52 protein-coding genes, 1 tRNA gene and 1 other RNA gene (1 of these 54 only partly in view) are annotated in these 57,671 nt (G+C 31.0%); 12 read left to right on the top strand and 42 right to left on the bottom strand.

Annotated features, from left to right (window positions below):
- On the top strand, positions 1 to 70 hold the final stretch of the coding sequence (locus HYG84_RS15550; protein ID WP_212378814.1) for a selenium metabolism-associated LysR family transcriptional regulator. It extends 836 nt beyond the left edge of the window; 70 of the gene's 906 nt are visible here — the last part of the coding sequence; its start codon lies off the left edge, out of view; the stop codon is at positions 68 to 70.
- A 40-nt stretch (positions 71 to 110) separates the two neighbouring features.
- Here HYG84_RS15550 and HYG84_RS15555 read toward each other — a convergent pair whose 3' ends face one another.
- The 7 genes from HYG84_RS15555 to HYG84_RS15585 all read right to left on the bottom strand — a co-directional run bounded on the left by HYG84_RS15555 (position 111) and on the right by HYG84_RS15585 (position 5,444).
- Positions 111 to 935: a DegV family protein gene (locus HYG84_RS15555; RefSeq protein WP_212378817.1), complete on the bottom strand. Its 825-nt coding sequence runs from the start codon at positions 933 to 935 to the stop codon at positions 111 to 113.
- Between the two features lie 182 nt (positions 936 to 1,117).
- Positions 1,118 to 1,771, bottom strand: a complete 654-nt coding sequence (locus HYG84_RS15560; protein WP_212378819.1) for a response regulator — start codon at positions 1,769 to 1,771, stop codon at positions 1,118 to 1,120.
- Positions 1,772 to 1,782: 11 nt separating this feature from the next.
- Complete coding sequence (locus tag HYG84_RS15565; RefSeq protein WP_249168648.1) at positions 1,783 to 2,934, bottom strand: sensor histidine kinase; 1,152 nt, start codon at positions 2,932 to 2,934, stop codon at positions 1,783 to 1,785.
- A 160-nt stretch (positions 2,935 to 3,094) separates the two neighbouring features.
- A complete protein-coding gene (locus HYG84_RS15570) occupies positions 3,095 to 3,571 on the bottom strand; it encodes a hypothetical protein (protein WP_212378821.1) in 477 nt (158 codons plus the stop codon).
- A 163-nt stretch (positions 3,572 to 3,734) separates the two neighbouring features.
- On the bottom strand, positions 3,735 to 4,184 hold the full coding sequence (locus tag HYG84_RS15575; protein WP_212378823.1) for a chemotaxis protein CheW: 450 nt from the start codon (positions 4,182 to 4,184) through the stop codon (positions 3,735 to 3,737).
- Positions 4,185 to 4,360: 176 nt separating this feature from the next.
- Positions 4,361 to 4,531 (bottom strand): DUF896 domain-containing protein, encoded by a 171-nt coding sequence (locus HYG84_RS15580; RefSeq protein WP_212378825.1) that lies wholly within the window; start codon positions 4,529 to 4,531, stop codon positions 4,361 to 4,363.
- A 103-nt stretch (positions 4,532 to 4,634) separates the two neighbouring features.
- Positions 4,635 to 5,444 carry a hypothetical protein gene (locus HYG84_RS15585; protein ID WP_212378827.1) on the bottom strand — a complete coding sequence of 270 codons (810 nt, stop codon included), beginning with the start codon at positions 5,442 to 5,444 and terminating at the stop codon, positions 4,635 to 4,637.
- 196 nt (positions 5,445 to 5,640) lie between these two features.
- Between HYG84_RS15585 and HYG84_RS15590 the strand changes: the two genes are divergently transcribed.
- Complete coding sequence (locus HYG84_RS15590) at positions 5,641 to 5,928, top strand: hypothetical protein (protein ID WP_212378829.1); 288 nt, start codon at positions 5,641 to 5,643, stop codon at positions 5,926 to 5,928.
- 74 nt (positions 5,929 to 6,002) lie between these two features.
- Here the strand turns inward: HYG84_RS15590 and hutI are convergent, their stop codons facing one another.
- The 7 genes from hutI to HYG84_RS15625 all read right to left on the bottom strand — a co-directional run bounded on the left by hutI (position 6,003) and on the right by HYG84_RS15625 (position 17,888).
- Positions 6,003 to 7,271: an imidazolonepropionase gene (hutI, locus tag HYG84_RS15595; RefSeq protein ID WP_212378831.1), complete on the bottom strand. Its 1,269-nt coding sequence runs from the start codon at positions 7,269 to 7,271 to the stop codon at positions 6,003 to 6,005.
- Between the two features lie 18 nt (positions 7,272 to 7,289).
- On the bottom strand, positions 7,290 to 8,813 hold the full coding sequence (hutH, locus tag HYG84_RS15600) for a histidine ammonia-lyase (protein WP_212378833.1): 1,524 nt from the start codon (positions 8,811 to 8,813) through the stop codon (positions 7,290 to 7,292).
- A gap of 195 nt (positions 8,814 to 9,008) precedes the next feature.
- On the bottom strand, positions 9,009 to 14,357 hold the full coding sequence (locus tag HYG84_RS15605) for a diguanylate cyclase (RefSeq protein ID WP_212378835.1): 5,349 nt from the start codon (positions 14,355 to 14,357) through the stop codon (positions 9,009 to 9,011).
- Between the two features lie 128 nt (positions 14,358 to 14,485).
- The gene (locus HYG84_RS15610) at positions 14,486 to 14,941 is read right to left on the bottom strand and encodes a MarR family winged helix-turn-helix transcriptional regulator (protein WP_212378837.1); all 456 of its coding nucleotides are present in this window, start codon (positions 14,939 to 14,941) and stop codon (positions 14,486 to 14,488) included.
- A 91-nt stretch (positions 14,942 to 15,032) separates the two neighbouring features.
- Entirely contained in the window at positions 15,033 to 15,920 is an 888-nt protein-coding gene (locus HYG84_RS15615; protein WP_212378839.1) for a YegS/Rv2252/BmrU family lipid kinase, read from the bottom strand.
- 127 nt (positions 15,921 to 16,047) lie between these two features.
- A complete protein-coding gene (gene pdxR, locus HYG84_RS15620) occupies positions 16,048 to 17,547 on the bottom strand; it encodes a MocR-like pyridoxine biosynthesis transcription factor PdxR (RefSeq protein WP_212378841.1) in 1,500 nt (499 codons plus the stop codon).
- A gap of 149 nt (positions 17,548 to 17,696) precedes the next feature.
- On the bottom strand, positions 17,697 to 17,888 hold the full coding sequence (locus tag HYG84_RS15625) for a hypothetical protein (protein ID WP_212378843.1): 192 nt from the start codon (positions 17,886 to 17,888) through the stop codon (positions 17,697 to 17,699).
- A gap of 420 nt (positions 17,889 to 18,308) precedes the next feature.
- Here HYG84_RS15625 and HYG84_RS15630 point away from each other — a divergent pair, with 420 nt between their 5' ends.
- Positions 18,309 to 20,057 carry an ABC transporter ATP-binding protein gene (locus HYG84_RS15630; RefSeq protein ID WP_212378845.1) on the top strand — a complete coding sequence of 583 codons (1,749 nt, stop codon included), beginning with the start codon at positions 18,309 to 18,311 and terminating at the stop codon, positions 20,055 to 20,057.
- A 19-nt stretch (positions 20,058 to 20,076) separates the two neighbouring features.
- Positions 20,077 to 22,149 (top strand): ABC transporter ATP-binding protein, encoded by a 2,073-nt coding sequence (locus tag HYG84_RS15635; RefSeq protein ID WP_212378847.1) that lies wholly within the window; start codon positions 20,077 to 20,079, stop codon positions 22,147 to 22,149.
- A 102-nt stretch (positions 22,150 to 22,251) separates the two neighbouring features.
- On the opposite strand, the gene HYG84_RS15640 is transcribed toward HYG84_RS15635, so the two are convergent.
- The 3 genes from HYG84_RS15640 to HYG84_RS15650 all read right to left on the bottom strand — a co-directional run bounded on the left by HYG84_RS15640 (position 22,252) and on the right by HYG84_RS15650 (position 23,761).
- Positions 22,252 to 22,392, bottom strand: coding sequence for a hypothetical protein (locus tag HYG84_RS15640; protein ID WP_212378849.1), 141 nt, complete (start codon positions 22,390 to 22,392; stop codon positions 22,252 to 22,254).
- Between the two features lie 323 nt (positions 22,393 to 22,715).
- On the bottom strand, positions 22,716 to 22,958 hold the full coding sequence (locus HYG84_RS15645; RefSeq protein ID WP_212378851.1) for a hypothetical protein: 243 nt from the start codon (positions 22,956 to 22,958) through the stop codon (positions 22,716 to 22,718).
- Positions 22,959 to 23,128: 170 nt separating this feature from the next.
- Entirely contained in the window at positions 23,129 to 23,761 is a 633-nt protein-coding gene (locus HYG84_RS15650; protein WP_212378853.1) for a GGDEF domain-containing protein, read from the bottom strand.
- Between the two features lie 204 nt (positions 23,762 to 23,965).
- Here HYG84_RS15650 and spoVB point away from each other — a divergent pair, with 204 nt between their 5' ends.
- Complete coding sequence (spoVB, locus tag HYG84_RS15655) at positions 23,966 to 25,510, top strand: stage V sporulation protein B (RefSeq protein WP_212378856.1); 1,545 nt, start codon at positions 23,966 to 23,968, stop codon at positions 25,508 to 25,510.
- 37 nt (positions 25,511 to 25,547) lie between these two features.
- Here spoVB and HYG84_RS15660 read toward each other — a convergent pair whose 3' ends face one another.
- The 8 genes from HYG84_RS15660 to HYG84_RS15695 form a co-directional block, all read right to left on the bottom strand.
- Positions 25,548 to 25,982: an MOSC domain-containing protein gene (locus tag HYG84_RS15660; RefSeq protein WP_212378858.1), complete on the bottom strand. Its 435-nt coding sequence runs from the start codon at positions 25,980 to 25,982 to the stop codon at positions 25,548 to 25,550.
- A 40-nt stretch (positions 25,983 to 26,022) separates the two neighbouring features.
- Positions 26,023 to 26,277 (bottom strand): substrate-binding domain-containing protein, encoded by a 255-nt coding sequence (locus HYG84_RS15665; protein ID WP_249168649.1) that lies wholly within the window; start codon positions 26,275 to 26,277, stop codon positions 26,023 to 26,025.
- A 91-nt stretch (positions 26,278 to 26,368) separates the two neighbouring features.
- A non-coding RNA gene (ssrS, locus tag HYG84_RS15670) (6S RNA) lies at positions 26,369 to 26,549 on the bottom strand.
- Between the two features lie 113 nt (positions 26,550 to 26,662).
- Positions 26,663 to 28,447 carry an ATP-dependent metallopeptidase FtsH/Yme1/Tma family protein gene (locus HYG84_RS15675; protein ID WP_330655501.1) on the bottom strand — a complete coding sequence of 595 codons (1,785 nt, stop codon included), beginning with the start codon at positions 28,445 to 28,447 and terminating at the stop codon, positions 26,663 to 26,665.
- A gap of 154 nt (positions 28,448 to 28,601) precedes the next feature.
- On the bottom strand, positions 28,602 to 29,639 hold the full coding sequence (locus HYG84_RS15680) for a nucleoid-associated protein (protein ID WP_212378860.1): 1,038 nt from the start codon (positions 29,637 to 29,639) through the stop codon (positions 28,602 to 28,604).
- 224 nt (positions 29,640 to 29,863) lie between these two features.
- Entirely contained in the window at positions 29,864 to 30,085 is a 222-nt protein-coding gene (locus HYG84_RS15685; RefSeq protein ID WP_212378862.1) for a hypothetical protein, read from the bottom strand.
- A gap of 244 nt (positions 30,086 to 30,329) precedes the next feature.
- Positions 30,330 to 31,709: an MATE family efflux transporter gene (locus HYG84_RS15690; RefSeq protein ID WP_212378864.1), complete on the bottom strand. Its 1,380-nt coding sequence runs from the start codon at positions 31,707 to 31,709 to the stop codon at positions 30,330 to 30,332.
- Positions 31,710 to 31,989: 280 nt separating this feature from the next.
- A complete protein-coding gene (locus HYG84_RS15695) occupies positions 31,990 to 32,907 on the bottom strand; it encodes an RluA family pseudouridine synthase (RefSeq protein ID WP_212378866.1) in 918 nt (305 codons plus the stop codon).
- A 107-nt stretch (positions 32,908 to 33,014) separates the two neighbouring features.
- Here HYG84_RS15695 and HYG84_RS15700 point away from each other — a divergent pair, with 107 nt between their 5' ends.
- Positions 33,015 to 33,821: an NAD(+)/NADH kinase gene (locus HYG84_RS15700; RefSeq protein ID WP_212378869.1), complete on the top strand. Its 807-nt coding sequence runs from the start codon at positions 33,015 to 33,017 to the stop codon at positions 33,819 to 33,821.
- Positions 33,822 to 33,937: 116 nt separating this feature from the next.
- Here HYG84_RS15700 and HYG84_RS15705 read toward each other — a convergent pair whose 3' ends face one another.
- The 4 genes from HYG84_RS15705 to HYG84_RS15720 all read right to left on the bottom strand — a co-directional run bounded on the left by HYG84_RS15705 (position 33,938) and on the right by HYG84_RS15720 (position 38,630).
- A complete protein-coding gene (locus HYG84_RS15705; RefSeq protein WP_212378871.1) occupies positions 33,938 to 34,552 on the bottom strand; it encodes a TorD/DmsD family molecular chaperone in 615 nt (204 codons plus the stop codon).
- Between the two features lie 18 nt (positions 34,553 to 34,570).
- Positions 34,571 to 36,925: a molybdopterin-containing oxidoreductase family protein gene (locus tag HYG84_RS15710; RefSeq protein WP_212378873.1), complete on the bottom strand. Its 2,355-nt coding sequence runs from the start codon at positions 36,923 to 36,925 to the stop codon at positions 34,571 to 34,573.
- Positions 36,926 to 36,940: 15 nt separating this feature from the next.
- Positions 36,941 to 37,480: a 4Fe-4S dicluster domain-containing protein gene (locus tag HYG84_RS15715; protein ID WP_212378875.1), complete on the bottom strand. Its 540-nt coding sequence runs from the start codon at positions 37,478 to 37,480 to the stop codon at positions 36,941 to 36,943.
- 586 nt (positions 37,481 to 38,066) lie between these two features.
- Positions 38,067 to 38,630 carry a hypothetical protein gene (locus HYG84_RS15720; RefSeq protein WP_212378877.1) on the bottom strand — a complete coding sequence of 188 codons (564 nt, stop codon included), beginning with the start codon at positions 38,628 to 38,630 and terminating at the stop codon, positions 38,067 to 38,069.
- Positions 38,631 to 38,742: 112 nt separating this feature from the next.
- On the opposite strand from HYG84_RS15720, the gene HYG84_RS15725 reads away from it, so the two are divergent.
- Complete coding sequence (locus tag HYG84_RS15725; RefSeq protein WP_249168650.1) at positions 38,743 to 39,042, top strand: hypothetical protein; 300 nt, start codon at positions 38,743 to 38,745, stop codon at positions 39,040 to 39,042.
- 55 nt (positions 39,043 to 39,097) lie between these two features.
- On the opposite strand, the gene HYG84_RS15730 is transcribed toward HYG84_RS15725, so the two are convergent.
- The 6 genes from HYG84_RS15730 to HYG84_RS15755 all read right to left on the bottom strand — a co-directional run bounded on the left by HYG84_RS15730 (position 39,098) and on the right by HYG84_RS15755 (position 46,484).
- Positions 39,098 to 39,742, bottom strand: a complete 645-nt coding sequence (locus tag HYG84_RS15730) for a hypothetical protein (protein WP_212378881.1) — start codon at positions 39,740 to 39,742, stop codon at positions 39,098 to 39,100.
- Between the two features lie 235 nt (positions 39,743 to 39,977).
- The gene (pepF, locus tag HYG84_RS15735; RefSeq protein ID WP_212378883.1) at positions 39,978 to 41,807 is read right to left on the bottom strand and encodes an oligoendopeptidase F; all 1,830 of its coding nucleotides are present in this window, start codon (positions 41,805 to 41,807) and stop codon (positions 39,978 to 39,980) included.
- A gap of 257 nt (positions 41,808 to 42,064) precedes the next feature.
- Positions 42,065 to 43,213, bottom strand: coding sequence for a dicarboxylate/amino acid:cation symporter (locus tag HYG84_RS15740; protein ID WP_212378885.1), 1,149 nt, complete (start codon positions 43,211 to 43,213; stop codon positions 42,065 to 42,067).
- Between the two features lie 472 nt (positions 43,214 to 43,685).
- Entirely contained in the window at positions 43,686 to 45,149 is a 1,464-nt protein-coding gene (locus HYG84_RS15745; protein WP_249168651.1) for a flavocytochrome c, read from the bottom strand.
- A 336-nt stretch (positions 45,150 to 45,485) separates the two neighbouring features.
- A complete protein-coding gene (locus HYG84_RS15750) occupies positions 45,486 to 45,965 on the bottom strand; it encodes a pyridoxamine 5'-phosphate oxidase family protein (RefSeq protein ID WP_212378888.1) in 480 nt (159 codons plus the stop codon).
- A gap of 443 nt (positions 45,966 to 46,408) precedes the next feature.
- Positions 46,409 to 46,484, bottom strand: a tRNA-Val gene (locus HYG84_RS15755).
- Between the two features lie 226 nt (positions 46,485 to 46,710).
- Here HYG84_RS15755 and HYG84_RS15760 point away from each other — a divergent pair.
- The 5 genes from HYG84_RS15760 to HYG84_RS15780 are packed head-to-tail and all read left to right on the top strand — an operon-like array spanning position 46,711 to position 50,632.
- On the top strand, positions 46,711 to 47,673 hold the full coding sequence (locus tag HYG84_RS15760) for an RnfABCDGE type electron transport complex subunit D (RefSeq protein WP_212378890.1): 963 nt from the start codon (positions 46,711 to 46,713) through the stop codon (positions 47,671 to 47,673).
- Entirely contained in the window at positions 47,670 to 48,275 is a 606-nt protein-coding gene (locus tag HYG84_RS15765) for an FMN-binding protein (RefSeq protein ID WP_212378892.1), read from the top strand. The genes HYG84_RS15760 and HYG84_RS15765 overlap by 4 nt, the downstream gene beginning before the upstream one ends.
- A gap of 1 nt (position 48,276) precedes the next feature.
- Positions 48,277 to 48,930 carry an electron transport complex subunit RsxE gene (gene rsxE, locus HYG84_RS15770; protein ID WP_212378894.1) on the top strand — a complete coding sequence of 218 codons (654 nt, stop codon included), beginning with the start codon at positions 48,277 to 48,279 and terminating at the stop codon, positions 48,928 to 48,930.
- Complete coding sequence (locus tag HYG84_RS15775; RefSeq protein ID WP_212378896.1) at positions 48,930 to 49,520, top strand: NADH:ubiquinone reductase (Na(+)-transporting) subunit E; 591 nt, start codon at positions 48,930 to 48,932, stop codon at positions 49,518 to 49,520. Before rsxE ends, HYG84_RS15775 begins: the two co-directional genes overlap by 1 nt.
- Before the next feature lie 11 nt (positions 49,521 to 49,531).
- Positions 49,532 to 50,632: an NADH:ubiquinone reductase (Na(+)-transporting) subunit F gene (locus HYG84_RS15780; protein WP_212378898.1), complete on the top strand. Its 1,101-nt coding sequence runs from the start codon at positions 49,532 to 49,534 to the stop codon at positions 50,630 to 50,632.
- 52 nt (positions 50,633 to 50,684) lie between these two features.
- Here the strand turns inward: HYG84_RS15780 and dapB are convergent, their stop codons facing one another.
- The 7 genes from dapB to HYG84_RS15815 all read right to left on the bottom strand — a co-directional run bounded on the left by dapB (position 50,685) and on the right by HYG84_RS15815 (position 57,638).
- Positions 50,685 to 51,404: a 4-hydroxy-tetrahydrodipicolinate reductase gene (gene dapB, locus HYG84_RS15785; RefSeq protein WP_212378900.1), complete on the bottom strand. Its 720-nt coding sequence runs from the start codon at positions 51,402 to 51,404 to the stop codon at positions 50,685 to 50,687.
- Between the two features lie 14 nt (positions 51,405 to 51,418).
- Positions 51,419 to 52,291, bottom strand: coding sequence for a 4-hydroxy-tetrahydrodipicolinate synthase (gene dapA / locus HYG84_RS15790; protein ID WP_212378902.1), 873 nt, complete (start codon positions 52,289 to 52,291; stop codon positions 51,419 to 51,421).
- Between the two features lie 15 nt (positions 52,292 to 52,306).
- Entirely contained in the window at positions 52,307 to 53,302 is a 996-nt protein-coding gene (locus HYG84_RS15795) for an aspartate-semialdehyde dehydrogenase (protein ID WP_212378904.1), read from the bottom strand.
- Positions 53,303 to 53,474: 172 nt separating this feature from the next.
- A complete protein-coding gene (locus tag HYG84_RS15800; protein ID WP_212378906.1) occupies positions 53,475 to 54,359 on the bottom strand; it encodes a cell wall hydrolase in 885 nt (294 codons plus the stop codon).
- A 216-nt stretch (positions 54,360 to 54,575) separates the two neighbouring features.
- A complete protein-coding gene (locus HYG84_RS15805) occupies positions 54,576 to 55,538 on the bottom strand; it encodes a polysaccharide deacetylase family protein (RefSeq protein WP_212378908.1) in 963 nt (320 codons plus the stop codon).
- A gap of 215 nt (positions 55,539 to 55,753) precedes the next feature.
- Positions 55,754 to 56,773: an alpha-hydroxy-acid oxidizing protein gene (locus HYG84_RS15810; RefSeq protein ID WP_212378909.1), complete on the bottom strand. Its 1,020-nt coding sequence runs from the start codon at positions 56,771 to 56,773 to the stop codon at positions 55,754 to 55,756.
- A gap of 199 nt (positions 56,774 to 56,972) precedes the next feature.
- Complete coding sequence (locus HYG84_RS15815) at positions 56,973 to 57,638, bottom strand: DNA-3-methyladenine glycosylase (RefSeq protein ID WP_330655503.1); 666 nt, start codon at positions 57,636 to 57,638, stop codon at positions 56,973 to 56,975.
- Positions 57,639 to 57,671: the final 33 nt, after the last annotated feature.

Raw genomic sequence — 57,671 nt, forward strand, 5'->3', positions numbered from 1 at the left:
GAGATCACCTTCACCACTTGAAATAGAATTTCAACAATTCGTTTGTAACCACTTTATTAAGAACAACTAAAATCGTTATCATGAAAAAGGATGGGAGAACCCATCCTTTTTTAAAAACAAACTAGTAATCCACCTTGCCCAGAATGGGTACCGATTACAGGACCCATTGTTGTTACTAACACTTCAGCAGGGCTAAAGCGCTTAATTATTTCTTCCTTTAATGCTAAAGCATCTTCAATACAATCGCAGTGAGTTATTCCTATAATTCTATCCTTAAAATCCATATTTTTTTCTGCAATTTGTTCTAAAATAAAGTTAGTAGCTCTTTTCTTTCCACGAATTGTCTTTAGTATCTTTACATATCCTTCTTCAACATGTACTATTGCCTTTAGATTCAACAGATTTGCAACCATTTCCTTAACCCTATTTACTCTACCACCCTTTACAGCATTTTCTAAGGTTTCTAAATAAACAACAACTCTCATTTCATCCCTGTACTCTTTTAGCTTTTCAATTATTTTTTCTAAGCTTGCTCCTTCTTTTCTCATTTCACAAGCTTTTAATACTTGCATACCTACACCCATTGATCCACTTAAACTGTCAAAAACTTCAATCTTTTTTTCCATCATCTCTCTTACCATTATTGCACCATTCATTGTACCACTTAATTTTGAAGAAAGATGTATACATAATGTTTCGCCAGTTCTTTGAGCAGCTTTCTTAAATGCATCTACATAACTTTGAGGTGATGGCTGAGATGTTTTGGGAAGTCCTTCAGATGCTCTCATTTTCTTATAAAATTCCTCATGTGTTAAATTTATACCGTCCACATAGTTTTCTCCATCTATTTCAATGTTTAAAGGAACAACTATAATGTTATTTTCTTCCAAAATTTCTTTTGGCAGGTCACAAGAACTATCAGTAATTATTTGCATTCAAAAACCTCCTGTTGTTTCATATTACTTATATAATAATATGTATTGCACTATATTGAAAGAAAAATTTAAAAATTAATATAAATAATTTACACTTTCTATTCTAATGTTATATAAAAAAACAACAGTCTTCATTTATCATTATACCCACGTCATTATAATTATATCAATCTACATAATAACTATATCTTTTTAATATTATGTTTATATGCATAAATAGCAGCCTGTGTACGATCACTAACATTAATTTTCTTAAATATATTCGATACATGGTTCTTCACAGTTTTTTCACTAATAAATAAGCAATCTCCTATTTCTTTATTATTAAATCCTTCTGCAAGTAATGTTAGAACCTCATACTCTCTTTTGGTCAAATTTTCTCCATTTATTTCTCTTTTGCCTTTTTCTTCTCTACGATTAAATTCTTTTACTAATTCTGTTGCTAATGTAGGATAAATATAACTTGAACCTTGAAATACATCTCTTATGGCTTTAATTAAACTTTCGCTTTCTGCATCTTTTAATACATAACCATCAGCACCTAAATTTATAGTTTCAAACAAATATTCTCTGTCTTCGTAGAAGGTAAGCATAATTATTTTAATAGTTCTATCCATATCTTTTAATCTTCGCAGAGTTTGTATTCCATTTAGTTTCGGCATATTAATATCTAACAGAACAATATCAGGCTTAAGTTTTTGTACCTTTATAATTGCATCTTCTCCATCTCCGGCTAATCCTATTACTTTAATATCCGGCTCTAGTTCAACAATTTGTTTTAACCCCTGTCTTACTAAAGAATGATCATCAACTATTAAGACTTTTATATCATTCATACTTCATCCCCCTAATTTTCATTTGGTATATTAATGATAATTTTTGTGCCACAATTTTTTTCGCTTTTCACTTCAAATGTTCCATTAAGTAGTTCGATTCTTTCCTGCATATTTAATAGACCAAAACCTCCTTCATATCTATTGTAGCCTTTTAGATCTTTTATATTAAAACCTATACCATTATCTTCTATTAGAACGTATAGATTCCTTTTTGTCATCTCTAATTTAATTTTAACCATAGTTGCATGAGAATGCTTTTGCACATTATTTAATGCTTCTTGTACTATTCTAAATAGAGCAATATTTTTAATGTTATCCTCTACTTCAACTTGCGATAGTATAATAAAATCAACTTCTATATTAGTATCACTTTGAAAGTTATGTATGTATCTTTGAATAGTAGGTATAAATCCAATGTCATCTAGTGCCATTGGATGTAAATTGTATATAATTCCTCTAATATCTTTAATACTGTTTCTTAAAACTTTCTTCAATTCCTGTATTTCATTTTTTGCCTTGATAATATCTATATCTATTAACCGTTCACAAACCTCTGTTTTTATTATAGCATTAGTTAAAGCTTGGGCTGGGCCGTCATGAATATCTCTTGCAATTCTTTGGTGTTCTTCTTCACGTACCTGTATAATTCTTCTTCCCAAAATACTCCTATGATTCATATCTTCTAGCGTATCGGATATATTTTCTAGATCTCCACTTAGAAAGTCAAAAGCTACACAAACCTTAGATATAAGATTTTCAGATCTTTTTAAAATATTTTGTGCATTTTTTAATCTTAATTCTAGGTCTGTTCTTCTTTTAATTAAATCTTTTTCTTCTTGTCTTTTTAGAATAAGCTTAATTTGTAGCTGATTAGCATTTTCATAAGCCTTTTTGATATTTTCCTCACTATGCTTTGAAAAATTTTTACTTACTGTTAACAATATTTTACGACTTATTTGCTCTTGATGCTCTAATATTTCTACTTCTTTAATTAAAAGTTGAACTTTACTTTGAAAATCGTCTAATTCTTTTTTTAGAGAATTATATTCATTTCTTGCGGCCTCAGATATTTCAAAGATTTCTTTCTTACCTTCTGAAATAGCGTCCATTGTTCTCTTTAATACTTTGGTAATTTGATCATTATTTCCACTTCCACCCTGCACTTATTTTAGCACCTCCATCATTATTCTAATAAATTCTACACGCTACGACAACTTCCCTCTATTTTACTTACAATAATAAGTATTTTATAAGAATATAGTAATTTATTCCTAAACTTCTAATGAATAAATAGAAAAAGGATCTTTAAAGATCCTTTCCTGTTTAGTATTCGCTTATTTGATAATTACTCAACATCCACCTATCTTTAATGTTCTCCATTTCAACTATGTACTTTATTTCCTCGGTATATTCATTTTCATATCCTAAGATATCCCATAACATGATACATTCTAATTTTACCCTATTTAAACTATTTTTGACTACATAAATACTTTTAACTGATACGTTTGAAATTCCTTCATATGATGTAGGATTATTTAACATGTGTTCAAACATTTCAATATCTAACTTAAGTAGAGGACCAATAATAAATTCATTTAAATCTTCTTCAATTTCATCAATAGATACATATTGTCCCATTAAAAGCTGATTCCATATCTTGCTTCGTTCTTTAAAAACCCTCTCAACTTCTTGGTGTAATTCTTCCACAAGGGCTTCACTATTATAGGATGCAAAAATAACATTTTGATATGAAATAATAGTAAGAATAAATAAAAAAATAATAGAAACTCTTTTCATGATTTTCCTCCTTTGTTTAGAATCATATATTTATATACATAATTATAAACAAAGGATTTTGCAAAATTTAGTTCTTTTTAGTGTAGAATAAAAATTTCGCCCAACATATAGTGTCAATTTAAGATAGGCATCTACAATATATTGTGTGATCTGTTTTGAATTCTTAAATTACTTCAATTCTTTTCTTCTCCTCTTCGCTTAAAAGATTTTCTAAATCCAAAATAATAACCATACGGTTTTCAATCTTTCCTATTCCGCTAATAAATTTATCATCTGATCCCATTATAATATTAGGTGCATCTTCTATCCTCTTATCATCGATTGTCAATACTTGTGATGCATCATCTACTAAAAGTCCTACCTGCTTATCATTTAATCCAAAAATTATAATTCTAGTATTTGGTGTGATCGAAGCAGAAAGCATATCAAATTTTTCATGTAAATTAATAACTGGTACTACATTCCCACGATAATTAATGATACCTTTAATAAAATTTGGTGAATTTGGAACCTTAGTACATTCCATATATTCACTTATTTCTTTAACATTCATTATATCTACAGCATATTCTTCATTTTCTAACTTGAAAATAACATATTGTCTTTCTGACATTTTTTTACCTCCTAAATCGAACTTTTTCCTCTCTTTCTTTACAAGCTATTATTCTATATTAACATTAATTTTCCTTTTATTTATCAAAGTTTTTTATTTATAGACAAAATAAAAATCATCTTTATCTATTTTTAAAGATTACCTCTCAAAATAAATAAGGATGATTGTATAAAAATTTAATCTACTAATTCTATGTTTTCTAACTGTTTTGAAAAAGATTTTCTAAAAGAATTTATATATTCTTTACGTAGTTTTTGTTGTTCCTCTTTCTCTAAGGCGCTTAATTCTCTTTCTTTCGATATTCTAGCTAGTTCATTAATTCTATTAATTTTTTCTTTAGATACCATTTATAACACTCCTAAAACTTTATTTATTATTAATATATACAATTATTTTTAAATTACTATATATTATACCACGAAAATGTTATAAATTTAAGTCGATATTTCTTCACTTGATAACAATTTCTTCTTTATTTGTTTGTGTTTCAATATCTTCTGCAACTTCATAATCCATGTCACTTTCTTTAGATAACTGTTCTTCACTATCATCTGTAGGAGTAGTTTCATCACTCATGCTAGTTACTGCTTTAAATATTTGTACCATGCGCATTAAAGAATCTCTTTGGTCCTTATGAATAAAAGGCTGAATAATTTCTAAAATATCCATTTCGCTAATTTTTTCTCTATTTTTCAAAGTGCTAATTACATTTATTACCGATGCTATTTTTTTAAACTCGGATACCTTTTCTTTTACATCATCAGCAAGTATAGGCTCAAAAACCTCAATATATTCATGTATATTTGCCATATGATTTCCGTTCTGTGATAAACTATGTATTTCTTTTAATTTCTTTTCTAATGTTCTAATCTTAACATCAAAATCTACTGCTTGATGAACCAACATTTTCTTTTCATCTTCAAGAAATTCACTTATGTCCATTAACATATTACGTTTTCTATCGTCTAAACTAAATGAAGAATATTTTACTCCTGCCGATGCAATTTGTGGAGGTTCCATTAGCACCTTTACATTTCTAATGATCTGCAATATAGTTTCAGCACTATGAACAATATATTGTTCCTGTGGGTCCATGTATCCTTTTATTCTATTAAGAAACTTTGTTTTTTTATCTAAATCTACTAAGTTCATTTCCTGAAATCCTAATTTTTTGGTATCACTGCGTGATAAAAAAACTAAAAATAGAAAAAAAATTAACCAATTGGGTTGAATCTGTAACCTCTGCTCTTGTCTATCCATTGTTGGCCTCCTTCCAAATTTGACCTATTATATAGTATATGTATATTCTCTCTAAAATGTTTTATTAATCTTTATATTATCTTTTACTATATAAAATAAGTTATCTTTATAATTTTAGTGGCAAAATATAAACCTCCTGCATATCTATATACGGAAAAGCATTTACAAAGAAAATTATTGTTTAGGAGGGAGAATAATGAATTCTAAAAAATTAAATGAACTTTTAAGGGCTTTTAAGGCTGGTGACTATAGTAGGCTCCAGGAAGTAAAAAGTATGGTTTCTGAGGATGACTATCAAAAAGCTGTAGAATTATTTAACCAATATAGCGATAAGCCAGAAGATGAGATTTTAGATGAGTTAGCAAAACTTAAAAAATCAGTACCTAACCACGAAGAAATGATAGACAGAATAAAGCCATTTTTAAATCAAGAACAATTATCTAGACTAGACAAGGTTATGGATTATTTAAATAGCCAAGATTAGAAATTTAATTTATTTTATTAAATATCAATAAACTAAAACAAGGGACCTAATAAATGGACCCTTGTTTTAGTTTATTAAATTAATCTACCTTCTTTAACAACAATCTTACCATTTTTAATTACTATATCCACATGATTAACTCCAAAATGATAAGGAATATAGTATAAATTAGGTGTATCGAAAATAGCTATATCAGCTTTTTTCCCTATTTCAATACTTCCTATTTCATGTTCTCTATTTATTGCTGCAGCAGCATTTATTGTAACTGCACTTATTACTTCTTCAGGAGTCATCTTAAGATATAAACACCCTAGGCTCATAATCAATTGAATATTTTCTGTAGGGCAGCTACCTGGATTATAATCAGTTGCTAGAGCAACAGACAAACCATAGTCAATCATTTTGCGTACATTTGCATATTTGCCCATAGCTAAATTAAATGAAGTACCAGGCAACGCCACAGCAACTACCTCTTTTTCTGCCATCATTTTTAAACCTTTTTCACTGGCAGCCATCAAATGATCAGCAGACACAACACCTAACTCTGCTGCTAACTCAGCTCCACCTAAAGATATGATTTCATCAGCATGAATTTTCGATTTCAGTCCTAGTTTTTCTGCAGCCTTAAGTATTTTTCTAGTTTGATCTATTGAAAATACGCCCTCTTCACAAAATACATCACAAAATTCCGCTAATTCTTTTTCTGCTACTATTGGAAGCATTTCATTTATTACTACATCTACAAATTCATCTGGATTGTGTCTATATTCCCCAGGAATAGCATGTGCCCCCATAAATGTAGAAACTAAATCGGAATTACTTTGTTTATTTAATATATCAATAGCCTCTAACTGTTTAATTTCAGTATCTATCTCTAATCCATATCCACTTTTAACCTCTACAGTAGTTACACCATAGGTCAACATTCTATCTAAACTTTTTTTAGATTGATTAATCAATTCCTCCAAGGTAGAGTTTTGCGTAGCTCTTACAGTACTTAAAATTCCTCCACCCTTATTCAATATTTCGAGATATGGAACACCTTTTAATTTCAGAGCTAATTCATTTTCTCGTGATCCTCCATGGACTAAATGGGTATGTGGGTCTATAAGTCCTGGGGTGACAGTTTTGCCTTTACCATCAACAATCAAAGTATGTTCTTGTATTTTAAATTCAGATCCTATATCACCACTGCCTACTCCTATTATTTTATTATCTTTAATAGCTATCCAACCGTTTTCAATAAGTCCAATGTCTTGCATTTCTCTTCCCTTTTTAGCCTTTATACCAGACTTTACTGTTATAAGCTGAGATATATCTTTAATAAGCACATCAACAATCATTTTGCACCATCCTTTACTTTACAGTAATATAACTTCACTCTCTACAGCTTCTACTAATTTATCAGTAAAAATTAGACTCGTACATCTATTTATATCTCTATACATTATTCTATCTTCCTTTAGCTTTGAAACCTGATTTCTAATTGTATCATATGCTATTTGAGTTCCCTTACCTAAAGTATAATTTTCATAGAAATCTATTCCTTGTGCAGCTGCCATTAGCTCGATAGCAAGTACATTAGCAGCATTTTTATAAATCTCTCTAGCCTTTCTTGCAGCTATAGTTCCCATAGATACATGATCTTCTTGATTAGCAGAAGATGGAATTGAATCTACACTAGCCGGATGAGCTAATACTTTGTTTTCTGACACTAATGATGCTGCTGAATATTGTGATATCATAAAACCAGAATTGAGCCCTCCTTTTTCTGTTAAAAAGGCAGGTAAACCACTTAGTTGTGGATTAACTAACCTTTCAATTCTTCTTTCGGACACATTAGCAAGCTCTGCTATAGCTATTCCTAAGAAATCAAAAGACAATGCCATTGGTTGTCCATGAAAGTTGCCTCCCGAAATAACCTCATCCTCTTCAGTAAAAATCAGTGGATTATCAGTGGCAGAGTTAATCTCTATATTTATCTTTTCTTCCACATATCTAACAGCATCTTTAGAAGCACCATGGATTTGTGGAATGCAACGCAAAGTATAGGCATCTTGAACTCTTATATCACCTTGCTTTGTAATAAAACTGCTGTTTTCTAACATATTATTTAGATTAACTGAACAATCTATTTGTCCTTTATGGGGTCTTATTTCATGAACTTTCTTATCAAATGCGTTAATAATTCCTCTTTGCGCTTCTAATGTAAGAGAGGCTGCTATATCTGATACCTTAAGTAAGTTTTTACAATCATATAGTGTTATAGCTCCAATGGCAGTCATTACCTGCGTTCCATTAATTAATGCTAAACCTTCTTTAGATGTTAACTTTACAGGCTCAATTTTTGCATCATTCATGGCATCTTTACCATCCATCAATCTACCTTTGTAAATAGCCTCGCCTTCTCCCATCATAACTAAAACCATATGAGATAATGGCGCTAAATCACCACTGGCACCTAATGATCCTTTTTCTGGAATAATAGGATGAACTCCTTCATTTAACATTCTAACTAATGTATTTAATGTATCTAATTTAATACCAGAATAGCCTTTAGCTAAAGCATTAACTCTTAATAGCATAATAGCTCTTACTATATCCTCTTCAAGGGGATTACCAACACCACAAGCATGACTAACAATCAAATTTCTTTGTAGGTCTTCAGTTTCATCCTTTGAGATGACTATATCACTAAATTTACCAAAACCTGTAGTTATCCCATAAACTACTCTCTCTTCTTCTACATATCTATCAACTACTTTTCGATTTTTATTAACTCTCTCAATAGCTTCATCTGATAATTCCACTTTGTAAAACTTTCTAGATACTTTAATTATTTCTTCTAAAGTCAAGCTATTTCCATCGATAATAATTTTTTCCATATTTATACCTCCTAGTATTTAATTTATATTCTTATGATTATGTGAATCTTATAATTTAGATATACTCTGATTTATTAAAATATTCTATAAAAATATAACTTTACCTTCTTTTTTCATATATTTAACCTGCTTCAATCTTTAAGTATACAAAATAGGAAGGGTTATCCCTTCCTTATAATTTCATTATAATATATCCTATCTACTAGTCTTTAAAAGTGCACCGATTACATTACTTGTAATTTTAACTAAGTTATATGCATTATAGTCAAATTCCTTTTCTTTTATTGAAACCGATAGGTAAATTACACCACAAACCTTTTCATTAACTACAACAGGAATAATAATTACAGATTTCCAATTTGGTGTGTTAGTTAATATATCAAAGCTATTTATACTTTCCCAATCTATAATATATTTACCTTCCATACTTATAATCACACTTTTTACAAGATTTTCATTAAATATAAATGGCGGCACCCAGTCTTCAATAAACCGTCTACGATAATATTTTTTGTGAATTTTATTATCTTCAACAGTAAAAAGTATACCTTCTTCAGCCTCTAATATTTCTATTAATCTTCCTAGAACTGTAAATATCTTTTCTTTTATCGTACTATTTCTACTAATTAATTCAATTATTTCAGTAATGACGAGAACATTTCTTTGATCATGTACAATATTCCCCGTTACAATTCCTGCGAGTTTATCAACTCTCTTACTGCCTAAAATAATGTCTTTTTCCCACATAACACTTCTATTTCTACCATTTTCCTTAGCATTATAAAGAGCTTGATCCGCCCTTTCTATAATTTGAATCTGCTTATTTGCATCAGTAGGAAAACTTGCAATTCCACAGCTTATAGTTAGTTGAGCATTGCTTCCAAGTAACTTGGAACTTTGAACTTTATTCCTTACTTTTTCTGCTACAGTATAGGCTTCAACTTTATTTGCTCCAGGTAATAATATAATGAACTCCTCACCACCATATCTACCTACATAATCTGTGGTACGAATATTACTTCTAATAATTTTACCTATTTCCGTCAATACAATATCACCTTTTTGATGTCCATAAATATCATTCACATTTTTAAAATGGTCGATATCTAACATAATAATCGAAAGTGGCTGGTTTATTTCTTTTGCATATTCAATTTCTTCATCAAAAACTTGCTCAAAATATTTTCTCATATATGTTCCCGTCATCTTATCAATAGATGAAAAAATGGTCAAATAATGATTAGTAAGCAATATACCTGCTAAAGGCAAAAGATTTTTACAAAGCTTTAAAGTCTCTTCCGAAAAATTATTAAGAGCTTTGTCTGTTTCTAAATATAAATATCCTATAATTTTTTTCTGAAATTTATTATAGTTCTTCCTATTATTTTCTTGCACATTTTCACTATTTCCATTTTCATTTTCTTTATAGATAGGTAAACAAATCACCCCTCTTGTATCGTTTCTAAAGTATTCCCTATTGAAATCTCTAGTAGGACTTAGACTGCTTTTGCTAAAAACTTCTTTGTTAACGCTAGACACATTCTCTAATATACTGTTAATTTTATCTTGAGGTATACTCTGTCCTACTGATGTTATAGTTTTATGGCCTTCTTCCCCTATTATTGCACCTCTAGATGCCAATGTAGTTCTGCATGCTAGCTGTAATAAAAGATCTAAATTTTTAATATTATTATCAGTAAATGAGGCTACCAATTGTTCTATACTTGTAATATTGGTTCCATTAAACTTATCATAATGTTCTAAAGCTAACTTATAAAATTTTCTATTTTTTAAAATACTTTGAAGTTCTACAATATCAAAAAAACCTTCTAAGTTATTATCAGATAGCAACTTAACCTTATACTTTTCATAATTTTCGTCATTAATATCTAGGAAGTCTTTTGATTTCTTACCATTAATCAATTTTTCAATTATAAATAAATTTATTCTTACCAAAAACTTATCATCTTTTAGTAAATATAATCTTTTAAACTCGAAAGGTATTGTATTGAATAGTACATATATAACATCTAGAGCATTCAAGAAACTATTAATTGATCTTAAATATGCTCTAGACTGTAGATATGAACTTCCAAGCTGGGCATACACATTCCATTGTATCTCCTTAAATTGATCTAATTTTTTATTTAAAATTAGGTCTTCTAGAGCAACTATCTGTTGTTTCTTATTTAATAGAAAACTTCCAACATATTTTCTCTTCAAAATAAAATAATCATTATTTACAGTATTAGCTAAATCAACATCTTCGTCTAAAAGACATTTAGCTTCTGAAATCATTAATTTATTTATAAAGTAATTAGCTCCTTCTAATAGAATCATTCTTTTATCCCTTACATAGGGCGTTTCTCTATAGTCGTTAATTAGCTCAATGAGTTCTTTATCTTCGACCAATTCCCCCGAATTGTATTTTGCAAAATAATATAATTTTCGCATGCGTAGTTGTATTAAAAGCTCAGCATGAGAAAACTTTTCAAAAAATTCTTTAATTATTTGCAAAGCCTCATTATAGGCTCCCATTGCCATATATAGTTTTGCACAAGCTTCAAGATATGTTTCTAAATATATTGCCTTACGATTAACGTTTCTATTTTTGTAAATTACATTTGCTTTTAGCAAATACATATACGCTTGTTTGTATTCTCCTATATTTGTATAGCTTACAATTAGATTGCTATATACCATTAAGGTTGAAATTTCTTCCCCATATTCAAGTGCAAGCTCAATGCTTTTCTTTAAAACATCTATAGCCTTATAATAATCATGCTCCGTAATATAGGTTTCAGCAATGTTATTACTGAAAGTAATGATACAATCAGTTCTACGAAATTGCTCAGAAATTTTTAGCGCCTTTTGAAAGTAAACCCTTGCATTATGAGTATCTTGAAAATGATCATGATATATTACGCCAATATTATTAATCGGCCGAGCTGTTTCTTCGCTCTTATCAGCCTTTTCTAAATACTCTACGCTCTCCTTAAAAAGTTCTAATGCAATTACTACGTTTTCCTCAAAATACTCAACAATACCCCTTAGTCCCATGAACATTCCCATGTAATATAGGTTGTTTTGTACAAAGGCATAATCAAAGTATTGCACTGAAATAGCTTTCATTTTTTGTAACTCTCTCATTTGCATATATGCTCTACCTAATAAATAAGCTGCTTCCATAGTTCCATTAACATATTTAATTTTATTTGCCTCATCTATAGATTCATTTAGATAAGTTAATGCCAAATCAAATTCATTTCGAATTGAATATATTAGTCCAATTTTAATTTTTGCATCTATAGATTTCTTAGGTACATTTTGCAAATTAGCTAACTTTATAGCATAATTAAAATAATAAATTGCATCATTATTTTTAGATAAATTCTGACTAACATCTCCAAGATATATTAAAACAGTTAATTTCCTCCTGTCTGTATCATCCTCCAATAATTCATAAGCCCGTTTAAAGAAAGTATGTGCCTGTTCATAAATAAAAAACTTTAGCATTCTAATACCTGATTCTATACAATAGTTGATGGACTTATCTTTTTGGCCCGAATGTATTAAGTGATATATCAACTCTTCCTTATTCTCTCTACCTTCTTTTATATATAGCTCCTCTAGTATATTGCTTGCTTTAATATGTAGAAGTATTCTTCTATCTTCATCTATATTATTATATATATTTTTTTTAAAATCCTTGTTATGGAATCCATAGGTATATCCCCAGTCGTCAAGCTTTTCATTCAAAATCCTTAGCTGAGTTAAGCTTGAAAAATAATCATCGTAATCATTTTTTATAGTTCCTAGCATACCACTAATAATATCCTTTGAAATCGAAGTGTTAAATAATGAAACTACATCTAAAATCTCCCTTGCTGTATTATCTAAAGATCGTAGTTGCTTCAAAATTGATTCATCGATATTTTGGGAAAGTGCAATTTTATTATAATCATCTACACTTATGATTGGGGCAAACCCCTTATAATTGGTGCTATAATTAATTTCCAGTAATTTCTGTGAATATAGCTCCTTTATTATTTCCTCAATATGACTTGGTGTTCCTTCTGTATCTTTCATAATGCGACTTGCAAAATTTAGAGGTTCCTTGTGCCATCCTAAAATATGCTTAACCAGCTTAGCAGTCTCTTCTATAGTTAAGCTGCTTAGCTTTATGCTTAAAGCATTATCTATGGACCACTTATTTATATAATCTTTATTTTTATTACAATAAAAATGTCCATCCATATAACCTAATATTAGTAATAAAGGAGCCTTCTTAATCTTATTTAAATTAAGTAAATAATCTACGAACTCTATCATATACCTGTCAGCTAAATGAAAGTCATCGATTAAAATAACACAAGGATGAATTAAGGATACGTCAAACATAAAGTTGGCTACGCGGTTATAAAGCCTTAGTACTTCCTGATCATTCGATAAAATTTGAGATGGTATAATATTTCTGTTACTACCTAGTTCTGGAACTAACTTTATTAGTTCTCTTCCATACTTTGTAATATATAATTCAGATGATATTTTAATAAATTGTTTAAGAACACTACCTATTATTTCTCTAGAACCTTCTGCTTGTTGGTTAATAGTAACACGAAAGGATTTATATTTCTTCCACTTAATTAAGTGGAAGACTTCATTTATTAGTCTTGTTTTTCCAATACCTTTATCACCATTTATAAGCACTAGATTTTTATTAAACTTTCTTATTCGATCTTCTCTTATTTCACAAACATCAAGTATTTTCCTCAGTTCTTGATCTCTCCCAATAAGTGAAGTTTTAAAATTAATCTTATCTACATCCTTAAGATTTTCAATGACTTTGTTAAGACCATAAATATTTCTAATAGTATCATTGCATTCATGTATTGCCATATATCTCATATCAATATCATTACTTGTCATTTTTTGAATCATATTAAATAACTTACCTTTCAAACTACCATCCTTAAGATGGTCTTCGTTTCGTGAAGTTATACAACTATTGTCTAATAAAGTTAATGTAAGTAAATAGTAAAGCAATGATCCTAAAGAATATATGTCAGTATAAACACCTAATTCCATGCCACATCTAAGTTCTGGTGCAAAAAAACTGCATGTCAAAGGATGGAAATATGTTTTCATTATTTCCATTCTATATATACTAACTATATCCAATAGCTTTACAGTAAACTTATTCTCTTTTTTAATTACTTTAACGGTCTCTACACCTATATACTTATATACTATTCCATGATAATAAAGAAAATCTAGTGCACGGGAAATTTGCTTATATATATCCAGCAAATCATATTCTTCAAGTGGTTTGTCTATATCTGTTAAATTAATTGAATCCACATACTCTGTAGTATAGAAGAATATAGTCTCTTCAATAGGCTTATCGTCCATTATTTCAACAATTCCATAACTATATATACTCATGATACTTTCCTGGTTGTACGATGAAATCTCATAAAAATTACTATTGCAATATTCAATAAAAGGTCTTGTAATTTGAGTATCATTTACCAAATGTAACAAAACCTTTTCCCCCTTTTTTATTAAATCCAATGCTATGTATTGACTATAATAATGCTCTTGCTCTAGAGATTTTAAAATTTTATAACGACTATTTATTAACTCCATAGCACCACTTCCCCGATAATTTTCTATCTTTTACTAACATCTTCTACCGTCTTCTCATAAACCTTAGATATACCTTCTAATATAAACCCTCGCTGCTGTTGACTTACTTCTTTAAGAACGTCAGCTAAGTAGTTTCTTCTAGCATGTAGAACTTCATTAATGAGTTCATGTCCCTTTTCTAATACTTGAACTCTCACTACTCTTCTGTCTTTTTCATCACGTACTCTTTTTACCAATTGATTTTTTTCCATTCTATCCACTAGATCTGTTATTGTACTACATGCTAAAAACATTTTGCTACTTAATTCTCCTATAGTTATGTCTTCATTATTTATCAAATATTGTAAAGCTTCAAATTGTGGAGGTGTAATAGAAAAATCCGTTAAAATTTCCCGACCCTTTTGCTTAATAATTGTACACAGGTACCTTAGCTCTTTCTCTATTTCTGTAATGTTATCATCATACCTAATTTCTTGCATATCCTACCTCCTGATTGAAAATATTACACTTATTTTATCATATTTATAAACTTTTTTTAACAAATTCAAATTAATTATAATATTTTTTTGCTTATGGAATAAATACTTCAATGGCTTCTTTTTTTATTTCGAAATTCATAGGAAACTTTCCACCCTGTTCTCCATCCAAATCAACATATATATCTTCATTACATTCGACACTTAATCCATCTACCTGTATATACTCCAAATTAGGATGATTAGTATGGTTACCTATTAAAGCTTTAACAAAAATACTTGCAACATCAATAAATTCACTTTTTTCAACAATTAATAAATCAAATTTACCATCATTAATGCTAGCCTCTGGAGCAATATATCTAAATCCACCTACGGAAGCACTATTTGCTAAAAGAAAAAACAATACTTCTCTATCTTCTTCGACTTCTCCAATGCGCGTCCGTATTTTTATAGGCTTAAACATTTGTTTTGGTAATTCTTTAATACCCTCTAAATAATATGCGAACTTACCCAAAACAGTTTTTGATTCCGAGGAAACCTTATAAGCTACATCTGTCAGCAATCCTGCTGCAGCAACATTTAAGAAGTACCTATCTCCTCCTAACCCAACATCAACTTTAATGGTATTTCCCCTAATTATTAATTGAGCAAACTCTTCCATTATACGTGGAATTTTTAAATAGTTAGAAAAATCATTTACAGTACCTGCAGGATAAACTGCTAATTTGGGTCTATAGGTATTATTCATAATACCATTTACAACCTCATTAACAGTACCATCTCCTCCTATTGCTATAATTATATTATATTTATCTTTACAAGCATCAGAAGCCGCATGCATAGCATCTAACTGCTTCTCTGTTGGAAAAATATCTACATGATAGTTATTTTTATTTAAAAATTCAACTAGGTTAGGTATATTCTTCTGCACTATTTGCCTTCCCGAGTTTGGATTATAGATTATTTTCACTTTTTCCATAATTGTGCCCCTTTCAATGATATCTTTATAACAAAGACTTCTAATAAATTTTTTTAGTTAAAGAAGGCTTTGTCGAAATGTATTTTACAGAAAGTGTATATTAATACAATTTATAATTTCCTACATATTATAAAATAGGTCTATATTTTTCTTCATTTAGTCCACTTCTACTTATATCGTTTATTAGTTCTTTGATAATATTACTTATTATTATTATTCCCTGTTCTATTTCATAATTGTTAACAGAAGCAATGCTTAATCTGAAGTGATTGTTATCGTTTTGATGAATAAAGAATAAGTTTCCAGGAGCTAAAGCAACATTTTTTCTAATAGCCCTCTCATATAATTCCCTTGAAGAAATTTCCATAGGTAACTTAAACCAAAAGTTAACTCCACCCTTTGGATGTATATACTCAACTTGTGATGGCATGTACTCTTCAATGCTTCTTAACATCGTATCAAAGCCACTCTTATACTTTTTTTCCATATACTTAATATGCTCTTTCCAAGTTCCTCTCGTAAAGTAAAGTTCTAAAGCCCTCTGTAGAAGACCAGATGTAGAAATATCAGAGGAATGTTTTGCAAAAAGTAAATGATCATAAAATATAGATGGAGCTATTAAAAATCCTAGCCTTAACCCCGGCATAAATATTTTCGAAAAACTCTTTACATAAATAACTAAATCATTATTAATGTCTAAGCTTTTTAAAGTAGTATTATCGCATGAATAAAAGTTTAAATCGCTTAAATAGTCGTCTTCCACAATATACATATTATATTGTTTACATAAATTAATAATTTCCTCTTTTTTACTTCTACTATAGGATATTCCCGTTGGATTTTGAAAATTAGGCATTAAATATAAAAATTTAGGCCTAAAAATGCGTATTTTTCTTTCTAAATCATCAATATCGATACCATCATCTATAAGATTAACATCGATAATTTTAGCTCCTCTTGATTTAAAAGAAGCTATCGCCCCAGTATATGAAGGATTTTCAACAATAACTGTATCTCCATAATTTAATAATGCCTTTGCAATAATATCTATACCCTGTTGGGCTCCCGAAATAATTTGTAAACTATTTATATCTGCAAATATATTGTATTCTCTTACATATTTTATCAACGCTTCTCTTAAAGGTAAATACCCCTGGCTTTCTTGATAGTCAAAGGCATGCCCCTTATCTCTGTCCAAAACTTCATTTAAAGCTTCTTTAAAATCATCTACAGGAAACAGTTCCGCCATAGGAGTAGCACTAGCAAAATTAATCATGTCATTTTTAATTTGAATTTGCCCCTGTTCTATAAGAGAAAGAGACCCTAAGCCCTCAATTATTTTTTGATCTTCTGCTTCCTCAGAGATATAAGTCAGAAAATCAGGTGAAATATAAGTACCACTTCCCATTTTCTTATATACTAAACCCTCTTGTTCTAAAATATGATAAGCGTTTACCACAGTAACATTATTAACGTCTAATTTTTGCGCTAATTTACGTATAGGTGGTAACTTGTCATCCTTACTAAGTCTTTCTTCCATAATAAGCTTTTTTATTGCTTTATAGAGCTGAATATATAAATGTTCTCCCTTATCTTTGTAAAGCTTAATATTTTCAAAATGTTTCATCTATCATCAACATCCTTCAAGTCTTATATAATTACATTATATCAGTTTCTCCTATTATTGCCAGAGTCCCACTTCTTTAAAAGTTTTCATAAATTTGATTTTTTTACTTTGCTATACAATAAAATAAGGCACGTAATCCGTGCCTACTTTTAGTCTCTTCTATATTTATCCGCTAATCTTTGTAGCTCTCTAGCGTGTGTACCACTTTCTTCAGCAAAATTTTTAAATAAAGATGCTACTTCCTTGTCCTCAGTCTGCTTTGAAAGCATTTCAAAATCTCTAACCATTTCCTGCGCATCTAATAGCTTTTTCGTAATCATATCCTTTGTAGTTAAATTCATATATAACACCTCCTTCTGTTATTATTTTGCTAGTTTATACTTAAATTATGTATTTAAACCATACTTTTATCTTGTTCCCATGTATTGAATAATGTAATAGTATCTAAATCATTATTCTCAGTCTTAATATTTTTAATTGTATCTATATATTTTAATAATAATCTATCTAATTTATCTTCTATTAAAAATTCGTCTAAACTTGGGGTCTCAAAAAATCTCTTAGGAAAAGCTAACTCCCCTAATTTGAATCCAATTATAAGAACCTCATTAACACTAAAATCAATTTTTGTTTATTGTTGCCTAAAGTATTTTGCTTATACTAAAATAATTTAAAATAAGATTTCATTATATTAAAGGAATTTTTTGAATTTTATAGAATAAAAAGTTTAGTGTGGCAAAATATCTTGAGAGGTGAATACAGTGAAGCACTTTAAACGATTGAAAGATTTCTTGATTAAAAACAAATGGTACTATATATTAGGAGTACTTTGGCTTTTAATTGTAGACGTACTCCAATTACTTGTACCGGAAGTACTACGAAGATTTACTGATGATGTTTCCTCGGGTCATTTAACCCGCGAAAGTTTATTACGTTACGGACTTTATATTATTGCAATAGGAATCAGTATTGCATTTTTTCGATTTTTATGGAGAATGTACATTATTGGTGTCTCAAGAAGGTTAGAATATGAGCTTAGAAATAAGCTATTTACTCATCTCCAATCTCTTTCTACCAACTATTATAATACACATAAAACAGGAGACTTAATGGCTCATGCTACTAACGATATAAATGCAATACGAATGGCTTTGGGTCCTGGAGTAGTAATGATGACAGATGCAATATTTATGACTGCAATAGCTATCTCTATGATGGCTACTACTACAGATCTACGTTTGACTTTTTTTGCATTAATACCTCTGCCATTTTTAGCATATGCCATAGGCAAGTTTGGTAAGAAAATAAATGCTAGATTTAAATCTGTTCAAGAAGCTTTTTCAGCTTTAACTGATACTGTGCAGGAAAACTTTGCTGGAATAAGAGTAATAAAATCTTTTGTTCAAGAGGAAGCGGAAGTTAAGAAGTTTAGTGATAAAAATAGGCTTTTATTCAATAAAAACATGACTTTAGTAAAATTATTTGGAATGTTTCATCCTTTTATTCAATTAATGGCATCCCTTAGTTTTTTAATCGCTATTTTTTACGGAAGCACATTAGTAATATACGGACAAATATCTCTAGGTGACTTTGTTGCCTTCAATACTTATTTATCTTTGCTCGTCTGGCCAATGATGGCTATAGGATGGGTAATTAATATGCTCCAAAGAGGGGCTGCATCTATGGAAAGAATAAATAGCATTTTGGATGTGGAACCAGAAATAATAGATGCACCAGATGCAATTGATCTTGATAATTTTAAAGGAGATATTGTATTTGATAATGTTACTTTTAAATATCCTAATAGCAATTACAATGCCTTAGAAAACTTTTCTGTATACATACCATCAGGTAGTAGCTTAGGTATTATAGGGAAAACAGGTAGTGGAAAAACAACAATTATTAATCTACTTTTAAGGCTTTATGATATAGAAGAAGGGACAATTTCTTTAGATAATCATAATATAGCCAAAATCAAACTAAAGTTTTTACGGGATAATATCGGGTATGTTGACCAAGACAGCTTTTTATTTTCAACTACAATTGCAGAGAATATAGCCTTTGGTGTAGATAACTTTTCTATGGATGAGGTTGAAAATGTAGCAAGGATTGCTGAAGTTCATGAAAATATTATAGACTTTACTAATGGATACGAAACCTTTGTTGGAGAAAGAGGTGTGACGCTTTCAGGTGGCCAAAAACAAAGAACATCCATAGCTAGGGCGTTAATTAAGAAGCCTCAAATATTAATTTTTGATGACTCTCTATCGGCTGTAGATACGGATACAGAAGAGAAGATTCTCCAAGGTCTTAAAGATGAAATGAAAAACAAAACAACAATACTTATTGCTCATAGAATATCCACTATTAAAGATTGTAATGAAATCATAGTATTAGATGAAGGCAAAATTGTTGAAAAAGGCAACCATATTCAGCTATTGCAGAGCAAAGGTTTGTATTATGAATTTTATCAAAAACAGTTACTTGAAGAGAAAATATATAACGAGTAGATAGTTAGGGGTGTAGACAATGAGTAATATTCACAATGAAGAAGTATTAGGTAAGGCCTATGATTCTAAACTAATGGCTCGACTTTTAACATATGCCAAACCCTATTGGGCATGGTTATTAATATGCATTATGCTCCTTATGGTCATTGCAGGTATTGATCTTGCAGGCCCTTATTTAATAAAAGTAGCTATAGATGAACATATTAATATTTACGATAGACCTATAGCAGTTTATGATATCCCTCCAGCAGGCAATAATAATGTTATCTTTTTTGAAGACAAATATTATATTACGCTAAATAAAGGCAAGGAGAATATTATCGAAAGCTCCTATAAAAATGTACAATTAGTTAGACACAATAAAGATACCTTTTTAGTTGATGGTTATTTTAATTTGCAGAAAAATGATTTTACTATTGTGGAAAAGGATGGACAGTTTACTGTAGAAACTAAAGTTGGAAGCTTTAATGCACGTAAATTAACAGGGAATGAAGTTAAACTATTTAGAGAAAATGACGTTTCGTCCATACGTAGACTAGGCCTATTCTATTTTGCTATAATTATTGCTGGATTTATACTAAACTATGTTCAAGTATATTTGCTAAATTATACAAGCAATAAGATTGTATTTAATATTAGAGATGAATTATTTACTCATTTAGAAGAAATGTCTTTAAGCTTTTTTGATAAAAATCCAGTAGGCCGTTTAGTTACTAGAGTAACCAACGATACAGAGACATTGCAAGAGATGTATAGTGCAGTTTTGGTCAACTTGTTTAAGGATTTATTTTTAATACTAGGAATTATCATTATAATGATAGGAATGAATATTAAGTTAGCTCTATTATCCCTTACGGTTGTTCCTATAATATTAATAGCAACAACTATATTTAGAATAAAAATTCGCAAAGCTTATAGGGAAGTCAGGGTAAAACTAGCAAAAATTAATGCTACATTAAATGAAAATTTTACTGGGATGAAAACTGTACATATTTTCAAGAGGGAAAAACAACAGGCTGAACAGTTCGATAGTATTAATAAGGAATATTTAGAGGCTAATAAAAAAGAAATTCTTATTTTCTCCATCTTCCGTCCATCTATGGAGATAGTCAGATCTTTAGGTATTGCCATTATTATTTGGTATGGTGGTGGCCAAGTAATTAGTCAATCTATACAGTTTGGTGTTTTAGTTGCATTTATCGACTACTTAAAGCAGTTTTTTCAACCAATAAATGACTTAACAGAAAAATATAATATTCTTCAATCTGCGATGGCATCATCAGAGAGAATTTTTGCACTACTTGATAAAGATCCAGATATTATTACGCCAGCAAAACCTAGGGATATTGATAATTTACAAGGAACCATTGAATTTAAAAATGTCTGGTTTGCATATAACAGCGAAGACTGGGTTTTAAAGGACATTAGTTTTAAAATAAACTCTGGAGAATCCGTAGCCTTTGTAGGAGCCACTGGAGCAGGTAAATCCTCAATTATCAACCTAATTAGTAGATTTTATGATATTCAAAAAGGTGAGATATTAATTGACGGTGTTAATATTAAAGACATCCCTCTATCTACCTTGAGAAAAAATATAGGGATAGTACTTCAGGATGTATTTATGTTTACTGGTACTATAAAGGATAATATAGTTTTAAATAATTATGATATTCCTGATACAAAAGTACAGGAAATTGCTCAGTATGTTAATGCCCATGACTTTATAGAAAAGCTTCCTAAAAAATATGAAGAACCTGTAATGGAAAGGGGTTCTACTCTTTCTTCTGGACAAAGACAACTACTTGCATTTGCTAGGGCATTGGCAACAGATCCTTCAATATTAGTTTTAGATGAAGCTACTTCTAATATAGATACAGAAACAGAGGAGTTAATTCAAGACGCAGTTGTAAAGCTAATAAAAGGCAGAACTTCAATAGCTATTGCTCATAGACTATCGACCATTCAAAACTGCAATAAAATTATGGTTCTTCATAAAGGACGTCTGCGCGAAGTTGGAAATCATCAGGAGCTGTTAGAAAAGGAAGGAATTTATTATAAGCTTTATCAGCTACAGTACAAAGAAAGTATGTAGCACATCATTCAAATTAGGTAAAAATTTAATAAAAACAGCGGAACTATAAAAGATCCTATCTCTAAAGATGGGATCTTATTTTTAACTAATATGAACTATTATTTAACCTTCTTGCAAAAATCTATTTTCATACATTTCGCATTCATCTAAGGTGCAGGTGTTAACAACACAGTGTATGCAAGTATATACTCCACAATTCCTAGATTCTTTTAGTCCTTTTTCTTGTTTCTTATCCTCTTTCATATTTTAACCCCTTCCTTAGATAAGTTTTATTTGTAATATTATTATAAATTATTATCATTTGTTTGTCAATTGAAATAATTATTAATTTTATTTCATTTTATAATTATATATATTGTTTAGAGATAATAATATTATAATTGCAATACATAGAATCCTCTGTTTTATAAGATTCATCAATTGAGTAACCATAAGGAAAGAGCTCTATATTTTTAAATAAAGATTTAATTTTGCAATTTGTTAAATATTTATTGCATTTTTTCTTGCAAAAATCAAATTCATTGCAAGAATTTTACCTAATGACTGATAACTTCAAGACATATTGTTCACATCCAAATTTGATTAACAGGTATTCTTTTATCATCACTACAGTTTGGACAGTAAAAAAGATGTACGCACCGATGACCTTCTACACCATCAATCCTTTGAGTTATACTTTTGTCTAAATACGGGCTGTAATTATCAAAATAGTCTTCTATTGCACCTCTTGCATCCATTTGATTACCACAATCAGAACATTTTACTATGTAACTTGCCATTCCATTACAAATAGGACAAACCCATTCCATAAAAATACCTCCTACCAACTGGCTTTTTAATACCAGGTATTTTATCCTCATATGCTAACTTTATAAAATAAATAGGATATACTCTAAGCTTTAAGCATGATCACATATATTGTATGTTTTTTTCAAAAAAATAAACAAGCTATTTTTAGTAGCCTGTTTGTAGACCTAACCTATTTACTATACTTTTCAAAAATATCATCCAAGGCTTCCCTAAGTAAAAAAGCTTCTGTCTTATCTGTTTTCTGAGATAATTCTGCTAACCTTTCAAGTTGCGTCTTTGTATAATAGCTGGACTTTAATACCATACTCTCACTTTCTGCCATATAAACTCGGTTTTTTCCTTCCTTTTTTGCCCTAAAAAGCGCACTATCAGCAGCCCTAAAAAGATCTACAGAATTTTTAGCATTTCTAGGATGATTAGCTATACCTACGCTAATACGTATATTAATTTCCTTTTTCTTTTCCTTATCTCCTAGAGCGAATGTATTTGCTTCTAAATATTTTCTTATCTCTTCAATCATAATAAACCCGGTTTCAGAAAGTGTATTAGAGAATATAACACTAAATTCATCTTTATTTGATCTACATACTAAATCATCACTCTTTAAGTTTTGTTTCAAAATAGATGCCATTTTCTTCAACACTTGATCTCCTATATATTCTCCATAATAGCTATTAACAGTGTTAAAATTATCTATATCTATAGAAGCCAATGTAAAAGTTTCATTTAAGCTAGATATTTTATTCTCAACTACAGATAAAAGTTCTGCCTTTGTCATAATTCCTTCTATACTTTGAAGCATAAATACCTCACCCCTTTTATATTTTTTCTTTATATATATGTACCCATATATATGTATTATTCACTTTTAAAAGAACTTTTTTCTAATTTCTCAAACTCTAATGCCTATAATCACTCCGTACAATAGCTTTCCAGTAATAAAGCTTGTTGCTATAGAATATGTATGAATATAGTTAAATAAAGCTTTACGCAGGGAGGTAATTAATTGAAAAAATCTTCTTTTATTTACGGAACAATTTTATTAGTTATAGTTAATTTTCTAGTTAGATCCCTTGGGTTTGTATATAAAATAATACTCTCAAGATTGATAGGACCAGAGGCTATAGGTCTATATCAGATGGTGTTTCCTTTTTTAATGTTACTTATAACAGCAACATCTGCAGGCATTCCATCAGCAGTATCTAAACTTGTAGCTACGGAAAACTCTTTAAATAATAGAGAGGGTGTTTATAAAATATTAACTATATCTCTTTTCATTGGCGGAGCCTTATCTTTAGTTTTATCCATATTGGTGTCGCTTAATATGGACTTCATTGTTACTAAAGTATTAAAAAACGAAGCAATATTCTATCCAGTTTTATTCACAATCCCCGCAATAAGCTTAATAACCTTTGCTAGTATAATAAGAGGTTTTTTTTATGGATTAAAAGATATGAAACCTCCTGCTAATGCACAAATTATAGAGCAATTATTTCGTATAATATTTGTATTATCCTATTTAGCATATAAAAAGCCATCCAATCCTGTTCTAGCTGCTACCATAGGGATTATCGGAGTTTCACTTGGAGAATTTTTTGGGCTAATATACTTGATATTTAAGTTTAATCTGAGAAAGTTAAACCCTAGAAGGCATCTTATAAAAGTCTATACAGAGTCTTCATTGAAAGTAGCTAGTAGCATACTATATATATCAATACCTATTACTATAGGTAGGTTAGTTTCATCATTAATGCAAACAGCAAGTTCAATTCTAATACCGCAGAGATTAATTATTGCAGGATATACAAACTCCGAGGCAATTCAAGCCTTTGGTAAAATAACCGGAATGGCAATGCCACTATTGTTTCTACCCTTTACTGTGACGTCTGCCTTAGCAGTTAATATTATTCCAAATATATCAGAACAAATGGCAATCAACAATATGGATGATGTTAGTGAGCAATGTAATTTAGCAATAAAAATAACATTGTTAGTGGCTATTCCAATAACTATTATATATACTGCATTCGGCAACCACATAGCACAACTAATTTACAACCTAGAAGACGTAGGAAACTATTTATCTATAATAAGCTATTCAACCATATTTTTATGTATGCAGCACACTTTATCTGGTATTTTACACGGAATGGGAAAACAAATAATCACTACAGTTAACTATTTACTAGGCATGGTAATTCAGCTCTATTGTACATATTTTTTAATCTCTAATCCGAAATATGGGATAAATGGTTTCTTTATCGGATATATACTTTCAGCTTTCGTTATCTTTACATTAAATTTTATTACGTTAAAACGAGCTATTAAAATTAGACTCTCTATACTACAATTGTTAATTAAACCAACAGTATTGTCGAGTCTAGCAGCTGTATCAATGTTATATATTTATAAAGTATCTTATCTAGCTACAAACAGTAATTTCCTAAGCACTATGGTTTCAGCATTATTAGGGGGCATATTGTACTTGCTTTTATTATCTATAACTAAAACCTTAAATGTTAAATCGATTATAAAAGAAATTAAAGGATAGGCCGATAGCCTATCCCTTAATTTCTTTTACAAGTATACTATTTAATTATTTCAATATCATCACCAGGTTTAACTATACCACCTTTAATTACCTTAGTAAAAATACCTTCTTTAGGCATTACACACTCTCCTACAGTATAAAAAATAGCACATTTTTGATGACATTCTTTACCTATTTGTGTTACTTCTTGAATAGTTTCACCTATTTTTAATTGAGTACCTACAGGTAGTTCGTATAGAACGATACCTTCAGTAGTTATGTTTTCAGCAAACTTACCAGGTTCTAATCCATCTGCTCCCATTGCTATTGCTTTATCTATACTCTCCTGAGCCAATAAACTAACCTGTCTATGCCAATTTGCTGCATGAGCGTCTCCTTCTAAGCCAAAATCTTCAATAAAAACTCCTTCTTTAATTTGATCCTTTGGTATTCCTTTTCTTCTACTAATATTAATTGCAACAACCTTTGCCAAATTTACTCCCCCTTAAAATAAATATCATATTAAATTAAATCTAGATATATACGATATCTCCAATATTATCTGTACTATATCCATCTAATTTTACAATTTTACTAATAAACTCTTCACTATTAACAAACTGAATATCTGGTCTGGTTAAATCTTTCACAGATTGGATGCTTAAAGGATTACCTTTTTTAACCATTAGTCCTTGACTACGTTTTACAAACTTAATTATAGCATAATCTAAACTATTTAGGTACTTTTTGATATAGGATTTATTATAATCTCCAGTTTCTTCATCCATAAGATGTATAGGAGATAAGTGGCACTCTCGTTACACTTGTAATTTATATTTTATTACATAATAAAATAACCCCCAATAATAGGGGGTTAAAAGTTTATCCAAGATGCCGTCAGCTGCAAAATTCACACCCTCTCCTCACTGCAAGGTGGGTGAAATATTTTATTATTTCGAAGTCCACTCTATGGCGGCTTTTCGTCCAAATAAAAATATAATCTCCCGGATGTCTATTGTAGGTTGAATTTTACTAAGCCTTACGAACACCTCAGAACTCGTTTATCACTTGTTTATATAATTATTATATACTAAAATCATGTTTTTATAAAATGAAATTTTTGCCTTTAAAGCTTATTAAGCTTGTAAATACAGCAGATATTACAGAATTACTCTAGTTTAAAGCTTTTTGCCACATATTTTCAATGCACCTATCAATTTCTTCTTCATTTAGTGTCTCTTTATCTAAAAGATTTTCAGCTATTGAATAAACTAACTCTCTATTATTCTCTATAAGCAGTTTTGTTTCATCATAAAGTCTTTGCATTTCATTTTTAGTAATTTCAGCTAGTTTCCCATCTGACGCACCTTGATGCCCAAATAATACATCGTAATTAATCATACCAATTTCATCACTCATACCAAACTGCTTAATCATAGCTACTAATATTTCCGTTGCTTTCTGTATATCATTACTTGCACCAGTAGTAACATTATCAGCACCAAATATTAGTTCTTCTACAATTCTACCAGCTAATGCAATTTTAATATTATTTGTCATTTCTTTTTTTGTATTATACATTTTATCTGGAGGAATGTTCATACTAAATCCCCCTGCTCCTTTTGTACTAGGAATAATAGTTACCTTTGTAACCTTATTTTCTGGACAAAGTAGCTTAGTAGCAACCGCATGACCTGCCTCATGATACGCAGTAATTCTTCTATCTATATTTCTAATATTACTTCTATCTTTTTTCTCATCTCCAGCAATTACAGTATAAAAAGCTTTATCTATATGAAGAGCAGTAATAGCTTCTGCATTTTCTCTAGCTGCGTTAATAGCAGCTTCATTCATAAGATTTTCCAACTTTGCACCACTAAAATACACCGTTTGCTCCGCTATACCCCTTAAACTAAGACTAACTGCAATTGGTCTATCCTTACTATAAAGTTTTAAAATTTCATGCCTAGCATTTAAATCTGGTAGACCAATTTCAATCTGCCTATCAAATCTTCCTGGCCTTAAAAGAGCTTCATCTAATGTGTCTAATCTATTGGTAGCTGCTATAACTACAATACCTTCACTACCCTTAAAACCTGACATTTCAGTTAAAAGTGCATTTAAAGTTCTATCAGATTCGTCGCTCCCACCTAGTCCACTACGGTCTCTTTTCTTACCAATAGCATCTATTTCATCTATAAATATAACACACTTACCTTTTTCCTTAGCCTTTTTAAATAATGATCTAATTCTGCCAGCCCCTAGTCCTGCATATATTTGAACAAAATCAGAGCCTGACACCGCTAAAAAATCTACTCCCGCTTCACTTGCTAAAGCCTTAGCCATTAGAGTTTTACCTGTTCCTGGAGGACCATATAAAATTATACCCTTTGGCATTCTAGCCCCATATCTTTCATACTTCTGTGGGTTTTTTATAAAGTCAACAAGCTCCATAATATTCTCTTTTGCTTCCTCGTTACCTGCAATATTACTAAATCTTATATTTGAATCTTTTTCAGTTGAAATTTCTATATTCGACATTTTATCATATTCTTTAGAAACTTGCTGCGAATTATTCTTCGATAAATAAATTGCCACTCCCGCAAAAGCACCAATAGCTCCAATAGTCAAAGCTAGTTGTCCAGGTGAATACTGATCGCTTGATTCTTTAACTTCTATATTTTTAACTAACATGCTCTCTTTAAATCCATCTATCCTAGGATTATCTGTTATAAATTGTTCCCCATCATTAAACTCACCCTTTAACTGGGCAGAGTCCGATATAGATACAGATTTAATCTGATTGTTATCAACTTTTTCCAAAAATTCTGTATAGGAAATTTGGAGCACTGGTTTTTTAAACTTCATACTAAATACAAAAGCGATGGTCAGCAATAAAAACACTACAGATATTAAAATAATTACAATTCTATTTTTATTCATTTTTAATTTTTGCACACAAAAACCCCCTTTGATTTTTAAATTTAAAATTTAATATGTAAGAGGGTGGTTTACATAATATATTAACATAATATTAACGAGATGTAAAGTTGCAAAATATCATACCAAAAATCTAAGTCTTATATCTGAAATTCAAAAGTATAAACATCCCTTACTTCTCTACAAAGAATGTTACATTTTTTATTATAATATCAACAGTACCATCACCATTTCTTTTAACATGAAACTTTAAATTATCATCAAAACAATCACGATCATTTTTAATATCGAATCCTGTATCAGTTTTAATTGATTTTTTCTTAAGCTTTTTTTCTACCCAAGGCTTATTAACCTCAAAGCTAGTTATTTGAAAACCATTACTATTTAGATGATCTATATAATCATTTTGTATTTCCTCGTTACCATCCATAGCATCTTCTACAAAGCCTCTAATATTTATTTCTTCTTCTTTTTTTAGATTATTAGACAAAGTCTCCCTTACTTTTGTAGCCTGCTCTATGTCCTGTCTTAATTGACTTCTTACCCATTTTTCTGTAATGTTTTTAAACATCTTTGTTTTGTCTTTACTATCTACTAGTATATTACTATTTAAAAAATCCTTTACAAAGAAGTTCGCTACTTCATGATCCTGGTCTGCAGACTGTTGTTTATCTAGCACTACTAAGTCATATTCTTCGTTGGCCTCATATAGTTTAATAAATGCACATTTTTGTAATCTTTGACCTGCACCAGGAAGGCCTATTTCTTGCGGAATAATAGATACCTTAAACTTATCTCCTATATATTCAACATCATGTATATATGACTTTCTATAATCCATTTTTAACAAGGCAATATATTTTATATTATCTACAGAATAAATACATACAACTAAATCACAGGACGATATATTCCCATGACTTTTCATTGCATTAAATAAATGCTGAGCGATTGTTTTAGAGCTCTCAATAAAACATTCTTCTCCATATAGCATAGCATCACAGTTATCTCTTACAATATTAGGACCGCTTATAAACTTAGCTATTCTATTATCATCATCCTTTAAAGAACGTACAATATGCCTTTCTAGAAGTTCATGAATCTCCTCTGTAATTTCCTGTTCATAATCCGTAAATAAAGGTACATCCATTGTTTTGTCTAATACATGTATAATAACATGATGTAGAATAATACTGTTTGTCTCTCTCATATATATACACCCTTTCAATTACTTAACATTTTAAAAACTCATTTGATGCTATACCATCGACTACCGCTGTACTTTAAATTTTAAATTCCTACTTCTAAAAAACACTAATGATTTATACCTTCCTAGACTATAAAATAAGATACCAGAAAACTAGTATCTTATATGTAATATATAATTTTTGACTATTTTCATTATACTAGTAAATCAACCCTTAATCTACTCTATTATAGAGTAGATATTCCTCTTTTTTTATTCAAATAGTTTAAAAAGTTCTCTTTAATCCTAGTATGGTTTTCGTACTCTTTTTCCCCTATTAACCCCTCGTCTTTATAATCCTTTAATATGTAAATGAATTGCAAGGATAATTCCTCCAGACTATTCTCTAAGATTCCTAACATCTTTACCGACTCTAATTCATCCTGTATAATTTCTTTTCCCAAATTCAACTTTATCCCCCCGTTTGTTTTATGCGTAATTCCGAAGTGCATAAATTTTTTTATATGTATCAGTTCTATATACAGTTGAAAAATCCTTCTTTTTACTTAAAGATCGCTGAAATTTTTTCAATTTTTAAAAAATTCCTGCTAATTGTGTTTCTGCATTTTTCATTATACTATATATAGTCCTTATCAACATATCATTATATAAAACTGAGATAAAATTTAAATTTAACGGAAGTATAGATTCAATTTATACGGTTATATGTTTCCACTTACCAAGTCTAAATCTCCATAAAAGAATAAAATATCTAATAATCTGATCGATACAAATAGCTAACCAAGCACCAATTAATCCATATCCTAAACCATTAATAAACAGATAGGCTAGTGTAACTCGAACAAACCATATACCTGCAAGAGTTGAAATCAGAGGCCATCTCGTATCTCCTGCTCCCCTCAATCCACCAGCATAGATTAATTGCGATGACTGAAATGGTTGAATAATAGCAATCATTTTTAAAACAAAAGAAGCTCTCTTTATAACTTCAGGATCATTGCTGTAAAGAGCTACTATTCGAGGTCCAAATATGAAAAATATAACACCTATGGCGGTAGCAACAATTGAACCTAGAAATCTTACTTCCTTACCATATTCCTCTGCTAGCTCCTTATCTTCTGCCCCTAAACTTTGTCCTATTAATGTTGATGCCGCCATACCAAATGCCATACCTGAGGTAAAAGACATGGATAAAATACTGAGTGAAACTTGATGAGCAGCATAAATTACTGTCCCTAAAGTGGCAACCACTCTAACGAAAAATAAGTTACCTGTTCTTAAGAAAAACTGTTCTAGAGCAGAAGGAAATCCGATTCTCATCAGCCTTTTTATCGTAGTTAAATCTAGTTTATGTTTATTTTTAAAATTTAACTTTATTTTGCTTTTTCCATTAAAAAGTATCCATCCTAACATTATCATAGATATAATTCTAGAGATAAGAGTTGAAACTCCTGCACCCGTAACACCTAGCTCTGGAAAACCCAAATGTCCAAATATTAAAACATAGTTTCCAAATACATTAAGTAAGTTAGAAAAAATATTTATCATCATAGGAGTTTTTGTGTCTCCAGCGCCCCTTAAAACAGCAGCAATAGCCAAAGCAAAGTTTTGAGGAAAAATACCATACAAAACTATTTTAAAGTACATTAGCCCGATATCTATTACTTCTTTATCTGCACCCATAAATATATATATTTGTTTAGCAAACATTACTGCAGGTATAACTACAAAAAAAGAAAGAAAAAAGGTTATATATAACAATTGCATAGTTGTATTATTTGCTTCAGATTCTTTTTTAGCACCTATAAACCTAGAAACTAAAGCTGTACCCCCGATATTTAAAGCTTGGAATACTGCCATAGCTAAAAATATAGGTTGATTAGTTAATCCAATGGCCGTAATAGCAGTTGTTCCAATTGATCCTATCTGCCCAGCCATCATCATATCAATAGCACCAAAAAGTGACACTAACACTAACTCAGTAACAGCCGGCCAAGCAATTTCAATAACCCTACTTCTTAATATCTTTCTATCATTTTTGGAGTATTGCTCCCTCGTGCATGTATTTTCCACTGTAAATATCCCCCTGTTTATTTCGAAATGCTAAATTTTCTACTACCATAGTATCATATTTCAGAATACTATTCAATATTCAGACATTTTCAATGGCTGCCATCTATTAAAAAAGAATTATAAGCTCTATTTTTATATATTGGGTACACATTTTTTTTAATATCATAAGTATATTTGTTGCCAATTAAAAGTATATTGATGTTATGGCGTCAACCTAGAACATAAAAATAGAACTGATATCAGTTCTACTTTTTATCCTTTAATATAGTTTATATATTCTTTACATATTTTGAAGCTTGCTTCTAAGCTCTATTAGATCCTCTGGTAAGCTGGCTTCTACTTCTACTTCCTTTCTATACCTTGGCTGCAGAAAATATAAATATTTAGCATGCAAGGCTTGACGCCCTATCAACTCTCCATCATCTTTACCATAAAGAGTATCTCCTATTAGGGCATGCCCAATATGCTCCATATGCACACGTATTTGATGGGTTCTACCTGTTAATAATTTTACTTCAAGCATAGTTGCATTTTTATATCTTTCTAATACTTTAAATTCCGTAATAGAATCCTGTCCATTTTCATCTACAATCCTTTTTATAGAATCTGCAGAAGTTCTATGAATTGGAGCTTCAATTCTACCCTTATCCTCCTTAATTACCCCCCAAACAAATGCAATATATTTTTTTTCAATCTTGTCTTCTTGCATCTGTTGAGAAAGAACATGATGGGAATATGCATTTTTAGCAATAACTAATAGGCCTGAAGTATCCATATCCAATCTATTCACAAACCTGATTTTACAATTAACACCTTTATTCCTTAAATACCATGATGCTGCATTAGCAATCGTGTTATCTGGATGACTTTTTGTTGGATGAGTTACTATGCCAGGTTGTTTATTTACTAATATTAAATCAACATCCTCATAAGCAACTTCAAAGGGAATATCTTGAGGAATAAAATGATTCGACTCTTCATCCATAACAATCTTAATTTCATCTCCATCTTTCACTGTTTCATGGTACTTGTTATATTCTCCGTTAATAAAAACATTTTTACTTCGTTTTAATTTCGATAATAATCTACTTGAAAAATCTAATCTTCCTTTAAGAACCTGCTTTAATTCCTTTCCATCATCCTCATACTCAGCATCATATATAATTATGTCTTCTTTTTGCTTACTTTCTAATATCATTTTATTATCTACTCCTATTAATTTAATTATTTTTTGTTAAAGGGATTTTTTTATTACCATAGAACTATAATAAATATAGATACTTTAAATAATAAAGGAGAATGTCTATGGAGTCTACTAAAATCATCAATATTGTGCACAATAATGAAAAGTTATCTGTAGATACAGCATATAATTTAAAAAATAAATTAATTTCTTTAGGATATACAGTAAGTAATATTTTTAATGATGCAGTCCAATTAATTATCTGTATAGGCGGTGATGGTACTTTTTTGAGAGCTTTAAGAAACCACAACTTCCCAAGTACCCCTATTATAGGTATAAATACAGGACATCTTGGATTTTTTACAGAAATAACTCCTAAAGAAATCGATAGTTTTCTTTTAAAATATATGTCTAAAGACTACACTATTCAAGAATTTATACCGATTAAAGCTAATATCTCTACTAGAGAAAATTGCATAGATGTAATCGGCATTAATGAAATTGTTATTAAAAGTAATAAATCAAGTACAATTCACTTAGACATTTATGTTAATAATAATTTAATACAAAGATTCAGTGGAGATGGAATACTTATATCAACCTCTACTGGAAGTACAGCTTATAACTACTCAGCTGGCGGAAGTATAGTAGACCCTAGTTTAAATGTCCTACAAATTACACCGTTAGCCCCTATAAACACAAATGTCTACCGTTCTTTTACATCTAGTATTATTTTGCCGTCAGATGCAATAATTAAGGTAAATCCTGAATATCGTTTTGAAGACTCTTTAGTTATTGTTAGCGACGGTTTAGAACATAGATATAATAGTATTATGCAGGTAGATATAAGTTTATCCGAGTATAAAATAAATATGGTCAGGCTAGAAAGCTATGAGTTTTGGAGCAGGGTTACAAGTAAATTTTTATAGTCTACAGACATAGTTAAGAGTTGCCTAAACCGATTGTTTTTTATATAAGATTTAGTGTGAAACTATTAGCTATCGAATGAAGCATTAAAATAGACTAGGATTTATCCTAGTCTATTTTAATATTGCTCTAAAACATTCACTAAAATTTTTATCATCAAACCATAAAATTTTAGACTTTGATAGTTATTAATATTTTCAGCAAATTTATAAATCCATTTCAAAATTATATCACCTATTACTCTTTTCTGCACATCATAAAGAGTAGATTCGCTGTCTTTATTCATTATTTCCCCAAGTTGATATAAAAATTCAAGCTGCAAAGAAATATGATCTGGTAAGTCTTTATAATCCTTAGAAACTTCAAATCCCCATTCTTTATAAAGTCTTTTTAGTAGAATGGCAGGTTCTTGCATTAACTTACCTGTACTATCCCAATACACAGATGCATAAGGAGGAGCTAAAAGTTTTTTGTATCCTATAAACAATCTATGATACTCGGTTTTTAAATCAGAAAATAAATTTTCTGTATTTGTTGATGAGTATTCTTTTAACAAATCATCTAGCTCTTCCAATAGTCCTTCATTAATATTATTAGCAAAAACATCTTCTAAGTAGCCTCGAATCGTAAAATAAAGATTTCCGTTTTGTAAATGCTCAATAAATTCTTTATCTGGATATTGGAAAGTCAACATAAAAATACCAAATATTTTACTTCTTTCTCCGAGTGTCATATACATCGTACCACTTCCCTAAATTTTATAAACTTGACAAGTTTCTTCTTTTGCTGTTAAGCAATTAGCCAAGTCCATACGTTTTTCGTCAACCAATAAAGAGGAGTTTGCTCCATTATTATTTGCCAAAGTTAAGGTTGGAGCATCATGACCGAAACCATGAGTCATATGGGTATATCCTTTAGGTACACGTTCTGATACTAATGTCTCTACTTCCACTTCATTAGTTTTTGACCTTACCAACACTCTATCACCGGACTTAATTCCACGTTCTTCTGCATCTGCGGGACTAATTATTAAATAGTTTGTATCCTTTACAATTGCATTTTTATCAAAGCACTGCATTAAATATGGAATATTTCTAGTAGATGTTTGTGTATGCCAAATTACCTTGCCCCCTGCCATAAAGTAAAGAGGATACTCTTTGCTAGGTCTATTTTTAGGTTCCACATATTCAGCTGTGATACCACCACCTGCTTTTAAGTAAAGCTCCTGTACTTCATCTAATTCTCCTACTAGCGCAAACTGGAACTTCCCATCTTTAAGCTTGTCATAATTTCCATATTTAGGCTCAGTATCTTTTCCAATCCAAACACCTTCACGAATTAGCTCATCCCAGTCTGCAAAAGATCCATCGGCCTGTTCAACTCCCGCTATAGAATCTCTAGCTGCTCCTACCTCATCATTTTCATCCATTGCCATGAAATCTTCATATCCAAATCGTTTTCCTAATTTAACAAATATCCAATGTCCAGATTTACTTTCCCATTGTGGTTCCACAACTTTTTGATTAATATTTAAATAAGGTACAAATGATGTTGGCTTATTTACTATCGTTCTTTCTAAATAAGTACATTCCGGTAATACAATACCTCCTACTGGTAAAGCTTCCGCAGTTTGCGTTAAGTATAAATCTATTACAATACCAAACTCAAGCTTTTCCATAGCTTCCTTTGTTAATTTCCCATTCATCTGAGCTCCTACAGGTTCTGTATTATAAATAATTGCAGCCTTAATTCCATTTCCATTATTAACCGAAGCTGTTTTAGCATTAGATAATGGGCCTGCCGGTACAGCCTCTGGCGTTAGTATAGCAGCCGGAAAAATATTTCTATTTCCATCATGTGGGTTACCCTTGTAGGATGGATACCCAGCCTGAGCATAATATTTTTTTTCTGTAACATTATTAGTAAATTCGATGCTATTTGTCTTTCCACCCCTAGGGTAAACCATTCCACCTTTTTTGCAAATACTTCCCACTAGCGCATTCAATGACTGCAATGCTTGTTGATTTTGAACAGCATTTGACCACATATAAAGTCCGCTGGAAGAATCAACAACAGCTGACTCTGCAGTTGCAAACTCTCTAGCAATCCGAATAATTGTTTCTGCCGCAATACCTGTAATTTTCTCTACATTTTCAGGCTTATATTTATCCTTTAATACCTCTTTTTTGTAAACATCAAAACCCTGTCCATAGTTTTCAACAAATTCTTTATCATAGATATTTTCCTTAATAATAACATGGGCCATTCCCATTAGTAATGCAGCATCTGTACCTGGAGTAATTGGTAAGTACTCGTCTGCCTTTGCAGAAGAATAGGCAAATCGGGGATCGACTACTACAAGCTTTGCACCATTTCTCTTTGCTTCAATAATCTCCTTTGGAAATGCCAATCTATATCTTGGAGCTTCCATTTGGTTAGCACCCATTAAAATAATATATTTAGAGTTTTTATAATCCGCTAAAGCAGATGTATTGTCTAATACTAACTTATTTCCTACCCTCTTACCACCTTCACAAATACTACCACTCCCAAAAGGTCCGTTAGGTGTTCCATAGTTTGATGCAAAACCTTTTAATAAAGATGCATAATGTCCTCTACGGTTCATTAAAATCAATGTCTCTGGACCATATTTTTCTTTAATATCTGTAAGTTTTTCATAAATAGTATCAAAAGCTTCATCCCAGGATATTTTCTCCCATTGATATGGACCTGTTTTTTTCATTGGGTATTTTAATCTATCAGCATCATACAATAATTGAACCCCAGAATTTCCTTTAGGACACAATCCACCTCCACTAGTCAGATCTTTCTTGTTAGGCTCTATCCTAAGAACCCTACCTTCATCACCTACAACTGCCTTCGCACCACAATAAATAGCACACATATAACAAGCAGTAGGTACTACTGTTACATTTTCTGTTTTTGCTGATGCAGTTTCAACATTTGTAATACTGTCAGCTTCTACATCATCACCCTTGGATTGATTACATCCACTTAAAAACAGCATTGTTCCTGTAGCAACTCCAGATGCTTTTAAAAAACTTCTACGACTAATATGTTTTTCCCATAATTTCATTAAATTCATAGTTACTCCTCCTTCCTATAAATAAAAAACTTGAGGATTTATATTTTCAGGATCTCCTAACTGTTTAGGTTGCTTTTCCTTCATTAACTTAGATACTTCACTATTAGGATCATCTATGTCTCCAAAAATTCTAGCATTAGTAATACAAGTGTTAACACATAGAGGAGCCTCACCATTAGAAACTCGAGACGCGCAGAATGAACATTTTACTACTTTGTTACTCTCTGCGTTAATTGATCTAGCACCATAAGGACAAGCGTTAACACACGCACCACAGCCAATACATTTTGCTTCATCTACTAAAACAAAGCCTTCCTTAGTTTTGTAAGTGGCACCTTCTACTGGACAAGCTTTAACACAAATAGGATCTTCACAGTGGGCACATAGAGCAGGTACAAACTCCATTATAACATTTGGAAATTTACCTTTTTGATTAACCAGTACCCAATTCAACTTATTATCTGGTGGTAACTGATAACCCTGTTGACAAGCTACAACACATGCGTTACAGCCTATACATTTCTCCTTATCAAATACCATTGCATACTTAGACATTTTATTCCTCCTTTTTTCAATTGATAATAAACAGCATCAATAATTCGTTAAAAACAAAACATTTAAGTGCATTATTTTTTTCACTTCTTTTAAAACATTTTAACATCCTACACTTATATATAGTATACTTTATATAACAAACATTGTAAACCATTGCCATATTTATAAAATTTCCATCTTTTTTCGAGGTTTTCTTTGTTTTTTCAACGTTTTAACAAGCTAATATTTTTTGCTTCAAGTATTATGTTTGTTAATAAATAATCAGTAATTTATAGAAAAAAACTATAGTTTTATCAGTTGATATAAAATATCATTATGTATCATAAGGAAATATTATGGCAATATTATCCAATAAGCTATATGTGATACAGAATTTACCCGCATTATAATGCCAAGTCCCTAAACATAAAAGCCGTATCCAAACTAACCTTTATTAATTTTATTTTTTAAAACAATACATTGAATTAGTTATTCAAGTATAAATGTAAAAGGAAGCTTCTTAATAAAAGAAGCTTCCTAACTATTAATAGTAAACAATAGCCTTTTCTATATCCTTTAAGTTTAATTTAGAACAAAATTACCTATATTACTTCAAGTTATATTCCAATACCATAATAACATTACTATATACTTCGAGAACTAATATATGATGCCTAAAAACCTTTTCTATATACTTTGTAAAATCTTTTTTATTTAAATTACATTTTTTTACTTCATATACATTCACCTCTACCTCATCCCATTCTAAGGATTCCAATCTTTGAGATTGCTCCAAGGTGGCTAATTCCTTAGGAATCGATGCAAATATATTTCCCTTTTGAACTTCATATGCCTTCCAAAACTGATTATGTATTTCTAAAAGCTTACAACTTTTTAAATCTGATGTCCTTGTTTCACCAAATCTTTCAAGATAATCGCCTTCATAATAATTTCTTGACATAACAGGCTTGTATAAAAATTTTTCTTGCGATATTTTTTCTAGTTGAATATTATCATTAAAATATATAGCATTTTGCATCGCTGTATATTTATCCTTCATGTTTTGAGCCGTTACAATTAAATTATCTAAAAGTCCAACTTCTCTTCCTTTAAAATACCCACTTTCTAGGTTGTAAACAATTTTCTTTAGATCATATAAGTACTTATCCATATACTAGGTCCTCCTACATTATGATTTCATACTACCATTAATTATATTATAATTTGAATAAATTCAAAATAAATTCTCAATAATAGTAGTAAGCATTTATATTATTAAGGAAGTGATTATATTGAAGTGTACAAGTTGTAACCAAGGAAATATAATATTAAAAGATGAAGTTACCTATGTATATCATTACCATATAAAGGATGATGGAGCCGTAAAGTGGAATGATGAAGAAGGATATGCTCCATATCTTTTCTTTTACAGAGATCAAAAGGATTTCAAGCAAAAAGTCGAATGTGATAACTGCAATAAGGAGTATGATTTTAAAATAGAAAAGGATTATGATCAGCAAATGGTTATTCTAAAAAAAGCTATCCATTCTAACAGCCTTATAGACTCTAAGCCTTTTGTTTAGATACTCGAATATCAAAACCCCCTCTTATACACTGGAGGGAGTTTTTAATATATTCTTATTTACATAATTCATAAAACATAAAGTTAGAGTTTCCCTCGGACCATTGTCTGTACTTTTCGTCCATCTTATAAAATTCCAATACATTAATCTGTTCATCAAATTTCCAAGTAGCTACATTTAAAAATTTATATTCTCCTCTAAGTAATATTTCTTCTATAAGCATACCATTTTCATTAAAGTATTCTTCATAAATTTCTAATAAAGTCTTATCTTCTAATGATAAATGCTGATATCCATCAATAGCCATTGCTTTTAAAATCCAGCTAAGTTCATTAGTCTTTTCAATTATTTTTTTAGTATAAAATCTTTTATTAACATAAATAAATGTTTCAATATCTTTCGTAGATATAAAGTCCTCTACTAATTTCTCAAATAGTCGTTGATTAACTGAAATCCACCCTATTTTTTTAAATTTATCATTTAAAATCTCGTTAAGTTTATCTTCAGAAATATTGTTTATTTCTTCTATCAAATATTCTTCATCTGCAGATTCATATTCTAAGGCATTATATACAATATCAGAAAAAATATCCTTATTAACCCAAATCCAATCCTGCATTTTAATATTTACTTGAAATAATTCTTCTACTGTACTATTTTTTATTATTTGCTCTATATTTAAATTTTCTATAATTATCACCTTCTTTTCATTATGCTTTTTATTATATACAATTTTTATACATTGGACAATATAAAGTCACCTGATGCTATAGTATCCACTCCTGTCTCACATAAAATTCACGCTAAATTTTCAAGTACTCAAAACATTATTAGATTCCTATTTCTTTAGAAACACTTAAAAATTAGAAATGTATATTTTCTTAAACAACAAAATAGAGGCCTCTATCAATAAAGACCCCTATTTCTAGTTTAAATTAATTTTTTTTAGATAAGATAATATCTTCCATCTCATCCAGTAAGCCTTCAAATACTTTTAATGCAGATTTTATCGGCTCAGAGCTGGTCATATCCACTCCCGCCTTCTTTAATACATTAATTGAATAATCAGAGCTTCCACTTTTTAAAAAGTCTATATATCTATTAGCAGCAATTTCTCCTTCTTCTAATATTTGTTTTGAAAAAGCGATAGCTGCAGAATACCCAGTTGCATACTGATAAACATAAAAGCTATTGTAAAAATGAGGGATTCTAGCCCATTCAATATCAATATGACTATCAACCACAATATCGGGACCATAGTACTTTACATTCAAGTCATGATAGATTTTATTCAAGTCATCTACTGTTAAAGCTTCTCCTATTTGAATCTTATTATGCGTAATCTTTTCAAATTCCGCAAACATGGTTTGACGATAAACCGTTGTTCTAAACTGCTCTAAATAGTAATTTAATAAATACATCTTTTCATTTAAATCTTTAGTGTTTTTTAACATATAATCCATAACAAGTGCTTCGTTTACAGTAGATGCTACCTCTGCTACAAATATTTTATAATCACTATAAATAAATGGTTGACTTTGAGCAGTATAATAGCTGTGAATTGAGTGTCCCATTTCATGTGCTAATGTAAACATACTGTCTACATTGTCTTTGTAGCTCATCAAAATAAATGGATAGCTATCATAGGTTCCCCAAGAGTATGCCCCACTAGTTTTTCCTGTATTTTCATAAACATCTACCCATCTATTTTCGAATCCAGATTTTAAAATATTAACATATTCTTTACCAAGAGGTTCTAAACCTTTCATAATCAATTCTTTAGCCTTTTCATAGCTAACCGACATTTCAACATCCTTTATCATAGGAGTATATAAATCATACATATGTAGTTCATCCACACCTAACATTTTCCTTCTTAAATTAACATATCTATGCATTAAGTGTAGATTTTCATGGATTGTATCTATTAATTTATCATATACACCTATAGGTATATTATTATCAAATAAGGCTGCATCTATTGAACTTTTATGTTTTTTCACCTTTGCAAAGAAGTAATCCTTCTTTAAGTTTGAAGAAAATGTGGTTGCTAATGTATTTTTGAAGCTATTATATGTATTATACAGAGCAGCAAAAACATCTTTTCTTACTCTTCTGTCAGAACTTTCTAATAGTTGTATAAAATTTCCATGAGTTACTTCTACTTCTTCACCGTTTTCATCTAATATTGTAGGGAACTTCATATCAGCATTGTTTAACATAGTAAATATATCTTGGGAAGCATGAGCTATTTCTCCTGCCTGCGCAATAATTTGCTCCTCTTCTATCGAAAGTACATGTTCTTTATTCCTTAGTATTTCACTTAAATAATGCTGATATTTCTTTAGTTCATCTTTTTCACTATAATATTGATTTATTTCCTCTTCAGAAATTTGTAAAATTTCTGGTACAAAGAAAGCAACAGCGCTTTCCATTTTAATATATAAACCTTGTGCCTTATCAGTTAATCCTTGGTATTTAGTATTTGTATTATCTTCATCCCTTTTCATCTTTGCATATGTATAGACCTTCAATGCTTTTTCATATAGTATTTCATAAAGATTTAATGCATTTAAAAGTCCTTTGCTACTATTAAGTTTTCCTTGGTACTGGCTGAACTCTTCAATAAGTTCTTTTACTCTGTTATAATCATTTTCCCAATGACTTTCATCTTGATACATATTTTCAATAGACCACTTAAACTCTTCACTAATTTCTACTCTTTCTAATACTTTTGTACCTTTATTATTTTTTTCTTCTCCCATTATACATTCCCCTTTCATTTTGTTTATATCTTCTTTTTGAATATACTATTTCAACATAAAATATATTTATCCTTTTTATTTATTTCCTATAACTTAAAACAATATAGGATTCGTATATTGCTACGAAATTACTCACATCGTAGTGTAAGTATTCCTTAAAATATTACTAATATTCTACGTAGTTTAGATAACCTTATAATCTATTACATAAAATGGAAGGTTAAAAACCCTCCATTTTATAGATAAAATATTTATTATTATTTTTTTCTAGCTATTCTATCTACTACCATAGCGATAGCACCATCTCCAGTTACGTTGGCAGCTGTTCCAAAGCTATCTTGAGCCATATACAGCGCCATCATTAACCCTAATTGAGCTTCTGTAAAACCAAGCATTGATGAAAGTAATCCAAGAGCCGCCATAACAGCCCCACCAGGTACTCCAGGAGCCGCTATCATAGTTACTCCTAGCATCAAAATAAATGGAAGCATTTGCCCAAATTCTAAAGTTGTTCCTTGTAAAAGCATTACAGCAAGAGAACAAGTAGTAAGTGTAATTGTACTACCTGCTAAGTGAATGGTAGCACATAAAGGCACTGCAAAGTCCGCTATCTCATCACTTACTTTATTTTTCTTAGTTGACTCAACAGTTACAGGAATTGTAGCAGCTGAAGATTGAGTTCCTATAGCTGTAAAATAAGCAGGAAGCATATTTTTAATAGCTGCAAACGGACTTACTCCAGCAACTGATCCAGCTACTAAAAACTGTATAATAATATATGAAATATGAACAGCTATTACTAATAAGAATACCTTACCAAATACAGCCATAGTTTGCATTACTTCACCTGTAAAGGCCATTTCAGCAAATATACCTGCTATATATATTGGTAACAATGGTATGATAATATTATCGATTACTTTTTCAATAATATTTTGGAATTCTTTTACAAAGTCAAACATAGTTTTGCCTTTAATTGCAGCAATTCCAAGACCAAGTAAAAATGCAGTAACTAAAGCTGTCATTACCCCCATAATAGGCGGTATTTCGAGTTCAAATATAGCTTCAACTTTTATACCTGTGCTTCCTATATTAGCACCACTTGGAATAAGCATAGGTAGTACATTACTTGCCACAAAATATGCTGCAGTACCTGCTATGATAGTCGATATATAGGCTAACCCTGCGGTAATTCCTAACAGTTTTCCCGCTTTATCCCCTAGCTCCGCAATACCAGGTGCAACAAAGGCAATAATTAATAGTGGAATTATATAACCTAAAAACTGTCCAAAGATGCCACTAAATGTCACAAGTAGTCTAGTTAAAAATTCAATTTTAGTGGTACCAATAATTATACCTAATATAATTCCGATCAGTAATCTTGGTAACAATCCTAGCTTCTTCATTCTTTCTCCTCCATTTCAATTGTTTTAAAATGATTAATAAATAATGATTTCCTTTAATAGGCAGCTCTTCCACACCTATTAATTTCCATTATATATTATCTATTATCTTTATTCAATCCAAGATTAATATTATTCTGTAAATTATTTATGTTTTATGCTTTTATATTATTTCCAAAAATTTTTGAATTACTACTTCCTATATATCTATTGTTAGATTTTTTTAATATGCTAGAACAGACAAACAGCAATAGTTTTAGAAAAAATAATTTTCCGACAACCATTGCTGTTTGTTTTCTTCCTAATACTTCACATGCTCCTAGCCCAGTAGGTTATATTTTACTCTTTAATTTAAAAGTTTTGTTTCATTTTTCTTCACCTATAGCAGTTGATAAAGAGCCAAATAAAAGAGAGGCTATCTCATTTCAGTGATATGATAAATCACCTTTGAGACGGCCTCTTTTAGCTTATTTGATTATTTTGCTGCATTCTGTCCTGCTATTCTACCAAATACTACGATGTCAGCTAAAGCGTTTCCACCTAGTCTATTTCCACCGTGTACTCCTCCTGTAACTTCTCCTGCTGCGAATAAACCTTTGATGATTTCTCCATCTTCATTTAATACTTCAGCATTTTCGTTTATTGCTAATCCACCCATTGTATGGTGTACTGCTGGTGCGATTTCGATTGCATAGAATTTAGAAGTTTCTAATGCTCTTGGCATATCTGCTCTTCCGAAGTCTGCATCTTTACCAGATGCTTGGAATCCATTATATTTTTCTACCGTTGCTACCAAGTTTTCCACTGGCATATTTAATGCTTCTGCTAATCCTTCAGGTGTATCAGCTTCTGTTACGATACCTTGCTTTATATATCCTGCAATTGCACTTAAACTATCAGTAATTCCTTGGTCAAATACTAAGTAAGCTGATTGACCTTCTTGTTCTAATATAGCTTTTGAAACAACGTCTCTTGTTTCAAGTTCTCCTACAAATCTATTACCTTCTCTATTTACTACGATTGCTCCGTTACCTCTAACTGCTTCTGTAATCATATATCCATTGCTTGGAACTGCTGTAGGATGAGTTTGAATTTCTTCTAGTTGAATTACTCCTGCACCAATTTCTTGTGCCATTTTAATTCCACTTCCATCTGCTCCTGCATGATTTGTTGTTACAAAACCTTCTAAATCAGGGTTAAGTGATACTAATATTTCAGGGTTTGCTCCAAATCCACCTGTTGCAAGAATTACTGCATTTGCTTTAATCGTAAGTTCGTTTCCATCTTTATCTTCAGCTATTACCCCAGCTACAACACCTTCATTTGTTAAAATTTCTGTTGCTTTTGTTTCAGTCATAACTTTCATTCCAGTGTTTTCTAAAGCAGTTTTTAATGTTTTAACGACTTCTGGTCCAACTGGCGCTCCACCTGCAGGTCTATGTGCTCTATTGTTAGTTGCTCCTGCTAATCTACCTACGTCGGTAAAGTCTCCACCAAGCTCTAATAACCAATCTATAGCATCTGCCGCTTTACTTGTCATAGTAGTTACTAAAGACTCTATATTCTTTTCGTAACCACCTTTCATCGTATCTTCAAAGTGAACTGTTGCATCATCTTCGATTTCCAATTCAGCTTGAACACTCGTTCCCGCTGCGTTTAATCCACCAGTTGCTCTTAAAGTGTTTCCTCCTACAATAACCATTTGCTCAAGGATTATCACTTCTTTTCCTGCGTTACGAACTTCTAGTGCAGCGGCTAATCCTGCTCCACCTGAACCAACTACTACTACATCTGTAGTATGTTCTATTTGAGCAGGTTGTTGTGGTTCAGGCGTTACTACAGGAGCCTTTGTCCCACATCCTGATAAAACTCCTACACTCATTGCTAATGTCATACCTAATAATACTTTTTTACTTCTGAACAATTTGTTCATTAACATTAATTAAGTCCTCCTTTATTGTCTATACCCAATGCCCAAATTTTATTATAGCAGAATTTATGGTATGTGCAATAAAAAAGTTAATATTTTATCAATCTCGGCTAGCTATATGAACCACCTCTATATTATCACATGTTTATATTACCTACCAAAGACTTCCAGGCCATTTCCTTGCACCTTTAGTTCTTTGTCCAATTTTACAAAAAAATAATACAGGGCTTGAATTTGCCCTGTATTTATGGGGTCGCCTGTCGGCTTTGCTGTTCAAAATTCCCATCATTACGGTATGCGGCATTGTGATGGGATAGACAGTCAAATGCTTATTCGGTGCGCTTTTTACTTCGCCGTCTTATTTACAAAATCAACTTCATATTTCCACTCGCCGTATTTTTGGTCGTTGTCGATTATCGTTCCGTTTGTAAGGGTGATACGCAAAACGATTGAACTTGGGCTGTCCTCGTCACCGTGGTCATCGAACCATTCGAAGATTTTTTTCATTTTCGCTCTGATTTCCGAATTTTTCTCGTCCTTGGCCCAACCGAGATTTTCAGCCGTGCCATTCGCAACGAACCAGTCTAACCCGCCAATGGCAACTTCGTTGTTCTTCTCAATTTCCAACATTTTGCTTTTCTTTGCGTCCGTAGAAACATAGAACATACCGTCCTCATAATAGGCATCAACCATACGGACAGAAGGGCGAGGATTGCCAGCAGCGTTCGCGGACAATGCTATGGTTGCAAGTGCGATAAGGTTGTCTTTACTACTGTTTCCGCAGCGTTCTTCCATAAGTTTCATCGCGTTTTCGTATTTGCTCATTTTAATTCCTCCAATGATGTATTTTAATTATTATACCACACATAACCTGATTAATATCTAACAATTCCAAATCTTACGTTTTTAAGAATTCATTATATATTTTTTGTAGTTAATTCCTTTATAAGTGCAGAAGGCACTAAATCATTAACATATGCTATCCTCAATAAGTATCTTATTAAACTTTCTCCTTTAAAAGGTAGTATTAGTTTAGGCAACATATTTTTTCATGAACTAATATCATTTTTTATATCAATCCTATTATTCATTTCCTAACTCCCTTTAGAAATAGTTATAGAGTAATTTAAAATTATTAATAAAGGCCTAGTCAGCGAGTTAACTAGGCCTTTTATTAATAATTTATGATATTGTCAATTGTTTTAGTTATGTATCAAATATTCATGCAAAATCTGTCCACCATTCGCGTAAATTACCATTTATTTTATTGGTGAGGATAATTGGACTTGAACCAACGACCTCTACGATGTCAACGTAGCGCTCTGCCAGCTGAGCTATATCCTCTAGTATATTTTTTATACTATAATTACTTTAAAATTCTATGTAAGTGTAATCTTAATGTTTATGATTAATTGAAATTATATCACCTAGATTTAAAATTTGCAACAATATTTGCAAATCAGACTATTTTTCATGGTATTGTAATACATTTATAGCTTTGAACGTATATCTGTAGGGTAGATAATAGTATAGTTAAAATAAATTTGCAAATTTAGGGAGGTAAGTCATAATGAGGGAGTTTTATAAAAAAACATTCCAAAAACAAGCAGGTATGCGAAAAGTTATAATGAGTCTAATTCCAATAATAGTAGGCTCAATTTACTTTTTTGGATGGCGTACACTAGTTTTAATGGCTACTATTACTTTATTTGGAGTAGCAACAGAATATTTATTCGAAAGGCGTCTTAACAAAAAAATCACTGAAGCAGTCTTTGTAACATGTATTTTGTTTACATTAACATTACCAGTCTCTACACCGCTATGGGTGGGAATTATAGGTATAGTCTTTGGTATTACTTTTGCAAAAGAAGTCTTTGGAGGTTTTGGGTTTAATGTATTTAATCCTGCCCTAGCTGCACGTACCTTTATTTATGTAACATTTCCAGAGCCTTTAACTATTAGTTGGAATGTAGCATCCAGTGGATTTCCTGGCGGGTTTGGAAAGTATATTACTCCTGCAGTAGATTCTATTTCCCAAGGATCTCCATTAATACATTTTGGAGAAACCAATACTATGTTACCTTTTAAGCAACTATTTTTAGGTAACGCTACAGGATCTTTAGGTGAAACAAGCGGACTACTTATTTTAATAGGGGCATTTATTCTTTTAAGACATAAATCAGCTGATTGGAGATTAATGTTAGCGCCAATTATAGGTTTTCTAACCTTCAACTCTATACTATATTTAAGTAATGTATCAGGTGCACAGCATCCATTATTCTCCTTGTTTTCTGGAGGATTTTTATTCTTATCTGTGTTTATGACTACAGACCCTGTTACGGCACCTAAAACAAAAGAAGGTAAATGGATTTATGGAGTATTAACAGGAATTATAACTACTATTATCAGAGTATTTGGACTCTTTGTAGAAGGCGCAATGTTCGCTGTTCTAATAATGAATATATTTGTTCCGATTATTGATGAAGCCGTAAAATATATAAAAACTCCTAGGAAAAAGGAGGTATCTGCGTGAAGAAATTTAGTTTTCGTCCAGTTATTTTTATGATTATTGTCACTGTAATATATACAGGCGTACTCGCTACTATTAATGAAGTAACCAAGAATAGAGTTTTATCTAATAACGAAGTAAAAAAACAAAGTGCACTACTTTATGTTTTAGATATACCTACCAAAGGTAAAAATCCTTCAGAAATAAACGAACTTTTTAACTCTCACTTTAAAGTTGTGGAAAGCGAGAACGACATTTACTATGAGGGCTACAAAGATAACTCTTTAGTAGCTAACATTTATCCCATACAAGGAAATGCTCTATGGGGAAGCTTGGAGGGATTTATAGGTTTAACTCCAGATTTAAATAAAATTGTAGGTATAGAGTTTTTATCCCACAACGAAACTCCTGGCTTAGGTGGCAGGATGGATGAAGATTGGTTTAAAGAGCAATTTAGAGAAGTTGTTATATCCAAAGAAGTATCAAGAGATTATATAAATTATAAGCCAAATATGGGAGGTAAGGTTGACTCTATTTCAGGGGCTACAGCTACCTCAAATTCGGTGCTCAATATTATTAATGAAAATATAGAAAAAGTAATTCTTGGCAAGAGAGGTGAGAAATAAAATGTTTAAACAAATAAAGAAAATTTTTGCTGCTGGTATCGTTCACGATAACCCCATATTTCGCCAGATTTTAGGTATTTGTTCTGCTCTTGCAGTTACTAACCTTATGATGAATTCCCTAGTAATGGGTCTAGGTGTAATATTTGTTACATCTTTTTCAAGCCTAACTGTATCTTTTCTTAGAAAATCTACACCTAAACATATCCGGATGATGGTGCAAACCTTGATTATATCTGCCTATGTAATTATAGTAGATATTGTTTTAAAAGCATATTTCCCTTCCATGAGTGAAGCTCTTGGTCCTTATGTCGGATTAATTATAACTAACTGTATTATTATGGGCCGCTGTGAGTCCTTTGCACAAAACAACACACCATTTTTATCTTTTATAGATGGAATAGCCTCTGGTATGGGATATACCTTGGTTTTACTTATTATTGCATTTTTTAGAGAAATTTTAGGCTTTGGAAGTGTATTTGGAATAACTATTATGGGTAATTGGTGGCCTAAATGGATATCTATGATTATGCCTCCAGGTGGATTCTTCATGCTTGCTCTGTTAATATGGGCAGCAAATACATATTTGGTTTCACAACAAGATAAGCAAGTATCAAAACAAGATAAACCAGTATCTCTAGCAGGAGGTGGCAACTAATGGAAGGTATTAATCCTTTAGTAATATTCTTTGCTTCTATTTTTACTAGTAACATGATATTAGCAAACTTTTTAGGCATGTGTTCCTTTATTGCTGTGTCTAAAGAAACTAAAACTTCTTTAGGCCTTGGTCAAGCAGTAACCTTCGTTTTAACTGGTACTACTATTCTAAACTATTTCATATACCACTACTTACTAGTTCCATTTGGGCTTGAATATCTTCGTTTTATAGTTTTTATTATTACAATTGCAGCATTTGTTCAATTAGTTGAAATGATAGTTGAACGTTATCTACCGACTCTATATTATTCGTTAGGAATTTTTCTACCATTAATTACTGTAAATTGTGCGATTTTAGGAGTAGCTATTTTTATGGTAATTCGTGATTATAATCTTTTACAGTCAATTGCCTTTGGCATAGGTTCGGGTATTGGGTGGATGTTAGCTATAGTAGCTATGGCTGGCATTAGACAAAAGATAAAAAGAGCCCCAATACCTAAAGGCTTAGAAGGAGCTGGAATCACTTTAATAATAACAGGAATGATGGCTTTAGCCTTTATTGGTTTCTCAGGAATTGTAAATATTCAGTAGGGGGTCAGCATATGTATAATATATTAATAACTGTAGCAGTAATTACTGGAATTACAGCAGTGCTTGCCCTTATACTAACTTGGGCCGATGTCCGCATTGCTGACTATGGAGAACGTAAAATAGTAATAAATAATGATAAAGAACTTGTAGTCGAAGGTGGGAATACGTTGTTATCTTCCTTAATTGCTAATGAAATTTTTATTCCATCTGCCTGTGGCGGCAAGGGAACATGTGGGTATTGCAAGTGCAAGGTAGATAGTGGTGCTGGTCCTGTACTTGCAACAGAACTTACATATCTTTCAGATAGTGATATGAAAAATAATGTTCGTCTATCCTGCCAGGTAAAGGTTAAGGATGATATGAGCATACAGATTCCAGAAGACTTATTTAATGTAAAACAATTTAAAGGTGCCATAGAGATTGCCAAGGATATTACACCTACTATTAAGTTTTTAAGGATTAAAATTACCGATGGACAAGAAATCGATTTTAAAGCTGGTCAGTATGTTCAGCTACTAGCACCGCCCTATGGAGATAGTACAGAAGAAGTTTTCAGAGCGTATTCAATTGCTTCTTCTAGTTTTGAAAAAAACTTTATAGATTTAATAATAGGTTATGTAGATGGCGGCATTCTAACAACTTACGTACACAAACATCTTTCCGAAGGTGATAAGGTAACTTTTAACGGTCCCTATGGTGATTTTTATTTACAGGAATCTGAAGTAGATGTAGTTTTAGTTGCTGTAGGTACAGGTATGGCTCCAATTAGAAGTATACTTTATGAAATGCTACATAAGAAAATTGATCGTAATACTATCTTCTTTTTTGGAGCTAGAACTAAAGATGACCTATTTATGTTAGATGAGATGAAAATGTTTGAAAATGAACTTCCTAGATTTAGATTTATCCCATGTCTATCTCGTCCACGAGAAGAAGATAATTGGCAAGGGCATGTTGGTAGGGTAAATGATGCTATATTCAAATATTTAGAAGGAAAAGATAGTACAGAAGCTTATTTATGTGGAAGTGCTCCTATGATAGACTCCACAGTTAATGCTCTTATAGATAAAGGAATACTTAAAAATAATATTTTCTATGATAAATTTGATTAACAAAGGGAAGGACTGTAATCCTTCCCTTCAAATTTTTTGGTATCAATTTAGTCTATAACTTTAATACATCCTTCATTGTATATAGACCCTGTTCTTTAGCTATAATAAACTTTGCTGCTTCTAATGCTCCCTGTGCAAAAACTGATCTATTGTGAGCTTCGTGAACTATTTTTAAAGTTTCTAATTCATTTATAAAGTTTGCTTCATGATAACCAACAATATTACCTCCACGAATTGCATGTATACCTATTTCTCCCTTTTCCCTTAGACATTCTCCAGCCCTGCCATATTGATGCTTTCTCACCTCTCCTAGCCCTTTTTCTATAGATTCAACAATAGATGTAGCACTTCCAGAGGGGGAATCTTTTTTACGATTATGATGAGCTTCTATTACTTCAATATCCACTTTTTCATTTAATATCGATGCTGTTTGCTCCACCAATGCAAATAATATATTCATTCCTAGAGACATATTAGTTGATTGTAATATTGGAATTTCACTAGAAGCAACTCTTATTTGCTCTAACTGATCCTTACTAAATCCTGTTGTTCCAATTATTAAAGGTATTCTTTTTTCCACGCAAAGCTTCAATACATCATCTAATGCTGAAGGATGTGAAAAGTCCACCACTACATCATAATTATCACTTAGTAAGTCTTTAGATGTCTTTTCATCTATACCATTAATTTCTTTCCAAAATGGATCCTTATTAGCTAGCTCTTTTATTAATCTGCCCATATGTCCGCTTATACCATAAATTAATAAATTCATATAGATAAGCCTCCTTAAATAATACCTAATTTTTTCATCTCGTCTACTAGCTTAATTCTATTAGATTCCTCCATAGATGTTAATGGAAGTCTTAGCTCATTTTTAATATATCCCATAGCATTTAAAGCTGCCTTTATGGGAATTGGATTTACTTCACAGAATAAAAGATCTATAAATTTTTTGTATAAAAGTTGTATTCTTAAAGCTTCTTCTACATTTCCATCCATAAATGCCTGGCACATATGTTGCATTTCTCTAGGGATAGCATTAGATGACACAGAAATAACTCCATGACCTCCACAGGCAAAAATAGGCACTACTTGATCGTCATTTCCAGAATAAATTTTAAAATCTTTAGGAACCAATCTTTTAATTTCTAATATTTGAGAAATATTCCCACTAGCCTCTTTTACTGCTACTACATTTTTAACCTTGCTCATTGCTAATACAGTTTCCGGTGCAATATTTACACCTGTTCTCGAAGGAACGTTATATAAAATTACTGGTAGCGATGTAACATTAGCTACTGTGGTAAAATGTTCGATTAGACCTTTTTGAGTACATTTATTGTAATATGGAGTAACAAGCAGTATGCCATCTGCCCCTAAGGTTTCGGCTTGTTTAGTATTTTCTATAGCTACTTGAGTTGAATTTGAACCAGTACCCACTATAACTGGAATTTTGCCTCCTGCCCTTTCAATGGCTGTACTAATAAGCTTTTCTCTTTCTTCATAGGTTTGTGTAGATGCCTCTCCAGTTGTACCTAGTACAATTAAGGCTTGAGTATTATTTTCTATTTGAAAATCAATTAATTTTTCAAAAGCTTCAAAATCAATTTTACCCTCATTGAAAGGTGTTACAATCGCAACTCCCGCACCATTAAACATATAAATATTGCCCCCTTATTTAAAATTTTCAATAGTTTCTATAATTTGAATTGCATTAGTAGCAGCTCCTTTTCTAAGGTTATCTGCAACCACCCATAGGGATAATCCTTTTGAATTAAATAAATCCTTACGAATTCGACCCACATATGTGCAGTCGCTATTTTCGGCCTCAAGTGGAGTAGGGTATTTGTTTTCATCAGGATTATCATTTAAAACTACGCCTTCAGCTTCTTCTAATATTTGTCGTACTTCATTTATATCTGGTTCTTTATTAAGCTCTAGGTATATAGACTCGCTATGGCCGTAAAATACTGGAATCCTTACAGCCGTCGGATTAACTTCTATTGTATCATCTCTTAAAATTTTATGAGTTTCATAAATCATTTTAAGCTCCTCTTTTGTAAACCCATTTTCATTAAATACATCTATATGTGGAATGCAATTGGCAGCGATTTTTCTTGGGTATACTTTATTTGGATAGCTCTCATCTACTAGTTGTTTTTCAAGTTCTTCAATTGCTTTATACCCACTGCCCGATACAGCCTGATAAGTAGATACTACAACTCGTTTAATACCATACTTCTTGTGAAGTGGAGCAAGTACCATTACCATTTGGGTTGTAGAGCAATTTGGATTGGCTATAATTCCTCTATATCCCCTTAAAACATCACCATTAACTTCTGGCACAACCAAAGGTATCCCCTCTGTCATCCTCCAATAAGATGAGTTATCTATTACAATATTCCCAGCAGCGGCTGCAATAGGTGCAAATTTTGCAGATATAGCTCCTCCAGCAGCAAATAGTAAATAATCAAAGGTCTCCTTCATAGCCTCTTCTGTTAACAACTCAACTGTTACTTCCTTGTTATTGAATATTATTTTTTGTCCCAAAGATTTTTCTGAAGCAAAAATTCTTAGTTTATCTATTGTTAAACTTCTCTCTCCAAGTACTTCAATCATCTTCTTGCCTACCGCGCCTGTTCCACCTACAATACCAACAGTTAAACTCATTGTCTTGCCACCCCCCTGTTTTTATAACTTGTAAATCGCCTAAGAAACATTACTAAATTACTTTTATTTTATTCAATATTTAGATAATAGTGCCTTAGATTTATATTTAATTTTAAATTAATAGATTACTATAATTATACAAAAAAAATTAGGAAAATGCTTAAGCATTTTCCTAATAATAAAAGTCATGTAAACCTATGGTTTTTATATATTGTCTATTTTGTATAATCCAAAAGTTAGTCGATTTCCTTGGATTTAAAAAATACAATGCATTTCCAACAGGTCTTGCACCATTTAATACATCTGTAGCAGCCTTAATACTTTCTGCATTAGGTGTATTATAGATTGACCCATCTAGAACCGGTGAAAATTGAGTATAACCATCTTGCTTATCAAAAACAACACCCTTTATAGTATTTGGAAATTTTCCACTATTAACCCTATTCATAATTACGTTCCCTACAGCAACCTTACCTTCATAGGATTCTCCTTGGGCCTCAGCATGAATAACTCTACTTAACCAATACAGATCTTCACTTCTATCACTACCTCTACTAGCTACTTGACTTGAAGAATTATTTACAGAGCCTTTTATTTTTAGTGTCTGATTTTCATAAATCATATCAGAAGATAAATTGTTTAGCTGCTTTAAATGATTTGCAGATACATTAGCTCTTTGAGCAATTAGAAATAAAGTATCACCTTTTTTAACCGTATATTTTTCTCCGGTAATAGGGGATGAAGATGTACTATTGTCCTTAATATTAGTAAAAGTTTTTATGTCATTTTCTTTTTTATCATTTGCCTCATTATTATCTTCTATTACTATCGGTACTTCCTCATCTGTTACTTCAGCTATATTTTTTTCTTCAGCTTCAACCTCATCTTCATCGTTTTCCATGACTTCAGCTATAGAAGATATTTCTGCTTCTCTTGAATTCTTAGTTAAATTTTCTTTTGAAAAATTAGAATTAATTGTAGAAAATAAAACTATAATACTTAACAATATACCACTGCTAATCAACAGTATTTTGTATTTTTCTAGTATGCTTTTCATATATATCACCCTTTCAGCTCTACTGTTACAAATTTTATCATAAAAAATTGCCTAGGGATGATGTAACTTTTGGTAATTATTGAATGTATATAAAAAAAAGCGCTAGGGAGATGCCCCTAGCACTAATTTAAATTTCAATGTTTATACAAGTATATTTTAATAAAATATTATCCTATACTTCGCAATTAGACCAATTATTAACATAGTTCTTATTAATTATCTAATAATAGGTTTGTTTGCTAATTTAAGCTTAACCATAGCATCTAACTCATCCTGAGTAATATCTCTAAATGTTCTAAATGTGTACCCTTGATTTTTAAGTTCCAATATAATCTCCGGTAATACTTCTGCCATCTTTGTGTTACGAGATGTATCATGAAATAAAGCAACAACAAGATCTTTATTCTTTGCTCCATCAAGGACATTGCTTATAATCTTATCTTTTTTATCATAATCAGAACTTGCATCTCCAGAAGAGACATTCCAATCAATATAGTAATATCCCTTTTCCTTCACATCTACAGTTAGTTTAGGCATATATTGTTCCCCACCATATTTAAATGAACTATGGTTAGAAGAACCTCCAGGAAAGCGAAAAATATATGGAACTTCAATATCCAATACATCTTCGATAGCTTTTTTAGCTAATCCTAAATCATTATAATAGGTTTCAAATGTAGTATAGATAGCATAGTCATGGCTATATGTGTGCGGTAGAACCATATGTCCTTCATCATAAGCCTGTTTTACCCAAGTAGGATTTTTTTCTACTGATTTTCCAATTGTAAAAAATGTTGCCTTAATTTCATTTTCAGCTAATATTTCTAGTATTTCTGGTGTTAAAGTTGATGGTCCATCGTCAAATGTAAGAAATACTTTCTTAGAAGGATCTGGTTTTACATCTTCTAAATTATTTTCTGGTTTTATATCATCCTGTATTTCTTCATTTCCCTCTAATGCATCATTATCTATAACAGTATCATTACTGACTTCTTCTACTTCTTCATTTTTATTATCCTCAGATATTTCACCTAAATCTTCGCTACTCATATCCCGCACTTGTTCATCTACATCATTATTACTAAGAAATGACTGAGCAATACCTACCATAGATGGCACAGCAACCATAAATACCAGTAGAACTATTCCAACCAGTAAAACTTTTCGAATTTTTTTCAATTGTATCACTCCAGTCATTGCAGTATATTATATGCATTTAATTACATTATACATGAAAATCCGACAAAAATAGTAAAGAAATAGTAAATAACTATGAAGAAAATATAAAGATTTTATAATCTGGAAAAGTATATTTTTCTAGATTATAAAGTAAGTGCTAGAGACTATCCCCTAGCACTTACTATTATTTCGATTTATGTTAGTTATAGAATATATTATCCTATAGATACTTTATCTCTATTAATATCTTTTAATTCATGACATCCTGCCATAATCATTGTTTCCTTTAGCTCATTACCTAATTTTTCTGTATAAACTTTTACACCTTCCGCTCCACCACCATAGGCAGCCACTGCATAAGGTCTTCCAATAAGTACTGCATCTGCACCTAATGCTAAAGCCTTAAAAATATCTAATCCAGTTCTAAAGCCTCCATCAATAAGAATTTTCATCTTTCCTTGTACAGCTTCAGCAATTGCTGGCAAAACTTCAATTGTAGCTGGAGTATGATCTAAAACTCTACCACCATGGTTAGAAACAACAATACCATAAGCACCAGCCTCTAAAGCTTTTTTAGCTCCTTCTACTGTCATAACACCTTTTAAAATTACAGGTAGCTTTGTTGATGCAATTATTTCTTTTAGTTCTTCAACTGACTTTGTGCCTACTGGCTTTCCAAGTAGAGCTAAAGTAACTAAACCAGCTGCATCAATATCCATTGCCACTGCTGGTGCTCCGTTATCTTCGGCCTTTTTAATCTTTGCAATTATTTCTTCTTTTTTCCAAGGTTTAATAGTAGGAATACCATGTCCATCATTATCTTTAACTACTTGAAGTGGCAAATCATAAAATTCATCTTTTACACCATCACCAGTAAAGCCAAGTACTTCTGCTTCCTTACACCCACCTATAATAGCCTGAGTATATTCAAAATCGTCTAGAGCTGGACTATAGTTAAGTCCAACAGCTCCTATTGGTGCCGCAAACACTGGGTACTTAAACTTCATTCCAAATAATTCAACTGATGTATCTATTTCTTTTTGTACTACAATTGTATCTAAATTAATCTTAACATCATTTATTTTTTGCCAGTTTCTAATAAAACCTGATCCAGACCCCTTACCGCCTACTCCTGGCACCTGACCTTTACATACCACACCATTACACTCTTTACATACCTTACATTTTTCATGTACAAGCTCCCTAGCTCTGTCTAAAACTTCTGAATAATTCATATGCGATTCCCCCATTTCTTTGTTATTAAAAGGATTTAATTATCCCAGTATATTATTTACACCATTAGTACATATTGTACTATTTTTTATACGAAGTTACAATTTTTTTGTCTAAAGATACATTTTTTCTATACGAAGCTACAACATATTTATACAAAGTTTTAATTGTATTAGCTAGTATAAGTTTTTCTTGAAATATCTATTTTTTCGATATAAAAGGATTATCTTTAATATAGAATCTCCATGGAAAATCTATAGCTTCCTCTGCATAATCTATATTTATTCTTGTAGTTGTTACAACTTCAAATACATTATCTTCATTACTATCTTCAATCCATAAAATATCACCACAAAGATCCATGCTGTTATTAAGCTTTGTAATACCCATTGCCATACATAGCTTACCAGGTCCACTTGTTAAATTTATTATTTGTTTTTTAGTTAACTCCTCTGTAGACTTACCATATCTATTATGAGCCATTATATTTATGCCTTCTATAGGCTCTACTGCCCTAACTAAAACTGCCGCCGCTTCTCCTTCCATTTGGGTAACCACATTCATGCAATTGTACATGCCATAAATTAAATAAACATAGGCATGTCCCGGCGGTCCAAACATAACCTTAGTTCTCTCGGTTATTTTGTTATTATAACTATGAGCGGCCTTATCAATAGCTCCGATGTAAGCCTCTACTTCAACAATTTTTCCCATCAATATTTCACCATTACTATAATGCACAAGATTTTTGCCCAATAAATCTTTAGCAACATCAAGTGTCGGTCTATTGTAAAATTGTCTTTTTAATTTCATAATATTTTTCCTTTCAAAATTATACTTAATATGTCCTATGTTTTCTACTGCCATTCCTTCTATATTCTTAAAAATTCTATCTTTATT

This window comes from Alkaliphilus sp. B6464, assembly GCF_018141165.1.
Classification (GTDB): Bacteria; Bacillota; Clostridia; order Peptostreptococcales; family Natronincolaceae; genus Alkaliphilus_B.

Bases quoted from the DNA above. Each gene is read 5' to 3' on its own strand.
- HYG84_RS15590 (WP_212378829.1), top strand. From the start codon at position 5,641: ATGAATTCTAAAAAATTAAATGAACTTTTAAGGGCTTTTAAGGCTGGT.
- hutI (WP_212378831.1), bottom strand. From the start codon at position 7,271: ATGATTGTTGATGTGCTTATTAAAGATATATCTCAGCTTATAACAGTA.
- HYG84_RS15715 (WP_212378875.1), bottom strand. From the start codon at position 37,480: ATGTCTAAGTATGCAATGGTATTTGATAAGGAGAAATGTATAGGCTGT.
- HYG84_RS15815 (WP_330655503.1), bottom strand. From the start codon at position 57,638: ATGGCAGTAGAAAACATAGGACATATTAAGTATAATTTTGAAAGGAAA.
- HYG84_RS15705 (WP_212378871.1), bottom strand. From the start codon at position 34,552: ATGACACTCGGAGAAAGAAGTAAAATATTTGGTATTTTTATGTTGACT.
- HYG84_RS15695 (WP_212378866.1), bottom strand. From the start codon at position 32,907: ATGATATTAGAAAGTAAGCAAAAAGAAGACATAATTATATATGATGCT.
- HYG84_RS15720 (WP_212378877.1), bottom strand. From the start codon at position 38,630: ATGGATAAGTACTTATATGATCTAAAGAAAATTGTTTACAACCTAGAA.
- HYG84_RS15650 (WP_212378853.1), bottom strand. From the start codon at position 23,761: ATGCTTCAAAGTATAGAAGGAATTATGACAAAGGCAGAACTTTTATCT.
- rsxE (WP_212378894.1), top strand. From the start codon at position 48,277: ATGTTTAAACAAATAAAGAAAATTTTTGCTGCTGGTATCGTTCACGAT.
- HYG84_RS15635 (WP_212378847.1), top strand. From the start codon at position 20,077: ATGAGTAATATTCACAATGAAGAAGTATTAGGTAAGGCCTATGATTCT.
- HYG84_RS15740 (WP_212378885.1), bottom strand. From the start codon at position 43,213: ATGAAGAAGCTAGGATTGTTACCAAGATTACTGATCGGAATTATATTA.
- HYG84_RS15800 (WP_212378906.1), bottom strand. From the start codon at position 54,359: ATGAAAAGCATACTAGAAAAATACAAAATACTGTTGATTAGCAGTGGT.
- HYG84_RS15570 (WP_212378821.1), bottom strand. From the start codon at position 3,571: ATGAAAAGAGTTTCTATTATTTTTTTATTTATTCTTACTATTATTTCA.
- HYG84_RS15745 (WP_249168651.1), bottom strand. From the start codon at position 45,149: ATGTTAATGAACAAATTGTTCAGAAGTAAAAAAGTATTATTAGGTATG.
- dapA (WP_212378902.1), bottom strand. From the start codon at position 52,291: ATGTTTAATGGTGCGGGAGTTGCGATTGTAACACCTTTCAATGAGGGT.
- HYG84_RS15710 (WP_212378873.1), bottom strand. From the start codon at position 36,925: ATGAATTTAATGAAATTATGGGAAAAACATATTAGTCGTAGAAGTTTT.
- HYG84_RS15680 (WP_212378860.1), bottom strand. From the start codon at position 29,639: ATGAGAGAGACAAACAGTATTATTCTACATCATGTTATTATACATGTA.
- HYG84_RS15555 (WP_212378817.1), bottom strand. From the start codon at position 935: ATGCAAATAATTACTGATAGTTCTTGTGACCTGCCAAAAGAAATTTTG.
- HYG84_RS15750 (WP_212378888.1), bottom strand. From the start codon at position 45,965: ATGAGCAAATACGAAAACGCGATGAAACTTATGGAAGAACGCTGCGGA.
- pdxR (WP_212378841.1), bottom strand. From the start codon at position 17,547: ATGAAACATTTTGAAAATATTAAGCTTTACAAAGATAAGGGAGAACAT.
- pepF (WP_212378883.1), bottom strand. From the start codon at position 41,807: ATGGGAGAAGAAAAAAATAATAAAGGTACAAAAGTATTAGAAAGAGTA.
- HYG84_RS15780 (WP_212378898.1), top strand. From the start codon at position 49,532: ATGTATAATATATTAATAACTGTAGCAGTAATTACTGGAATTACAGCA.
- dapB (WP_212378900.1), bottom strand. From the start codon at position 51,404: ATGAATTTATTAATTTATGGTATAAGCGGACATATGGGCAGATTAATA.
- HYG84_RS15700 (WP_212378869.1), top strand. From the start codon at position 33,015: ATGGAGTCTACTAAAATCATCAATATTGTGCACAATAATGAAAAGTTA.
- HYG84_RS15810 (WP_212378909.1), bottom strand. From the start codon at position 56,773: ATGAATTATTCAGAAGTTTTAGACAGAGCTAGGGAGCTTGTACATGAA.
- HYG84_RS15795 (WP_212378904.1), bottom strand. From the start codon at position 53,302: ATGAGTTTAACTGTTGGTATTGTAGGTGGAACAGGCGCGGTAGGCAAG.
- hutH (WP_212378833.1), bottom strand. From the start codon at position 8,813: ATGGAAAAAATTATTATCGATGGAAATAGCTTGACTTTAGAAGAAATA.
- HYG84_RS15610 (WP_212378837.1), bottom strand. From the start codon at position 14,941: ATGCAAGAAATTAGGTATGATGATAACATTACAGAAATAGAGAAAGAG.
- HYG84_RS15645 (WP_212378851.1), bottom strand. From the start codon at position 22,958: ATGGAATGGGTTTGTCCTATTTGTAATGGAATGGCAAGTTACATAGTA.
- HYG84_RS15580 (WP_212378825.1), bottom strand. From the start codon at position 4,531: ATGGTATCTAAAGAAAAAATTAATAGAATTAATGAACTAGCTAGAATA.
- HYG84_RS15665 (WP_249168649.1), bottom strand. From the start codon at position 26,277: ATGGATGAAGAAACTGGAGATTATAATAAATCCTATATCAAAAAGTAC.
- HYG84_RS15625 (WP_212378843.1), bottom strand. From the start codon at position 17,888: ATGAATTTAACTACAAAGGATATGATTACGAAAAAGCTATTAGATGCG.
- HYG84_RS15775 (WP_212378896.1), top strand. From the start codon at position 48,930: ATGGAAGGTATTAATCCTTTAGTAATATTCTTTGCTTCTATTTTTACT.
- HYG84_RS15585 (WP_212378827.1), bottom strand. From the start codon at position 5,444: ATGGATAGACAAGAGCAGAGGTTACAGATTCAACCCAATTGGTTAATT.
- HYG84_RS15760 (WP_212378890.1), top strand. From the start codon at position 46,711: ATGAGGGAGTTTTATAAAAAAACATTCCAAAAACAAGCAGGTATGCGA.
- HYG84_RS15615 (WP_212378839.1), bottom strand. From the start codon at position 15,920: ATGGAAAAAGTGAAAATAATCTATAATCCAAACTCGGGAAGGCAAATA.
- HYG84_RS15560 (WP_212378819.1), bottom strand. From the start codon at position 1,771: ATGAATGATATAAAAGTCTTAATAGTTGATGATCATTCTTTAGTAAGA.
- HYG84_RS15640 (WP_212378849.1), bottom strand. From the start codon at position 22,392: ATGAAAGAGGATAAGAAACAAGAAAAAGGACTAAAAGAATCTAGGAAT.
- HYG84_RS15575 (WP_212378823.1), bottom strand. From the start codon at position 4,184: ATGTCAGAAAGACAATATGTTATTTTCAAGTTAGAAAATGAAGAATAT.